This window comes from Coleofasciculus sp. D1-CHI-01 (assembly GCF_040218875.1).
Classification (GTDB): domain Bacteria; phylum Cyanobacteriota; class Cyanobacteriia; order Cyanobacteriales; family Coleofasciculaceae; genus Coleofasciculus.
Map to the genome: position 1 here is coordinate 57,672 of NZ_JAVJQP010000027.1, position 50,485 is coordinate 108,156.

The 50,485-nt window shown below is 45.6% G+C and carries 50 protein-coding genes and 1 CRISPR repeat array (1 of these 51 running past the window's edge); of the genes, 20 read left to right on the forward strand and 30 right to left on the reverse strand.

The genetic code is table 11. The features are described 5' to 3' along the window. On the forward strand, window positions 1–528 hold the 3' portion of the coding sequence (locus RIB93_RS04995) for a Uma2 family endonuclease (RefSeq protein WP_446370868.1). It extends 93 nt beyond the left edge of the window; the window shows 528 of its 621 coding nt (coding positions 94–621); its start codon lies beyond the left edge, outside the window; it ends in the stop codon at window positions 526–528. Window positions 529–970: 442 nt separating this feature from the next. Continuing rightward, window positions 971–1,558 (forward strand): Uma2 family endonuclease, encoded by a 588-nt coding sequence (locus RIB93_RS05000; protein ID WP_446370870.1) that lies wholly within the window; start codon window positions 971–973, stop codon window positions 1,556–1,558. A gap of 16 nt (window positions 1,559–1,574) precedes the next feature. Here the strand turns inward: RIB93_RS05000 and RIB93_RS05005 are convergent, their stop codons facing one another. The 4 genes from RIB93_RS05005 to RIB93_RS05020 all read right to left on the reverse strand — a co-directional run bounded on the left by RIB93_RS05005 (window position 1,575) and on the right by RIB93_RS05020 (window position 7,530). Continuing rightward, complete coding sequence (locus tag RIB93_RS05005) at window positions 1,575–2,867, reverse strand: hypothetical protein (RefSeq protein ID WP_446370872.1); 1,293 nt, start codon at window positions 2,865–2,867, stop codon at window positions 1,575–1,577. Between the two features lie 194 nt (window positions 2,868–3,061). Further along, entirely contained in the window at window positions 3,062–4,591 is a 1,530-nt protein-coding gene (cobA, locus tag RIB93_RS05010; RefSeq protein ID WP_446370964.1) for a uroporphyrinogen-III C-methyltransferase, read from the reverse strand. Window positions 4,592–5,091: 500 nt separating this feature from the next. Then, window positions 5,092–6,099, reverse strand: a complete 1,008-nt coding sequence (thiL, locus tag RIB93_RS05015; protein WP_446370874.1) for a thiamine-phosphate kinase — start codon at window positions 6,097–6,099, stop codon at window positions 5,092–5,094. A gap of 282 nt (window positions 6,100–6,381) precedes the next feature. Next, entirely contained in the window at window positions 6,382–7,530 is a 1,149-nt protein-coding gene (locus RIB93_RS05020) for a peptidylprolyl isomerase (RefSeq protein ID WP_446370876.1), read from the reverse strand. 316 nt (window positions 7,531–7,846) lie between these two features. On the opposite strand from RIB93_RS05020, the gene efp reads away from it, so the two are divergent. The 3 genes from efp (at window position 7,847) to RIB93_RS05035 (ending at window position 9,521) form a co-directional block, all read left to right on the forward strand. Next, complete coding sequence (gene efp, locus RIB93_RS05025) at window positions 7,847–8,404, forward strand: elongation factor P (RefSeq protein WP_006103982.1); 558 nt, start codon at window positions 7,847–7,849, stop codon at window positions 8,402–8,404. A 147-nt stretch (window positions 8,405–8,551) separates the two neighbouring features. Further along, on the forward strand, window positions 8,552–9,085 hold the full coding sequence (accB, locus tag RIB93_RS05030; RefSeq protein WP_446370878.1) for an acetyl-CoA carboxylase biotin carboxyl carrier protein: 534 nt from the start codon (window positions 8,552–8,554) through the stop codon (window positions 9,083–9,085). 94 nt (window positions 9,086–9,179) lie between these two features. Continuing rightward, window positions 9,180–9,521, forward strand: a complete 342-nt coding sequence (locus RIB93_RS05035; RefSeq protein WP_446370880.1) for an ArsR/SmtB family transcription factor — start codon at window positions 9,180–9,182, stop codon at window positions 9,519–9,521. Between the two features lie 68 nt (window positions 9,522–9,589). Here the strand turns inward: RIB93_RS05035 and RIB93_RS05040 are convergent, their stop codons facing one another. Both RIB93_RS05040 and RIB93_RS05045 read right to left on the reverse strand, forming a co-directional pair. Beyond that, window positions 9,590–10,198, reverse strand: a complete 609-nt coding sequence (locus tag RIB93_RS05040; protein ID WP_446370882.1) for a GerMN domain-containing protein — start codon at window positions 10,196–10,198, stop codon at window positions 9,590–9,592. 185 nt (window positions 10,199–10,383) lie between these two features. Further along, window positions 10,384–11,172, reverse strand: coding sequence for an LmeA family phospholipid-binding protein (locus tag RIB93_RS05045; RefSeq protein ID WP_446370884.1), 789 nt, complete (start codon window positions 11,170–11,172; stop codon window positions 10,384–10,386). A gap of 153 nt (window positions 11,173–11,325) precedes the next feature. On the opposite strand from RIB93_RS05045, the gene RIB93_RS05050 reads away from it, so the two are divergent. Beyond that, window positions 11,326–11,523, forward strand: coding sequence for a hypothetical protein (locus RIB93_RS05050; RefSeq protein WP_446370886.1), 198 nt, complete (start codon window positions 11,326–11,328; stop codon window positions 11,521–11,523). A 140-nt stretch (window positions 11,524–11,663) separates the two neighbouring features. On the opposite strand, the gene RIB93_RS05055 is transcribed toward RIB93_RS05050, so the two are convergent. Together RIB93_RS05055 and RIB93_RS05060 are read right to left on the reverse strand one after the other, a co-directional pair. Then, window positions 11,664–12,665, reverse strand: coding sequence for a GDSL-type esterase/lipase family protein (locus tag RIB93_RS05055; protein ID WP_446370888.1), 1,002 nt, complete (start codon window positions 12,663–12,665; stop codon window positions 11,664–11,666). A gap of 146 nt (window positions 12,666–12,811) precedes the next feature. Beyond that, window positions 12,812–13,129, reverse strand: coding sequence for a hypothetical protein (locus tag RIB93_RS05060; protein ID WP_446370890.1), 318 nt, complete (start codon window positions 13,127–13,129; stop codon window positions 12,812–12,814). A gap of 300 nt (window positions 13,130–13,429) precedes the next feature. Here RIB93_RS05060 and RIB93_RS05065 point away from each other — a divergent pair, with 300 nt between their 5' ends. Then, the gene (locus tag RIB93_RS05065; protein WP_446370966.1) at window positions 13,430–13,618 is read left to right on the forward strand and encodes a heavy-metal-associated domain-containing protein; all 189 of its coding nucleotides are present in this window, start codon (window positions 13,430–13,432) and stop codon (window positions 13,616–13,618) included. A gap of 76 nt (window positions 13,619–13,694) precedes the next feature. On the opposite strand, the gene mnmG is transcribed toward RIB93_RS05065, so the two are convergent. Beyond that, window positions 13,695–15,641: a tRNA uridine-5-carboxymethylaminomethyl(34) synthesis enzyme MnmG gene (mnmG, locus tag RIB93_RS05070; RefSeq protein ID WP_446370892.1), complete on the reverse strand. Its 1,947-nt coding sequence runs from the start codon at window positions 15,639–15,641 to the stop codon at window positions 13,695–13,697. A gap of 385 nt (window positions 15,642–16,026) precedes the next feature. On the opposite strand from mnmG, the gene RIB93_RS05075 reads away from it, so the two are divergent. The 3 genes from RIB93_RS05075 to RIB93_RS05085 all read left to right on the forward strand — a co-directional run bounded on the left by RIB93_RS05075 (window position 16,027) and on the right by RIB93_RS05085 (window position 18,107). After that, entirely contained in the window at window positions 16,027–17,040 is a 1,014-nt protein-coding gene (locus RIB93_RS05075; protein WP_446370894.1) for a transposase, read from the forward strand. Between the two features lie 298 nt (window positions 17,041–17,338). Next, a complete protein-coding gene (locus RIB93_RS05080) occupies window positions 17,339–17,848 on the forward strand; it encodes a hypothetical protein (RefSeq protein WP_446370896.1) in 510 nt (169 codons plus the stop codon). Next, window positions 17,826–18,107, forward strand: a complete 282-nt coding sequence (locus RIB93_RS05085; protein WP_446370898.1) for a hypothetical protein — start codon at window positions 17,826–17,828, stop codon at window positions 18,105–18,107. The genes RIB93_RS05080 and RIB93_RS05085 overlap by 23 nt, the downstream gene beginning before the upstream one ends. A gap of 426 nt (window positions 18,108–18,533) precedes the next feature. Here RIB93_RS05085 and psb34 read toward each other — a convergent pair whose 3' ends face one another. After that, window positions 18,534–18,704: a photosystem II assembly protein Psb34 gene (gene psb34, locus RIB93_RS05090; RefSeq protein ID WP_446370900.1), complete on the reverse strand. Its 171-nt coding sequence runs from the start codon at window positions 18,702–18,704 to the stop codon at window positions 18,534–18,536. Between the two features lie 324 nt (window positions 18,705–19,028). On the opposite strand from psb34, the gene RIB93_RS05095 reads away from it, so the two are divergent. Beyond that, on the forward strand, window positions 19,029–19,847 hold the full coding sequence (locus RIB93_RS05095; protein ID WP_446370902.1) for a hypothetical protein: 819 nt from the start codon (window positions 19,029–19,031) through the stop codon (window positions 19,845–19,847). Between the two features lie 649 nt (window positions 19,848–20,496). On the opposite strand, the gene RIB93_RS05100 is transcribed toward RIB93_RS05095, so the two are convergent. The 3 genes from RIB93_RS05100 to psbU form a co-directional block, all read right to left on the reverse strand. Further along, on the reverse strand, window positions 20,497–21,363 hold the full coding sequence (locus RIB93_RS05100; protein WP_446370904.1) for an NAD(P)-dependent oxidoreductase: 867 nt from the start codon (window positions 21,361–21,363) through the stop codon (window positions 20,497–20,499). 134 nt (window positions 21,364–21,497) lie between these two features. Beyond that, entirely contained in the window at window positions 21,498–23,189 is a 1,692-nt protein-coding gene (nadB, locus tag RIB93_RS05105; protein WP_446370906.1) for an L-aspartate oxidase, read from the reverse strand. A 111-nt stretch (window positions 23,190–23,300) separates the two neighbouring features. Then, window positions 23,301–23,756, reverse strand: coding sequence for a photosystem II complex extrinsic protein PsbU (gene psbU, locus RIB93_RS05110; protein WP_446370908.1), 456 nt, complete (start codon window positions 23,754–23,756; stop codon window positions 23,301–23,303). A 363-nt stretch (window positions 23,757–24,119) separates the two neighbouring features. On the opposite strand from psbU, the gene RIB93_RS05115 reads away from it, so the two are divergent. Together RIB93_RS05115 and RIB93_RS05120 are read left to right on the forward strand one after the other, a co-directional pair. Beyond that, the gene (locus RIB93_RS05115) at window positions 24,120–24,758 is read left to right on the forward strand and encodes a peroxiredoxin (RefSeq protein WP_446370910.1); all 639 of its coding nucleotides are present in this window, start codon (window positions 24,120–24,122) and stop codon (window positions 24,756–24,758) included. 207 nt (window positions 24,759–24,965) lie between these two features. Beyond that, entirely contained in the window at window positions 24,966–25,943 is a 978-nt protein-coding gene (locus RIB93_RS05120; protein WP_446370912.1) for a cysteine synthase A, read from the forward strand. 102 nt (window positions 25,944–26,045) lie between these two features. Here the strand turns inward: RIB93_RS05120 and RIB93_RS05125 are convergent, their stop codons facing one another. The 3 genes from RIB93_RS05125 to RIB93_RS05135 all read right to left on the reverse strand — a co-directional run bounded on the left by RIB93_RS05125 (window position 26,046) and on the right by RIB93_RS05135 (window position 26,971). Beyond that, entirely contained in the window at window positions 26,046–26,363 is a 318-nt protein-coding gene (locus RIB93_RS05125; protein WP_446370914.1) for a DUF3082 domain-containing protein, read from the reverse strand. Window positions 26,364–26,569: 206 nt separating this feature from the next. Then, window positions 26,570–26,806, reverse strand: coding sequence for a hypothetical protein (locus RIB93_RS05130; RefSeq protein WP_446370916.1), 237 nt, complete (start codon window positions 26,804–26,806; stop codon window positions 26,570–26,572). A 21-nt stretch (window positions 26,807–26,827) separates the two neighbouring features. Next, window positions 26,828–26,971 carry a hypothetical protein gene (locus RIB93_RS05135; protein WP_446370918.1) on the reverse strand — a complete coding sequence of 48 codons (144 nt, stop codon included), beginning with the start codon at window positions 26,969–26,971 and terminating at the stop codon, window positions 26,828–26,830. A gap of 192 nt (window positions 26,972–27,163) precedes the next feature. On the opposite strand from RIB93_RS05135, the gene RIB93_RS05140 reads away from it, so the two are divergent. Together RIB93_RS05140 and RIB93_RS05145 are read left to right on the forward strand one after the other, a co-directional pair. Continuing rightward, complete coding sequence (locus tag RIB93_RS05140; protein WP_446370920.1) at window positions 27,164–27,640, forward strand: hypothetical protein; 477 nt, start codon at window positions 27,164–27,166, stop codon at window positions 27,638–27,640. A 233-nt stretch (window positions 27,641–27,873) separates the two neighbouring features. Next, window positions 27,874–28,818 (forward strand): NAD(+) kinase, encoded by a 945-nt coding sequence (locus RIB93_RS05145; protein ID WP_446370922.1) that lies wholly within the window; start codon window positions 27,874–27,876, stop codon window positions 28,816–28,818. A 161-nt stretch (window positions 28,819–28,979) separates the two neighbouring features. Here the strand turns inward: RIB93_RS05145 and RIB93_RS05150 are convergent, their stop codons facing one another. Then, entirely contained in the window at window positions 28,980–30,326 is a 1,347-nt protein-coding gene (locus tag RIB93_RS05150; RefSeq protein WP_446370924.1) for an adenylate/guanylate cyclase domain-containing protein, read from the reverse strand. 167 nt (window positions 30,327–30,493) lie between these two features. Further along, window positions 30,494–31,036, reverse strand: coding sequence for a carboxymuconolactone decarboxylase family protein (locus tag RIB93_RS05155; RefSeq protein WP_446370926.1), 543 nt, complete (start codon window positions 31,034–31,036; stop codon window positions 30,494–30,496). Window positions 31,037–31,350: 314 nt separating this feature from the next. On the opposite strand from RIB93_RS05155, the gene RIB93_RS05160 reads away from it, so the two are divergent. Continuing rightward, window positions 31,351–32,667 (forward strand): aminopeptidase P N-terminal domain-containing protein, encoded by a 1,317-nt coding sequence (locus RIB93_RS05160; protein WP_446370968.1) that lies wholly within the window; start codon window positions 31,351–31,353, stop codon window positions 32,665–32,667. A 909-nt stretch (window positions 32,668–33,576) separates the two neighbouring features. Here RIB93_RS05160 and RIB93_RS05165 read toward each other — a convergent pair. From RIB93_RS05165 to crn3, 12 genes are all read right to left on the reverse strand, one after another. Continuing rightward, window positions 33,577–34,194, reverse strand: a complete 618-nt coding sequence (locus tag RIB93_RS05165; protein ID WP_446370928.1) for a hypothetical protein — start codon at window positions 34,192–34,194, stop codon at window positions 33,577–33,579. 95 nt (window positions 34,195–34,289) lie between these two features. Then, window positions 34,290–35,315: an RAMP superfamily CRISPR-associated protein gene (locus tag RIB93_RS05170; protein ID WP_446370930.1), complete on the reverse strand. Its 1,026-nt coding sequence runs from the start codon at window positions 35,313–35,315 to the stop codon at window positions 34,290–34,292. Continuing rightward, complete coding sequence (locus RIB93_RS05175; protein WP_446370932.1) at window positions 35,312–35,821, reverse strand: hypothetical protein; 510 nt, start codon at window positions 35,819–35,821, stop codon at window positions 35,312–35,314. The genes RIB93_RS05170 and RIB93_RS05175 overlap by 4 nt, the downstream gene beginning before the upstream one ends. Beyond that, window positions 35,818–36,768, reverse strand: a complete 951-nt coding sequence (locus RIB93_RS05180; RefSeq protein ID WP_446370934.1) for an RAMP superfamily CRISPR-associated protein — start codon at window positions 36,766–36,768, stop codon at window positions 35,818–35,820. Before RIB93_RS05180 ends, RIB93_RS05175 begins: the two co-directional genes overlap by 4 nt. Before the next feature lie 30 nt (window positions 36,769–36,798). After that, window positions 36,799–37,419: a hypothetical protein gene (locus RIB93_RS05185; protein WP_446370936.1), complete on the reverse strand. Its 621-nt coding sequence runs from the start codon at window positions 37,417–37,419 to the stop codon at window positions 36,799–36,801. Between the two features lie 862 nt (window positions 37,420–38,281). Continuing rightward, entirely contained in the window at window positions 38,282–39,157 is an 876-nt protein-coding gene (gene csx7, locus RIB93_RS05190; protein ID WP_446370970.1) for a type III CRISPR-associated RAMP protein Csx7, read from the reverse strand. 96 nt (window positions 39,158–39,253) lie between these two features. Further along, window positions 39,254–40,369, reverse strand: a complete 1,116-nt coding sequence (locus RIB93_RS05195; protein WP_446370938.1) for a putative CRISPR-associated protein — start codon at window positions 40,367–40,369, stop codon at window positions 39,254–39,256. A 121-nt stretch (window positions 40,370–40,490) separates the two neighbouring features. Next, window positions 40,491–40,892 carry a hypothetical protein gene (locus tag RIB93_RS05200; RefSeq protein WP_446370940.1) on the reverse strand — a complete coding sequence of 134 codons (402 nt, stop codon included), beginning with the start codon at window positions 40,890–40,892 and terminating at the stop codon, window positions 40,491–40,493. Then, window positions 40,889–42,106, reverse strand: a complete 1,218-nt coding sequence (gene csx10, locus RIB93_RS05205) for a type III-D CRISPR-associated RAMP protein Csx10 (protein WP_446370942.1) — start codon at window positions 42,104–42,106, stop codon at window positions 40,889–40,891. Before csx10 ends, RIB93_RS05200 begins: the two co-directional genes overlap by 4 nt. Next, entirely contained in the window at window positions 42,103–42,834 is a 732-nt protein-coding gene (locus tag RIB93_RS05210) for an RAMP superfamily CRISPR-associated protein (protein WP_446370944.1), read from the reverse strand. The genes csx10 and RIB93_RS05210 overlap by 4 nt, the downstream gene beginning before the upstream one ends. Then, complete coding sequence (gene cas10 / locus RIB93_RS05215) at window positions 42,831–45,230, reverse strand: type III-B CRISPR-associated protein Cas10/Cmr2 (RefSeq protein WP_446370946.1); 2,400 nt, start codon at window positions 45,228–45,230, stop codon at window positions 42,831–42,833. The genes RIB93_RS05210 and cas10 overlap by 4 nt, the downstream gene beginning before the upstream one ends. 386 nt (window positions 45,231–45,616) lie before the next feature. After that, complete coding sequence (crn3, locus tag RIB93_RS05220) at window positions 45,617–45,955, reverse strand: CRISPR-associated ring nuclease Crn3/Csx3 (protein ID WP_446342808.1); 339 nt, start codon at window positions 45,953–45,955, stop codon at window positions 45,617–45,619. Window positions 45,956–46,539: 584 nt separating this feature from the next. After that, a CRISPR array of direct repeats spans window positions 46,540–47,312; the repeat unit is 36 nt; unit sequence CTTGACAAGCCCACTTCCCCGAAAGGGGATGGAAAC. Between the two features lie 131 nt (window positions 47,313–47,443). Here crn3 and RIB93_RS05225 point away from each other — a divergent pair. The 4 genes from RIB93_RS05225 to RIB93_RS05240 all read left to right on the forward strand — a co-directional run bounded on the left by RIB93_RS05225 (window position 47,444) and on the right by RIB93_RS05240 (window position 50,061). Continuing rightward, the gene (locus RIB93_RS05225) at window positions 47,444–47,719 is read left to right on the forward strand and encodes an Imm30 family immunity protein (RefSeq protein WP_446370948.1); all 276 of its coding nucleotides are present in this window, start codon (window positions 47,444–47,446) and stop codon (window positions 47,717–47,719) included. Window positions 47,720–47,782: 63 nt separating this feature from the next. After that, on the forward strand, window positions 47,783–48,907 hold the full coding sequence (cas6, locus tag RIB93_RS05230) for a CRISPR-associated endoribonuclease Cas6 (RefSeq protein ID WP_446370950.1): 1,125 nt from the start codon (window positions 47,783–47,785) through the stop codon (window positions 48,905–48,907). Beyond that, window positions 48,897–49,589, forward strand: a complete 693-nt coding sequence (locus tag RIB93_RS05235; protein WP_446370952.1) for a hypothetical protein — start codon at window positions 48,897–48,899, stop codon at window positions 49,587–49,589. Before cas6 ends, RIB93_RS05235 begins: the two co-directional genes overlap by 11 nt. A gap of 10 nt (window positions 49,590–49,599) precedes the next feature. Continuing rightward, entirely contained in the window at window positions 49,600–50,061 is a 462-nt protein-coding gene (locus RIB93_RS05240) for a hypothetical protein (RefSeq protein ID WP_446370954.1), read from the forward strand. The last annotated feature ends 424 nt before the right edge of the window (window positions 50,062–50,485 follow it).

A 50,485-nucleotide genomic window follows, 5' to 3' on the forward strand; every position in this document is an offset into this window, starting at 1 on the left:
AGCACAGCGAAGGGAGAATTAATTATCATGCCACCCGTTGGCGGAGAAAGTGGGAATCGAGACTCTGAACTGATTGCCGATTTGGTCATCTGGAATCGGCAAAATGCCCTAGGTTTTACTTTCAGTTCCTCCACAATATTTAAGTTACCCAATGGTGCGAAACGTTCCCCAGATGCGGCTTGGATTCGCCGAGAACGCTGGGAAGCGCTCCCCCCTGAACAACGGCGCAAATTTCCCCCGATTGCACCTGATTTTGTCATCGAATTAAGGTCAGTTACAGACGATTTGCAACCGTTACGTGACAAAATGCAAGAATACATGGATGCGGGAGTGCAATTGGCATGGTTAATTAACCCCCAACCGCAGCAAGTGGAAATTTATCGCCGGGGACAGCCAGTAGAACTACGAAATCTGCCGACAGAATTATCGGGGGAACCCCTATTACCAGGATTTCTAGCAGTAGACACATCGATTAGGACGTTCGGCACCATTGTAGAGACGTTGCATGCAACGTCTCTACATAAATGATGTATCCTAACCGCTATGGCGGTTGCTATAGCTTAACTTTATCTGCCTATTTGTAATACTATATAATTTTAAATATGATTTACAGCGCTTTGCGCTGTAATAAAGTACAGTAGATCAAAGTCCCCCTTCAGATCCCCCTCCCGTCCCCCTTTTGATCCCCCTTCCGTCCCCCTTTTAGATCCCCCTTCCGTCCCCCTTTTAGATCCCCCTTCCGTCCCCCTTAAAAAGGGGGAGACCAAAGGATGCGGGAGCTTTTTGTTCCATGGGGGAGACCAAAGGATGCGGGAGCTTTTTGTTCCATGGGGGAGACCAAAGGATGCGGGAGCTTTTTGTTCCATGGGGGAAGCCAAAGGATGCGGGAGCTTTTGGTTCCATGGGGGATTTAGGGGGATCGACAATGTACCGCATAGCAGAGCAAACTGCTGTAAGCTAGGGCAAAGATATGAATACTGTAACCTTAAATTTAAACACCATTCCTTTAACCGACGAACAGTTCTATCAATTATGTCAAAATAATCGCGAGTTTAACTTTGAAACGACGGCGAAGGGAGAATTAATTATTATGCCACCCGTAGGCGGAGAAAGTGGAAATCGAGAAGCCGAATTAATTATCGATTTGGGAATCTGGAACCGACAAACTACCCTGGGTTATACCTTCAGCTCCTCCACAATATTTAAGTTACCCAATGGCGCTAAACGTTCCCCAGATGCGGCTTGGATTCGCCAAAAACGCTGGGAAGCGCTAACGCCTGAACAACGGCGCAAATTTCCCCCGATTGCACCAGATTTTGTCATCGAATTAAGGTCAGCTACAGACGATTTGCAACTGTTGCGTGACAAAATGCAAGAATACATGGATGCGGGAGTGGAATTGGCATGGTTAATTAACCCCCAACAGCAGCAAGTGGAAATTTATCGCCGGGGACAGCCAGTAGAACTACGAAATTTGCCGACAGAATTATCGGGTGAAACCCTATTACCAGGATTTAGCTTGAGTTTATCGGCGTATAGAGATAATACGCTTGCTTAAGCAGATACCATAAACCTTATTCGGTTTGGTCTTCTGGCTTCTGCTCCTTGGCTTTTACTCGCTTCCTAACTTTACTTGGCTTCGGCTTTTTGGCTTCTGGCTTCTGCTCCTCTGTAGTCGATTTCTGTTCTTGGGCTTCTGGCTTCTGCTCATCTGTACTAGGCTGTTGCTCTTTCGTTTCTACCTTCGGCTCTTTGGCTTCTGGCTTCTGCTCCTCTGTCGTAGGTTTCTGTTCTTGGGCTTCTGGCTTCTGCTCATCTGTACTAGGCTGTTGCTCTTTCGTTTCTACCTTCGGCTTTTTGTATGGCTTCTGCCGTTTTATACTCGGCTTCTGCTCTGTGCCTTCTGACTGCTGTTCTTTCCCTTCTGGCTTGTGCCTTCCCGTACTCGGCTTCTGCGGTGACTTATTCTGCCGTTTCTCCTGCTGTACGGCTGTCTTGTCAGCTTTGGACGCCTTCAAAAACTTAGGTGCTTTATCCAAGGGTGGTGCTAACAGAGCATCAAACTCAAAAAGATTCCGAGTGGGCAAAAATTTAGCCTTGACTTGAATAAATGCCGGATGTCCTTGCTCCTCTTTGGGGGTTTTGGGATTGAATCGGAATGGCTTAACCGGAGAATCTTTCCACATCAACGGGAGGTGAGACGCCTTCATAAACCTCACCTTTTGCGCTGGTTCAGCTTGCTTGATATAATCTAAGCGATCGCGATTGAAATTACGGAAAATCGAGACAACGGGTCCTCGACAAACAGGTATAAATTGCCACAAACCACGCAGCTGAAATTCAAAATCGTCCAATTGTGCCGCAACGCCATCGGGTTCTCCTTTCGAGAATCCTACCAACTGAAAGGAAATCTGATGCGACTTAGTGCGTTGAGGAAAGTGGATTACTCTGGGGTAAACGATTAATCGTTGAGTCGCTTCGCCAGTGTTTTTGATTTCCAGTTTCAGAGCGTTGAAAGCCTTGCGTAATCGAGATGTATAAAACAAGGGATAGTCTCGACCCGCCATAGTAAGCATAGCCCGCCCCTCCTCTGACCAGCTAACATCACCGACGACGATTCCAATCGCTTGGAAGATAATTCCATCATTTTCTGATTCCTTTGTTTCCTCCTCAGGAGTGTCAGATGTTTCAGGTGTATCAGATGTTTCAGATGTTTCAGATGTTTCAGATGTATCCGGTGTTTCAGGTGTTTCAGATGTTTCAGATGTATCCGATGTTTCAGGTGTTTCAGGCTTTTCTGGCTTTTTAGGTGTGTCAGGTGTTTCAGGTGTTGCTGTCGTCTGTTCGAGTTCTGGCTCTGTCATCATGGCTGCTGCTGACTTTTTCGTTCAGGGTAGCATTAGAAGCTATATTCCGTCGCCAATTGCGGTACGTTGATTCAATTACAACCGACTGAAATTCTTATCCAGTCGTGTTTGGACGCCTGTAAGCGGTTTGCTGGGGGCGTTGAATCTCTGGCGAATTATGGCAATTAGTGCGGCTGCGGTTTCCAGAATGCGATTTATGTTTGATTTACCCATTGTACTATGGCTTGGATTAACCCTTCTAAGGTATAATATTGAGCCTCTACATCCACTCGCCCTAAGAGTTGTTGACAGGTTTTAGAGGTTTGTGGACCAATGGAGGCAATACAGACATTTTCCAAAAGCGAGAGTGGATGATTACTGTTTTTGTCCAAAAGCTGCCTAAAATTTTTGACGGTTTTAGAACTGGCAAAGGTAATAATATTGACGGTATGATTTTGCAACGCTGCCGCAGCTGGGGGTGCTATTTCCCCTGGACAGGTTGACTGATAGGCTGCTACTTCCACAATAGTAGCACCCTGGGCAGTTAAGTCTTTGACTAAAACCTCTCGTCCCCCAGTTTCTACACGCGGAAACAGGATAGTTTGTTCCGCCAAGGGTTCCGGAAAATGTTCAACTAGAGAATCGGCGACAAAATCTGGGGGAATAAAATCTGGATGTAATCCCCGTTCCTTTAAACTAGCCGCCGTTTTCTTGCCCACAACAGCAATTTTGACGCCGGATAACGCACGACTATCTTTTCCTAGTGTCAGCAATCGTTCAAAAAAGTACTTGACGCCGTTACTTGAGGTGAGAATTAACCAATCAAAATCGGATAAATTAGTAATGGCTTGATCTAAGGCGTCCCAACTCGACGGCGGTGTAATCACCAAGGCGGGCATTTCAATCACCGTTGCGCCTTCTTTCTCCAACAAGTCCCGAAATGTACTCGACTGTTGCGCCGAACGAGTGACTAAGATTGTTTGACCCTGAAGCATCTGCGGGAAACTACGTTTATTAATGTCATAGCCTATTGTCTCTTGTTTTGGGGTAAACTCAACGGGTAACTGTTGGTGCGATCGCAGATAGTCTCGTAATCCTACCACTTCTCCCACGACAATCACCACCGGAGACAGGGAGACACCAGCTGTTTGCTTAACAATACTGGACAGGGTTCCCACCCAAACCTGTTGCTGAGTCTGTCCACAAGCCCGAATCACCGCCACAGGGGTTTGATAGGATTTGCCATAACGCTGTAACTGCTGAACGATGGTGGCTAAATGACGCCCACCCATTAAAATAGCCAGAGTATCGATTCGCGCCAATGCTTCCCAGTCTAAGGCTTCGGGTTGATGCGCTGTCAGCACAGTAAAACAGCGACTCAAAACCGCATCAGTCAGGGGAATATTTGCCAGTAACGGTGCAGCTAGGGCAGAGGAAATCCCCGGTACGACTTCAAAGGCACAATCGGCATCGGTTAACGCTTGAATTTCAGATGTAGCCCGACCAAAGATAAAGGGATCACCACTTTTTAAACGGGCGACTTGCTTTCCTTGTTGGCATTGTTCAACCAACAATTGATTAATCTTTGCTTGCGAAGTTGAGGGACGCCCCCCCCGCTTTCCCACATCAAACTGGCGGCAATTTGCTGGGACTAATTCTAAAAGTTGGGCGTCTACTAAAGCGTCATAGACTAATACCTCCGCTTGACGGAGAATCTGTTGCCCGCGTAGGGTGAGGTATGCCATACTTCCGGGTCCAGCACCGACGAGATACACTTTACCCAAAGGGCGTCGAGAACGCCCACCTCTAGAAGAATCAGGATAAAAGCTGCCCGCTGCCTGTTGATTGTTGATTCGGGATTCTTGATTGGGGTGAACCATTCTCCAATTTTAAACTGTTTTCGTAAACACATCCTCCTTTATCACCCCATGCAAGAGGAGGCGATTGAAATCGCTGCTATACAAACAAAGTCCGCCTGCGCGGACTAGGGGGCTGTCTTAGGTTTGAGTAGTTCAAGGTTAAGCAAGATCCCCGACTTCTCTAAGAAGTCGGGGATCTGTCTGTGTAGCTCACTTACTTGAAAAGCCCTGTAAGCTGTCATGCCTTTAAATTGGGAATGGGTAGTGAGGAGGAATGGGAAACAGAGAACGTTTACAGATTATTAGAAATAGCTTATATATATGGGCGCACATTTTCCCACTATAAAATAATACTATCAAAAACTAATCGAATTGTCTAGATTTTTTCAAAAATGCTGAAATCCTCGACTTAGGGTTAATAATTCATCCGCATACTGTCCCGTACTATCCCTGAGACAAACCGACCTACCGGATGTAACGTAACCAATAATTGCTAATCCGGCTGCAAATTTTTCGACAAATACCTGAGCCAATGGTTCAGACAAACATAACACCAGTTCAAAGTCTTCTCCCCCATACAAAACCCAATCCCAAACTTGTTCTGGGGAAACAAGCCGAGGTAATACGGAGGGGATAGGAATCGCATCCCGTTCCACCACAGCCCCCACCCCACTCGCTCGACAGATTTGGGCGATCGCATCGGCAAGTCCATCGCTGCTATCCATTGCGGTTAGGGAGATTGGAGATTGGGAGGCTAGAATTTCCCAGAGTTGAGGTAAGATATCCAGTCTGGGCTTAGGGCGTTGGTGGGCTTGAATCAGACGCGATCGCTCTTTTTCACTCAAGTCTTTGCCGAATTCCGGATTAAGTAACAATTCCAACCCAACTCGCGATGCACCATGAACTCCTGTCACCACGATCGCATCACCGACTTTAGCAGTAGAACGCCGCATGACGCGCTCTTGTAAAACTTGACCAAATGCAGTAATCGATACCGTAATCACCGGAGACTGACAAACATCACCCCCGACAATGGGCGTATTATACGGCTGTAAACACTCAGACATACCTTGGTAGAGTCGTTCAACCCAACTCACCGCCACATCACCCGGAAGACTCAAGCCAACCGTAATCCCCAGAGGCGATGAACCCATTGCGGCTAAATCCGATAAATTTGCCGCCACAGCACGCCAACCCACATCTTCGGCTGAGGTGGTGCGATCGCTAAAATGAATTCCATCTACTAAGACATCGGTTGTCACCACTAATAATTGCCCAGGTTCTAGATTTGGCATAATCGCCGCATCATCACCCACAATATCTGAGGGACAAAAGCGCTGTAATCGTTTTAAAACACCCTGTTCTCCAATATCTATAATCACATCATCGCTCATTTGTCAATTAATCTAAGTCGTCGGACTTGCATTAAAGTTAACAGTTGAGATTAGGGAACAGCAAGGAACAGTAAAGTCCTGTCATCATTAATTACGTCGATGCAGTTTAGGAAAGCGATAGTAGGTATCTCCATCCGGATCAACTTCTGGCATAGCATTAAACTGATGATCCTTACCTTAACCTGAATGGCACGCTCAGATGAGGCTGGTGGGCATTGCCCACCCTACGGGATATCAAGGGTTTTGGCAATTCCAAACGGCTTATTGAGCGTGCCATTGTACTTAACCTGCCACGTCGGGTTCAATCAAATTCTCAGCGCCCTGAACAACTGTAGCTGACTCAATGATATCGCCGAGTTCTAGCTTGTCCAATACGTCTTTCCCCTCAACAACATAACCAAAGACCGCATAACGCCCATCCATAACATTAAAACCGGGAGGGGTTAACTCACTATTAAACTTGAAGAAAAAGAACTGAGAAGAACCACCATTGGGTTCATCTCCTGGACGCGCCATGGCGACAGCACCGTAAGCGGAGAAAGGCAACACAGGTTCATCTAAATAAATCCCCGCCTGTTCTAAGGTCATACCATAGATGGGTTCCTCATCTCCCCTGACTAACACTTCAAAGGGAATCGCCCGATATTCACCGGTTTTGGGATCGATAAATCCTTCTTCTGGTCCAGGTGGATCACCGGTTTGCACGTAGAAGTCTTCAGTACGGGTAATTGCCAGCTCATCATAAAAACCCCGTTGCACCAAATCCACAAAGTTACCCGCCGTAACCGGGGCGCTATAGCCATCGACAACTAGGGTCATATCCCCTTTATTCGTGGCTATCTCTAGCTTGGCGCGACCTTTGAGTTGAGGTAAGTTACTATACTCTGGGGGGACTTCAAAGGGAAATCCCTTGACCATCATTTGTTCCAGTTCGCCCACTTTGTCAAGGATTTTGCCTCGCTCAATCCAGACGGCTTCTTTATCCTTGGCTTCAACTGCTTCTCGGAGTGAAACGATATCATCTCTCATGGTGGTAATGATCGCTTCAGCTTGCGGTTTTTGCTGCTCTGGGATGTCAGTCAGCACTTTTTCCGGGCGATTGCTCAAAATTACATCCGCTTTAGTGATATCCCGATTAATCGGACTCCAGCGCTTTCCCCGTAACTGAGTGGCAATATCTTCGAGACTTGCTTGCACGTTCCGCACCGCTTGATTCTCAATGGGCAAAGCATACCGCAGTAGGGCTTTGCCATCAGTAATCGCATTCCCTTGCGCCAAGCGACTTTCTCGGGCAGGTGGTTGTTGATCATTACCAAAATTCCACCAGGCACCGCTTAAACTTACGGAGAGTGTCACCAGTAGCAGCGCCACAAAACTGGTTTTGAGCAGACGTTGGCACCAATCGAGCTTGAGAATTTTTAAAGGTCGCATAAACATATCGCCTAAGGCTGAATACCATTAGGTTGAGGCTAACTTACAGGATTGAAACAGATATTCTTCATCTTGCCATACTGGGTGTTCGTGCCAAAACGTCCGAGCGCGAATACCTCCGTTCCGAATCAACTATGGGGATGTTCCTCAATAAGGGTACAATAAAGTGCCAATTGTTATGCCCAAAGTTATGCCGAAGCCGTCAGCCGTCGCGAATTAGGGGTTTGACAAGTCTGATGTGGGCGTTACGTTTAATGCTGACCTCAATGCCAGCTACAATATCTTGCGTACACTATTCCCCAACCCTTGAGGACTAATGATTTCAAGTAACGACTTTCGCACAGGTGTCACGATTGATTTAGAAGGATCGGTGTGGCGGGTGGTGGAGTTTCTCCACGTCAAGCCGGGAAAAGGTTCGGCTTTTGTCCGCACTAAGCTGAAAAATGTTCAGACGGGGAATGTCATGGACAGAACCTTTCGGGCTGGGGAAACAGTACCCCAAGCCATCCTAGAAAAACGCACCATGCAACATACCTATAAAGATGCTGACCAATTTGTCTTCATGGATATGGAAACCTTTGAGGAAAATCGCCTCAATGAAGAGCAAATTGGCGATCGCGTCAAGTATCTCTCTGAAGGGATGGAAGTCAATGTGGTGACGTGGAATGATCAAGTCCTGGAAGTGGAATTACCCAACTCCGTGGTACTCGAAATTGTGGAGACTGATCCGGGTGTCAAAGGTGATACCGCGACAGGTGGCACTAAACCCGCTACGGTGTCTACAGGAGCGCAAGTCATGGTACCGCTGTTTATTTCCGTCGGCGAGCGAATTAAAATCGATACTCGTAACGATTCCTATCTCGGTCGCGAGTAAATGGATCTGAACCAATCAATCAACAGAAGCGAGTTAATTCCAAACACCGCTTTTGCCCAGCTCAAATCGTGATCAATCCTGCCTGAGGTATCATGTAGAACTCGCTCCCTTGAATTTTTCCAGAATTCCTATCTCTCTAATTTAGTTGTGCCATTAGACTTCAACCAAATCCGTGAACTGCTAGCCGCGATCGCTCAAACCGATATTGCGGAAGTGATATTGAAAAGTGATGACTTTGAACTGACGGTACGTAAAGGATTATCCGCCAGTCCTCCTAGCGACTCGACAGTGAGTCGAACCGATGCCGCAGTTGCTTCCGGCATGGAAACGGCTGTGGCTGGAGTGGCTGCTCCGACGCCCCCCACTCCCACACCAGCAACAGCACCGTCTGCTCAAGCGGCAACACCTTCAATTGCACCGTCTCCAGGAGTGGAGTCAAAATGGGAAGAGGTGAAGTCGCCGATGGTTGGCACATTTTATCGCGCACCATCACCAGATGACACCCCTTATGTCGAAGTTGGCGATCAGGTTCGCGTCGGTCAAACTATCTGTATCATTGAAGCGATGAAGTTGATGAATGAACTTGAAGCCGAAATATCCGGACAAGTGATGGAAATTTTGGTCGAAAATGGCGAACCGATTGAATATGGTCAACCGTTGATGCGGATCAATACAGGGTAAATGAGCGATGTAAAGGATTGATGATTACTCTATTGTTATCAATTGACCAAAAATAGGCTAAAATTTGATGATCACCTAATTTCGGGTTAGACCGATGCCAAGAGTAAAAACAGTCCCTCAAGAGGTCGTCCAACAAGTTTCTGAGTATTTTAGTATCTTAAGCGAACCTATGCGCCTACGCCTGCTCAATTTACTCCGCGAAGGTGAAAAATGTGTCCAAGAATTGGTAGAAGCAACAGAGACAAGTCAGGCAAATGTCTCTAAGCACCTGAAAGTGATGCTACAGGCGGGAATACTCAGCCGCCGCACTGAAGGCACATCTGCCTACTATAAGGTAGAAGATGAGCTGATTTTTGACCTATGTAATTTAGTGTGCGATCGCCTCGCTACCCGCATCGAACAACAAGCCCGCCATTTTCGGAACTTTACAGGATAAGCGATGGTGCAGGCTCCCTCGCGATTTATCCGAGGGATGAAACACAACACAACAAAGGAATAGGGCGACTAAAGTTGAAAGTTTGTTTCAAAGTTTTGGCGAGTCATCGGTTGATCGACGATCAACCCTTCACCTCCTAAGACTTCGAGGGGTTTTCCTTCCACCTCAATCCAGACCTGAGCATCCGGATCTAAGCTGGTGGCTGTATAGATAATTTGTCCGAGGCGGCTTTGCATCGAAGTACTGCCACCCCCTGTGGTAAAGTCTTCAGATAGATCTAGATGCACTCCGTCAGATTTGATCGAAAGATTCTGTAACTCAGTTCCTTCGGGAATTGCCGAGGCTACCGCTTGCTGCTCAGGTCCAGACAATAATTGCTGGAATGCCATCTCTAACACTTCAGATGGATTATCAGCATTTTCGACGGTAATGGAACTGGGAACCAATTCAATTTGATTATTGACAGCATCAACCCAATACACTTGAACCTTTTGTTCAGTCGCTGGCGGCGTGTCTTGAGGCGACTGGGAGAGGGTAGGAACTTCGGATTGAGGAGGTGAGGCGGTAATCGTATTCCAAGCCCACCAAGCGCCTCCACCAGCGGCGGCTAACATCGCCACCGAAACACCAGCGACCAAACTTGTGGGAATGCGACGTGTATCTTGTGGATTTTGCATAGTTATTACCTTTCTAATTGTTTAACATTGTGTAGGATTAAGAAAACATCTGATATTGTTTCACTGACCATGTTCCCTCTGTTTCCTTAACAAGGGCGGGTTTAGTTCAGTTATGGCTTATCTCCAAAACGTTATCGCTAGAACCCGCCCCTACAGAACTTGTGGGAAACGTCTGAGGTGAAGGTCTAGTCCGCTTGCGGTACATCAGCTCGAACAAATGCGGCTATCTGTAGATCCTGATTATCTATCTCTAATTGTAAGAGTCTGACCGTAATCCCAGCATCTTCCAAGCTACGGAGATTGGCGCGATCGCTTATTCCCTTGGCGAAGCCTTCAACTAAGCGAGATGGTAGCGCTTGACCATCAACGGTTACTCTTGGTTCAATCAGTTGCAAGTGATGTCCAGCTTCAATCCCCAATCCAGATTCGACAACAATGGCTAGGGATTGACGATTCCCTTCCACCGCATCCACTTGGAAACGCAGGCGATTATTTCCCAGCAACTCTAATCGAGGATTGAGAAACTGGTAACGTTGTGCGGTATCTCTGGAGAGACGACTACCGAGTTGTTGTAATTTTGCAGCAACTCTAGGAGACTGAAGCATCTGGTTGAGATCCGATTCGGTTAAAACCAGACGCACCCCTGCTTGTAACGGTTGACGTAACGAGGCTAAGGGCGACGTTTGACCCTCCTGTCTCAGACGGTTGATATCCAGATTAATCGGATCAGTTTCGACTTCTAGAACATCAATCCGAATGTCTGGCGTCAACCATAACCCTCGACCCGCAATCCGGACTTGTTCGAGTTTTCCTTGCAAAGCTCGGTAGTTCGGCGTATTGTCAATCCGCACATCAAGCTGTTCAACTCTCTCCAATCGAGAACTTAGGACATTTTCCACCACGCGATCGATGATTAAGCCCGGAGGGGAACCCAGCGTGAGTAACGCCGATAGGAGGATGCTCAAAAATTCCATATTTCCGTTGACTTGTTTACATTACTTAATATTTAACCCCGAAATCTTTAAACTTTATTGCAGTTTTATTACAGAGTGAGAGCAGATTGCCATAGGCATGATACCTTCAATGAGGTGTTGACGAAAAGCACAGCCTTAGGAAAGGAGGACATTTTGGATTTGCATTCTGCTCAAACCCCCAACGACTTTCATGAAGATATTAGTGAGTACGTGGCTCAACTCCAGCTACACATGGCGTTACAAGCCCGGAATTTAGTTCCGACTCTCACCAAGGCTGTAGATAGCCGAGAGCAGTTGTTACAGCAAACCCAAGCTACCTTGGAAAAGCTAGCGTCTCGACAGGCGGTTTAGTTGAGTGGTGAGTGTTGACCCTTCGCTTCGCTCAGGTAACCGATTTGGTAGGGGCGGGTTTGACAACTATCGTTTCTGATCTCACCCTAGATGTAACTAAACCCGCCCCGACTGAGTGTTGTTTGACATAAGACAAATAATTAGCGACTCGCCAAAATTAAAGCATCGGCATAGTTTAAAGCCTCTTGCCACACAGCATAGCCGCGTCTGGCGAGATGAATCCCATCAGTGGTTAACTCCCGTTGCATTTGACCCTGATTATTCACAAACAAACGGTGCAGGTTAAGATAGCCTGCACCTTCTTGTTGTGCGATCGCGGCGATGTGTTGATTCAGGTTGCGGATGCGATCGCTGGGAATAGCACTTAATCGTGTGGGTAAAATAGACTGAACGATAATTTGGGCTTGTGGGTGGTTTTGGCGTAAGCGCTGGATGATTTGGCGGGTATTATCGAGAATCACGCGATCGCGAACGCCCTGACGCAAGTCATTCGTGCCAGCCATCACATAGATTGTATCGGGTCGGGTTTGGGAAAAAGCCGAGAGTCGCTCCAGAATTTGGCTAGAGTTTTCCCCAGAAATCCCCTGATTCAGCCAAAATTGACCACTAGGTAGGTTGGCTGTCGGAAACCAAAGACTCAAGGAATCGCCCACTAATATAGACAGACGATTATTCCCCTGTCCCCTCGCCATCGCTTTCGCTTCTTCTGCAAGTAGCTGTTTCCATTGAGTATGAGTGGGTTTAGCCAGTGTCGCTTTACTCCAAACCGACTGGAAACTATCAGCCGGGAGGCGGGTATAGGTTTGACCTCTATTTAATGCGGCTAATCGTTGGTAATAGAGTTGGGTTCCCGATTTAGGGGAAATGTTACGTTGAGAGTTAGTAGTAAGCGCTTTAGCGCTGGTGGCACTAAAGTGCCGACTACTAACCGATGAACTAAACTCAACACCAGGGATTTCCACCCCAGAGATCATCGGTTGAGTGACGACGGAGTGCGAGTGATCAGCAATAGCCGAAGCCAACAAAGCCGACAAATTCTCGAACAGGTTGGGAACCAGTGGCGGTGGTGGGGGTGCAGATACGGGACCTACGGTAAGCAGACTGGCTGCTAGTAAATAGGGATCGCTCATGTCATGGTACATTCCATTACTCTCTCTTTTTCCTTTGACAGGAATTTGCCAGAGTATCAGGAATATATAGGGCTTGCTGAATAAGTATTGTGGTGGGGTGAGGGAGCTGGGGGAGCTGGGGAAGCTGGGGTAGCAGAGGAGGCGGACTGATATCAGTTTTACACCTTTTGATCTCGCAAAAAAGCAATAATGACAGCTTTTCTCAGAGTTGGCTCGATGGAATTGATAAAGCCTATAGCAACGAATAGATTATTCATTGACAATTGTATAGTTTGTAAAGCATTGTTGACTTCTGTTTGATTGTCCTCGATCCATTTTTCCAGAAAAATATGCTCGGTTAACGCTTCGTCAATATCATTCTGGGAAAAAATTTTCTGCAATTTAGATGATTTTCTCAGGGAGTTAATTTTCTTTCCCAAATCCTCTCCAGATGAGTTTACTTGAGGACGGGTGAATAAGGCAGAAAATTTTGGCATGATTGATGTGGTAAGAACGGTTTCACTTAATATATTGACACAGCTTAAAGGTGTTTTGTTGAGAAATATATACGGCAATAAGCGTAAAAAATACTACGTCAATTCTCGTAAGTTTTATCAGGTATTATTTTTTTACAAAAGATATAAATCCCCGAAAAAGATGGCGTAAAAATAAATAAAGTTTGTCCCCCCTAAGCTTTTTTTCAAAATTCATACTTTAGAGTGAAAAACAAAAAGCAGCACTTCGCTATAATGATAGATTGAATAAAAACCTGGAGTGAAATCTACACGATGGCAGCAATGAAATTCAAGGTTCCGAGTATTGCTTGTGATGCTTGCGCTAAAACCATCAGCGAAGGGATTCGTACTCACGAACCTGAAGCGAAAGTCGATGTTGATGTGGCAAATAAGACGGTTAGTGTGGAAACTGAGGCGTCTCACGAGTCAATTAAACAAGTCATTACCTCTGTTGGACATCAGGTGGAATAATATCCAATCTGGCATTATAGAACTCTGTTTTTTATAAATGGTAGAGACGTTGCATGCAACGTCTCTACCCGTCGAATTACCCAGAGATTCCTGATGCTGTTGGTATTTGGGACTTTGAAGGATGTGCTGATTGGCGCGATCGCACTTCCAAATACACCAGCAAAGCATTAATATCCGCCGGATTCACCCCACCAATCCGAGAGGCTTGCCCAATTGTCAGGGGTTGAACCTGGGAGAGTTTCTCGCGAGATTCCTTGGATAAGGTTTCAATGGCATCATAATCCAGATCCGTGGGTAATCGTCGCTGGCTTTGACGGGACACTTGATCAATCTGATTTTGCTGGCGTTGCAGGTATCCAGCATATTTGATATCGATTTCCGCGCCGTCTCGTTCAGCTTGATTGAGACTGGGATTCCCTAATCCGTAGTGATCCAGATTGGTATAGTGGAATTTGGGACGACGTAATAATTCAGCCAGCGTAATCGAACCCTTAATCCGTTGCTGAGTATCCGACGCGATCGCAACGCCTAATTCCTCACGTTCCTTGATCCGTACCGTCTGGAGTCGTTCCTTCTCCGCCGCAATATTGGCTTGTTTTTCAGTATAAAGTTGCCAACGGCGGTCATCAATTAAACCAATCTCTCGTCCCAAAGGAGTCAGACGGCGATCCGCATTATCAGAACGCAGGAGTAAGCGATACTCAGAACGACTGGTTAGCATCCGGTAAGGTTCTCGCAAATCCTTCGTACATAAATCATCAATTAATGTCCCGATATAGCTTTCCTCACGGGGAAACACCAACATCTCTTGATGTCGCACATAGCGTACTGCATTAATTCCGGCGACAATCCCCTGGGCGGCGGCTTCTTCATACCCCGTTGTTCCATTAATTTGTCCAGCGCAGAATAGCCCTTCTATTTTTTTGGTCATCAACGTGGGGAAACACTGAGTTGCGGGGAGATAATCATACTCCACCGCATAAGCTGGGCGTAGCATGGTACAGTGTTCTAATCCCGGGAGCGATCGCAACATTTGCAACTGTAGCTTCTCTGGTAATCCTGTCGAGAATCCCTGGATATAAAGTTCGGGAATGTCTCGCCCTTCCGGTTCAATAAATATCTGATGGCTTTGCTTATCGGCAAACCGGACAATTTTATCTTCAATACTGGGACAATAACGGGGTCCCTTTGCATCCACCCAACCCCCATAAACTGGAGACAGATGCAGATTATCCCGAATCAACTGATGCGTTTCTGCCGTGGTACGAGTAATATAACAATTCATCTGTTCCCGTTCCACCCACACCTCTGGGTCAAAACTGAACCAAGACACCACCTCATCCCCAGGTTGAGGTTCCATCTTAGTGTAATCGACAGATCGCTTATCCACCCGCGCCGGAGTTCCCGTCTTCAGTCGTCCGGTTTCAAACCCCAGTCGGTTCAGGGTTTCCGTCAATCCCACCGCTGCAAATTCCCCCGCGCGTCCAGCGGACATTGATTTATTCCCCACCCAGATACATCCACCCAGGAACGTTCCCGTGGTTAATACGACTGCAGGGGCGGCAAATGCTACACCAAAATAAGTCTCAACACCGATAACCTCATCGTTCGCCCCCAGGACTAAATCCGTCACCATCCCTTCCCGGATAAGCAAATTCTCCTGGTTCTCAACAATCCGTTTCATCACCGCCGCGTATTCCCGCTTATCGGTTTGCGCCCGTAACGCCCAAACCGCAGGTCCCCGCGACTGATTCAGTACCCGCTTTTGGAGATAAGTCCGGTCTGCCATTTTACCAATTTCTCCCCCCAAGGCGTCTACCTCGTGGGCAAGTTGGGATTTAGCTGGCGCACCCACAGCCGGATTACAGGGTTGCCAAGCTATTTTATCTAAGTTCAGCGTAAGCAGGAGGGTGCGACATCCCAGACGGGCGGCGGCGAGTGCGGCTTCGCAGCCAGAATGTCCAGCACCGACAACAATGACATCAAAAGCGTCTTGGAAATCTACAGGGGAATGTGTGGTCATGATTAGCGTTTGAGTGACAAGGACTCATGGTTCATTCTACCGAATTCCCTGGTAGAGACGCGCCATGGCGCGTCTTGACATTGATATCGGGGCAGATTTTACCATTGTCGTTATTCAATGTAGGGGCGCAAAACTTGCGCCCTTAAAGAAAGATGATGGATGTAATTCTAATTCATCAAATAAGCCCGTAGGGTGGGCATTGCCCACCAGCCTTAATTCAGGTAAGCGAACCTTATCCAGCAGCTAATAGCACTCCCACAATCGAACCTAAAGCATTTGCCCCTGCATCTCTTTTCGTATCGTTCTGGTAATAAAAATCAGTCAAATTGGATTACAATAAATCAATTTAAATCAGGGCAAGGATCAGAATTGAGGAGTGACTAAGATGAGCGAATATGATTCGCCATGGAAGGAAAGCATTTCGCTATATTTTCGGGAGTTTTTGAGTTTCTTCTATCCACGCATAGAAGAGGACATTGATTGGGAACGAGGATTTGAATTTTTAGACACTGAGTTACAACAAATCAAGCGAGAGACAGAAACGGGGAGGAGAGATGCGGATAAGTTGGTGAAAGTCTGGCGTCGTAGCGGGGAGGAGGAATGGGTTCTTGTCCATGTAGAGGTACAATCACAGCGTCAAAGTGAGTTTAGTGAGCGGATGTACCTGTATCACAGCCGGATTTTCGATAGGTATCGTCGCAGTGTGGTGAGTTTGGGAATACTCGGCGATGAGCAACCGGGTTGGCGCCCCAGTCGGTATGAGCGTGAATTGTGGGGGTGTCGGGCAATACTGGAATTTCCGGTGGTGAAACTGCTAGATTACAGTATGGAAGAGCTTGCTCGAAGTCAAAACCCATTAGCGGCGATAGTACAGGCTCACCTTTCTGCTCAAGTTGCAGGGAAAGATGTTGGGGTGGGATATGAAAGCAAGCTGTCTTTGATTAAGAGTTTATATGAGCGGGGGTATGGGCGAGAGGATATCGTTCAATTATTTCGATTAATCGATTGGTTTATTGCTCTACCAAAGAGAGAAGAGGAGCGATTGTGGCAAGAGATACAAACGTTAGAGGAGGAGAGGAAAATGCCTTATATTACCAGCGTTGAACGAATCGGAATCAGGAAGGGCTTGGAGCAAGGGTTACAGCAAGGGTTACAACAAGGACAACAAAGATCTATTATTTGTATACTTGAAGTTCAGTTTCAAGATATTCCGTTAAAATTGAGGGAACTAATTGGGAGGATAAAGGATTCTGAGGTACTAGGTACTCTTCTGGTTCAGGCGGTAACAACTCAATCATTAGAGGTATTTGAATCTGTGGCGAATCAATTGATTACAGAGGCGGGATTGGAATTGGAGAACACAGAATCGAGTGCGGGTGAAGAGGCGAATGATACGTAAACAAATATTCAGCATTTTATCTTCTGAATTCCAAATTTTAATATTACTATCAGATTAAGCAATTTTAGGTTTTCGCTTTCTCAAATCAAGCGACTGATTGAGCTAATGCAAAGAGCCGGAATGTCTGCTAATGATCTCCCTGATGACGTGGATTTGGTGGGCAATGCCCACCCTACGGGATATCATCGGTTTCGGCGTTTTTTCTATACAAAATTTCAGTGCTATTCTGGCAATAAAAATCAGTCAAATTGGATTACAATAAATTAACTTAAATCAGGGCAAGGATGAGAATTGAGGAGTGGCTAAGATGAGCGAATATGATTCGCCATGGAAAGAAAGCATTTCGCTATATTTTCGGGAGTTTTTGAGTTTCTTCTATCCACGCATAGAAGAGGATATCGATTGGGAACGAGGATTTGAATTTTTAGACACTGAGTTACAACAAATCAAGCGAGAGACAGAAACGGGTAGGAGAGATGCGGATAAGTTGGTGAAAGTCTGGCGTCGTAGTGGGGAGGAGCAATGGGTTCTTGTCCATGTAGAGGTGCAATCACAGCGTCAAAGTGAGTTTAGTGAGCGGATGTACTTGTATCACAGCCGAATTTTCGATAGGTATCGTCGCAGTGTGGTGAGTTTAGGAATACTCGGCGATGAGCAACCGAGTTGGCGCCCCAGTCGGTATGAACGTGAATTGTGGGGGTGTCGGGCAATACTGGAATTTCCGGTGGTGAAACTGCTAGATTACAGTATGGAAAGAGATACAAACCTTAGAAGAGGAGAGAAAAATGCCTTATATTACCAGTGTTGAACGAATCGGAATCAGGAAGGGACAACAAGGAGCAATTATTCGTATTCTTGAGGTTCGGTTTGAAAATATTCCGCAGGGATTGAGGGAACTAATTGGAAAAATCGAGGCTCTTGAGGTGCTAGAAACTCTTCTGGTTCAGGCGGTGACAACTCAATCCTTAGACACATTTGAATCTGTGGTGAATCAATTGGTTACAGAGGCGGGATTGGAATTGGAGAACACAGAGCCGAGTTCGGGTGAAGAGGTGAATGAGACGTAAACAAAGAGTTAGTTGTTGAGCATAAGCCTTAATTCTTGCCTTCCGTGGATTTGGAGATTGGGCTTCTTCTTCCAAGGCGAGAAACCTGGGTCGGGGCGGGTTTAGTCACATCTGGGTGCAAAGGAAAAGATAGTAGTGAAACCCGCCCCTACACACTGGAAACTCAAAACAGTCTATCAAAGATGACACAGATTTATATCACTTTGCTTTCGGGAATTGCTCGAAAAAAACAGTAAAAATCCACGACTAAAACCGTCGCGGATTTTGTCACTGAGGCTCTCTTCTAGTCCTGCCGAAGCAAGGCTTTTCGTTATCCCAAATTCCAAGGGTTAGGAGGACTTAAAAAACGTTATTCGCTGGCGCTACCCGTAATAATTTTGGGATACAATCATCTTGGGTTAACGACAGGTGGATGAGGCGTAAACGTTAGCTTGCAGCCAGTGCTGTCAGAATTAGGATATTGACGAATAGAATAGCGCACGCCCCTTGAAAAGCATAGCGACGCTGTTGCTCACTATTGGGATATTCAGCATAATATACAGGGGTTTCGATCGCGTAGTTGTTCAGTTGTCCATCTTGGTTGATTGTGGTGTACATCTGAATCTCTCTCCTCTGTTTTGTTTGTTCTCTCTGTTGTTTATAACTTTAACGAAGGTCTTTACAGAAATGCAATAGATATGCTATCGGATCTTGTTCTGTTTTTTATAAGCTCAGCTTATCAAGATTTAGTTGTAATATATACTTAGGTAATAATACTGACTTAACTCCATCACAGACAGTTTTTCCCTAGAACTTCTCCATTGCCATTAATCAAAAGACTAAACTTTGCGTCTGCTAAGATCGATTAGCCAGAGTTAGATTCACCGTTCTACTGTAAAGATGGACAACCTACTGAATAGGCTTCGCCGCGTGAAACGAAATATGGGTTACCGTGTCGAAGATGCCATGAGACACTTATCCAACAACGTGAGTCCGTCAGAAATAGTTAATCAAAAGGAAATTAGAGTAGTTGGATTAAAACGGAGTGGAAATCATGCCATTATCAACTGGATCAGAAAACACCACCACGGTGAAGTATGGCATTTGAATAAGATTCCAGTAAAACGGAATCCATACCGTTTCTTGTATGAACATTATCCCAAAGAAAAATTAAAGCAGGAAGCCAAAGGTAATTTTACCCAAAAAGACTGCTTAATCTATAGCTATGAAGATCATGCGCTTGAGCAAATCACTGACAATGAGTTTGAAAGAAAAAGTGAACAGTACTTGGGTAAAAGTGCAATCCAATATGACGTACTTATCTTGAGAGATCCCTTCAATCTGCTAGCAAGCCGATTTAAAAAGGGATATATCAAGGTTAAATGTCCTGATAGAACATTAGTTGAACTGTGGATATCATACGCTCAAGAATACTTGGCAGAAACGCACTTATTGACAAACAATAAAATTGTAGTTAATTATAATCAGTGGTTTATCGATGTGGGCTATCGCCAGCAATTAGCAGATCAACTTAATGTAAAATTTTTTGATACAGGTTTTAATGATGTAAAAGGTCAAGGTGGTGGAAGTTCTTTCGACGGAATTATATTTCGGGGGAAAGCGGCTGAAATGGATGTTCTCAACCGATGGAAAGTTTTTGCAGATGATCCCCAATATCAAAAACTCATTAATCATGCAGAACTTCGAGACTATTCAGAACGAATTTTTGGTCATATTCCCGGAACTGAACGCTATTTTTGAGAGATTTCCTTATGAGCATTTTACTGGACAGGTGTTCTAAAGTTACCTACGCCGAAAATTTATGCAAACCCTTATCCATCAAGGGTTTAAGCGGCTTTTTATCTAGTCAGGGAGTAAAGATTAACTCAAACTTTACGAATACCTTGCCAAAGTTTAACCCTTTCACCCCGATAAAGGGAGTAAGAAACCATTGGTTGGGGTAAATTTAGTAACATCTGGGTTAAAAAGAAACGATATAGCGCTACGCGCTAGGCTTTCTTGCAATAGGCAATGGGCTTTCTTTGAAGAAAAACACTGACTCATCAAGGGATTGACCCTTCGACTTACCTCGACTTCGCTCGGTACAAGTCGCTCAGGGTCAAAACGATTTAAATTTTTCTTCTTTTGTCCTAACGTGTGTGCGTAGTACTACAAAGTGAAACTCGCCCCTAGATATCGGTCAGGGCGGGTTTTGAATAAACGTTATCACCAATAGCTTGCACAAAATTCCCTAAACCCGCCCCTACAAAGTGAAACTCGCCCCTAGATATCGGTCAGGGCGGGTTTTGAATAAACGTTATTACCAATAGCTTGCACAAAATTCCCTAAACCCGCCCCTACAAAGCCGGTTTCACTATTCAGCGCGTTAGCTCAAAATATCTGTAACTATTCAACCCAATGTCTGAGCAATTCCCGAATATAAGGAAGAGTAATCTTCATCTGCTAACCCAGCGTCTTTCGCCTTTTCGACAACTTGGCGTACACCTGCCAAACTACTCGCCTCTAACCCTTCTGCTTTTGCCTCACTAAGAAATAAATTAATATCTTTGAGTAAATGTTTCAGAGGAAAGTTGGGATCAGCAAAATTACTGTCTTGCATCCGATTTAACTTCTTATCAAACGTCGGTGCATACAGCGCACTGTCTCGCAGCAGTTCCATAAACTTGTCTACATCCACCCCCTGACGCTTTACAAATCCCAAACTAAGGGCAAACCCGGCGGTTAAGGCGGCAATTAATTGATTTAAGGCTAACTTGGTGGCGGCGGCGGTTCCCACGGGACCCATTAATAGGGGTTCTCCAAAATTTTTGAGTAACTCTTGCCATTTTTGAAACTGATCTTCAGATGCCCCTACCATGACTTGTAGCTTACCATCTTTGACTTGCGGAATACTCCCCAATACAGGTGCTTCTAGATACTCACCCCCGACGGCTACGATTTGATTTTGAATATCTTGGCTTTGTCTAGGGGAAATGGTTCCCATTTGAATCACGGTGCATCCTTTTAATACCTCTTGGCAACTATCGGATAGTGCCACCTGTCGAATTGCATCAGCATCTGCCAACATTAAAATAACGCAATCGGCAGCCGCGATCGCATCCGCCGCCGAATCAGTCGTTTCGGCACCTGAATCCTTTAGAGATTCTAGCTTAGACGAGGTGCGATTGTACGCCACGACTGGTATTTCCGCATCCAGTAACCGTTGCGCCATGGGTTGTCCCATTAATCCTGTACCGAGAAATCCTACCTTAACCATGTATTTGTCTTTAGGTTGACGACATCAAAATACTCCCCTGCAATCTTGCACCCATTTCTTAATTCTGACACCTATCTGTTGAGAGATTTCTCTATTTCGGAACAAATGACGAATGACGAATGACAAATGACCATTTACCCTTTCCACCAACGCTCCTCTTGCACGAGTGTATGCATTTGCCAATCCGGATCAGGTTGGGGATAATCTAAGCGGTGATGTCCGCCACGACTTTCTGTCCGAAACAGAGCGCTTTTTAAAATTAAGTAAGCTATATCTAATAAGTTAGAGGTTTCTCCCCACGTTCGCACCAGGTAATCGGCATTTGGAACATCAAGTTGAACGGTCTTCTGTGGCGTTAAATTCCGTAACTGTTGGCTTAAAGGCAACGCCGCCAATTCAGCTTGCCAGACTTCCACCTGTGCGATCGCACGTTCTAGTTTTTGTGCAGATCGACAAATCCCGGCACTTTGCCAGACTAAACGTTTTAACTGATCTTGCATCGCCAGCATTTTATCTGTTTTCGTAGCTTCATCAGATAAGGTTAACGGAGAAATAGAAACAGGGGATTGAGAACCCGATTCCTGATTCAAGACAGATTGATCGGGTGTTAATTCCCCCAACTGAGCGCCAAATACAATACATTCCAATAGGGAATTACTGGCTAGACGATTCGCACCATGAACACCCGTACTCGCCGTTTCACCCACGGCATATAAATTAGGAATAGAGGTACATGTGATTAAATCCGTAGCAATTCCCCCCATCCAGTAATGGGCGGCGGGGGCGACAGGAATCATATCCCGAAATACATCAACCCCCCATTGCTGACAAACTTGAATAATATTCGGAAATCGGTGGCGAATCTGATCATCAGGAATGGGGCGCAAATCTAAATAAACATGACTGGTGGCTGGATCAGGTTTAGTTTTCTGTAAATGACTAAAAATCGCTCGACTCACCACATCTCTGGGCGCAAGTTCGCCATCAGGATGATACTCAAAGGCAAAACGGTGTCCCTGATCATCCACCAGATGCGCCCCTTCTCCCCGCACCGCTTCGCTGATCAGAAAATGAGGCGCTCCCGGTTTGGTTAAAGCTGTGGGATGAAATTGGACAAATTCCAAGTCTCTGAGAATCGCCCCCGCCCGCCATGCGATCGCAACTCCATCTCCGGTACTGACATCGGGATTCGTCGTCTGGGCAAAGACTTGACCGCCGCCTCCTGTAGCCAGGACAACTGCACCCGCCCGTCTCCAACTGATTTGACCCTGATACATGAGTTGGACACCTTGACAATCACCCGTGTCAGGATTCAGCCAGACAGATAAAGCAAATGCTCGCTCAAGCACTGTAATATTAGCTTGGCGCAAAACTAAGGCAGTAAGCGTACTAACTACAGCCCGCCCCGTGGTATCTGCCGCATGGAGAACCCGGGGACGAGAATGAGCCGCCTCTAAGGTTAACGCTAACTGCTCCCCCCGTCGATCAAACGTCACCCCCATTTCAACTAACGAGCGAATGCGATCGGGTGCTTGTTGAGCCAAAAACTCCACAGCATCAGCGTCACAAAGCCCCGCCCCTGCCCGAAGTGTATCCTCAACATGCAACACTGGGGAATCTCCAGGAGCAATAGCCGCCGCAATACCGCCCTGCGCCCAGTCACTGGCACCGATGGATAGAGTATCTTTGGTTATCAGTGCAACATTTAAGCGATCGGGTAAACAGAGGGCGGCATAAAGTCCAGCCGCGCCAGCACCTACAACGACGACATCAAACTGGGTTGGCTGATGGAGTGGCGATTGAGAATTGTCAGGAACAGAAATCATTTAATTATTAGGGAACAGGGAATGGGGAATGGGGAATAGGGAACTTATGTAAAAAATAACCCACCCCCAACAGGAGTGGGTTGAACTAGGAATTTCCGGAATTATCCGAGTTTAGTAGACGCCGGGATTGTAGCGGTCGTCACCTCCGTTGTAAACGTCCGCTGTATCGGTCACAGTGAATGCATCCAGATTGTCTTTTAGCACCTGCTTTTGCCGATCAGTCAATCCGGGAATCTCCAGCACTTCCTCTACATCGTCGTAGGGAGCATTCTGGATGATCAATGACGCTAACGTCGGGAACATCCCCCGATACTTGCGAAACGCTCGGATATGAGTATTGTTCAAATCCAGCTTTTGACCAAACTCTGTTTCCAGCTTGGCATCGGCTGGATTGCGTAACTCCTCATCGGCAAGTAACATCGGTGCCCCATTCTGGAGCGCGTTACTCAAGGACACGCCTGGAGTCCAGGACATTGGTGCTGCGATCGCGCTTTGGGAGAAACCCAACCATCCTAAGCAGCCCACTAACAGTCCCCATACCACTAACACACGAACCAATCGTTTCATTAACTCTCCTCCTTACTCAGACACATTGAAGACCAAGAGAGAACTGCCGTTCTACAACACTTGGACAAAGCTAGACAATATTGGATCTTCTTAGACATCATCCGGATTGCTTCGGAGCTTCACTCTGGCGGTGTCGGCACTCAACCAGTCCACAGGCTTAACATCGGACGGAACTCGCCCTACTTAAAATCTGTATTTGTTTTCTATCCTCTCATCTTATCTATCCCTACCTCAAGAGTTTAGGCGCTTATCCGCCCAAAATTATGAAAAATGCTAAATAGTTCTAAAACTCTACCGGAAAACCGGGGTTTTGTGGGATGATTAAAAATTGTCTCTGTTGACGAACGAATCAGGAAATTAGCTATGGCTCTGCGATTAGGCGATACTGTCCCCAACTTCACACAATCCTCTAGTGAAGGTGAAATCAACTTCTATGACTGGGCAGGGGATAGCTGGGTCGTGTTATTCTCCCACCCGGCTGACTATACACCCGTTTGCACCACAGAGTTAGGCGAGGTTGCCAAGCTCAAACCCGAATTTGACAAGCGCAATGCTAAAGTCATCGCCTTAAGTGTGGACGATGCGGATTCTCATCAGGGTTGGATTCAAGACATCAACGAAACCCAGAATACGACCGTCAACTACCCAGTTTTGGCAGATGCGGATAAAAAGGTGTCTGATTTGTACGACATGATTCATCCCAACGCCAATGCTAGTGTGACGGTACGCACCGTCTTTGTCATTGACCCCCAGAAAAAACTGCGCCTGACCATCACCTATCCTCCCAGCACCGGTCGCAACTTTGATGAAATCTTGCGGGTGATTGACTCCCTACAGCTTACGGATCACCATCAGGTAGCCACTCCCGTGAATTGGAAAGAAGGGGATGAGTGTGTGATTGTCCCTTCTCTGAAAGACCCAGAAGTCTTGAAAGAAAAATTCCCCAAAGGTTACACCGAAGTCAAGCCTTACCTGCGGATGACCCCTCAACCCAACAAGTAGAGACGTGCCATGGCACGTCTGGGAGATGGGGGAGATGGGGGAGAAATGTTCCAGGCTTGATGCCAGAAGCATCTGGAAACAGGGCTGTAGGGGCGGGTTTGACCGATAACATTTTGGCACAAACTAATAACTTGACTAAACCCGCCCTTCTCTGGGAACAGGGGAGGTACAGAAAAAGGACAATAAAGCAGCAACCTTGTAAAGCAAATGGATATTAAAGACGGCTTTGTCGGCACAGTAGGCAATACACCTCTGATTCGATTAAATAGCTTCAGCGCAGAAACAGGCTGTGAAATCCTGGGAAAAGCTGAGTTTCTTAATCCTGGCGGTTCTGTCAAAGACCGCGCCGCCCTCTATATTATTCAAGATGCTGAAGACCAAGGGTTACTCAAGCCCGGTGGTACGGTTGTGGAGGGAACGGCTGGTAATACGGGTATTGGTTTAGCGCATATTTGCAACGCTAAGGGATACAAGTGCCTAATTATCATTCCCGAAACTCAATCCCAAGAGAAAATGGATGCTTTGAGAACCCTAGGTGCCGAAGTGCGTCCGGTTCCGGCTGTACCCTATAAAAACCCAAATAATTACGTTAAGCTATCGGGACGAACCGCCGACGAGATGGAGAATGCGATTTGGGCAAATCAGTTTGATAATTTAGCCAATCGACAGGCACATTACGCAACCACTGGACCCGAAATTTGGCAACAAACCGATGGTAAAGTGGATGCTTGGGTGGCGGCGACAGGGACAGGGGGGACATTTGCTGGGGTTTCCATGTTCCTGAAAGAAAAGAATCCCCAGATTAAATCGATTGTGGCTGACCCGATGGGGAGTGGGTTGTACAGTTACGTGAAGACGGGCGAAATTAACACAGAAGGGAATTCGATTACTGAAGGGATTGGTAACAGCCGAATTACTGCCAATATGGAAGGAGTACCGATTGATGATGCGATTCAAATTGATGACCAAGAAGCGGTGCGGGTAATTTACCAACTATTGGAAAAAGATGGTTTATTCATGGGCGGTTCTGTGGGAATTAATGTTGGTGCAGCCGTAGCTTTAGCCAAAGAAATGGGACCCGGACATACGATTGTGACGGTGCTTTGTGATAGCGGTTCGCGTTATCAATCGCGGCTTTATAATCGGGAGTGGTTGGCACAAAAGGGGCTGTTACCGGAAAGTTAGTGATATCATCATCACATTTGTAGAGACGTTGCATGCAACGTCTCTACAATACATATTTTTTTAAATTTGTCAACCTCTAGACAGGAGTTGATCCGTAAGCAATCATTTTGTCCCTTGGGTGAAGCGTTGCACTGTCAATTGGATGGCTAAAGCCACCAAGCCAACAGCCACGAGACTAAAGACAGCCGTGGCGAGAGTACTGATACCAACGACTAAGGTACGAACCGCGATCGCAATATTAATCGCCGTCACATTCCCAGAGGGTAGAGGCTTATTCGCTAAGGATTGGGCAATAGCGGTTGTCAGCCAGTATCCCGCGATCGCCAGAGAACTCGATATCAAGGCTGAAATCAAGCAGCGCAAGGGAGTCGGCGGCGTTTGTTCGGTAGTTGTGGGTTGATTATCGGGATTAGTGGTCATAAATCTGATGTCTAGGGTTTCATCCTTTATTTATTATGAGTGATTTGGCGGATATCACATTACCGTGTAGAGACGTAGCATGCTACGTCTCTACTTTGTCATAAATATCTGCCAGGGTTATTTGGAATGAGAAAGAGTTGAGAGAAACAATTTCATCAGCATCATCATACTCATAAATTGATTTTCTTTATTCAAAAACTGCATAACTACTCCGATAAGATGAATTTAATTTTTATTTCTTTTTTGCCGATGCCGTGTGCTTCATACCCGTGTAATTCAGCTTCACAAATAGTTCCGTTATTTAACCGAATAGTTCCAGTACCTTTAAGTTTTCTCCATCGTCCAGAACCATAGGTTTTACGCAAGCGTTCGACTTCTCGAATAGAACGACCCACCGCTATAGTTTCTATATTAATGATGTTGCCGATAATCTCAAAATTCAAGTAAGTTTTACCCCTAATGCTTCAAATCGCAAAAATCTTATCTTCCACATATTCCCGACAGCGAGGCGGCTTATCTTCTAATGAAAGCTGTAAGCCGAGTTGCTGGCGCACGGCGTGTATTTTCTGCCGGAGTTCCAGAAGTGTGCATTGATCGCGATCAACCAACTCCCAGTTACTGAAGATACACTTTGGTTAAGGGTTCTGGGAAAAAGGGGAACTCAGAGGCGGGCAATCGATGAGTTGGTCGCCTTACCACAACAGAACCCATTTCGGCAGACTATTCTGGAGATTCTGGCGAACTGGCGTATCACTGTCAACGAAAGCGAAAATTTAAGTGAACAGGACAGGGAGTTGCTTATGAACTTATCACCCGCTTATTTGAAATGGCAGGAAGAAACCTTACAAGAAGGCAGGCTTGAAGGTATACAAGAAGGTCGGCTTGAAGGTATACAAGAAGGTATACAAGAAGGCAGGCTTGAAGGACAACGACAGATGGCGGAAAACTTTCTCAGAGTGCGATTTGGTTCACTCGATGAAGAATTGTCGAGTGCGATCGCGCCAATGTTACAGTTACCCCCTCCAGAGTTGACTCGTCTGTTGTTTAACCTTTCTCGTGAGGAACTGTTGGTTTGGTTTGGGGATGTGCCTGGACGAGAAGATGCCTTAAGAACACCCAAGCGAGAAACTATAGAAAACTTTCTCAGAGTGCGATTTGGTGAACTGGATCAGGAACTATCGAGTGCGATCGCGCCGATGTTGCAGTTACCTCCTCAGGAGTTAACGTCCCTGCTGATTACCCTTTCTCGTGAGCAATTGTTAGAACGGTTTGGATAGGTGTTTAGAAGTCATAACTTATCGAGCATAAATTTTAGTATTCTGTGTTACATTTTTCTGGGAATTTACCATTGGATCGATTACTGAATTGGGTTCCTCGTGTTGCTGCGCTACGCTAATTAAAGTTATTTCGATTCCCCGGTTCTGATCAGCAGACGATAAGGATCGATAATTGAGACCGATAGCCGGAGTGCGATCGAGGAAATCTCTCAACAGTCAGTAACGAGGTCACCGTGCAGCTAAAACAAGTGATTATCGCCCACAAAGCCAGAGACTCCCAAGGTCAAGCTTGGGCGGAAAAATGCGCTCGGCAATTAGAACAACGGGGTTGTCATGTCCTGATTGGACCGAGTAGTGCCAAGGATAATCCCTATCCTGTGTTTTTGGCATCCGTGATGCACAACATCGATCTGGCGGTGGTGCTGGGAGGGGATGGCGCTGCATTAGCCGCCGCACGACACCTCGCCCCCGCAGGTATCCCGATTTTGGCGATTAATATTGGCGGACATCTGGGATTTCTGACCGAACCCTTTGAAGCGTTCAAAGATACCGAACGGATATGGGATCGGATTATCGAAGATCGCTATGCTGTGCAGCGACGCATGATGATTGAAGCCTTTTTGTTTGAAGGGGATTCCCGCCAGGATAGCTTTGCCACAGGTACCAATCTCGAACCGATCAGCGATCGCTATTTGGCGCTGAATGATATGTGCATCAAACCCGCCTCAGCCGATCGCATGATTACCTCGATTCTGGAAATGGAAATTGACGGAGAAGTCGTCGATCAGTATCAAGGGGATGGATTGATTGTCTCCACACCAACGGGTTCCACCTGCTATACCTTATCTGCCAACGGTCCGATTCTCCATGATGGCATGGAAGCGATCGGGGTAACGCCGATTTGCCCCTTAAGTCTATCTAGTCGCCCCTTAGTCTTACCGGCGGGTTCCATCGTCAGCATTTGGCCCCTCGGCGATTATGAACTCAACACCAAGCTGTGGATGGATGGGGTAATGGCAACCCCGATTTGGCCCGGACAACGGGTGGATGTGCGTAAGGCAGATTGCTATGCTAAGTTTATTGTTCTCCGCGAAAATAATTCCTACTACAAAACTTTACGAGAAAAACTACAGTGGGCTGGGGCGAGATTTCATTACAGTAATAATCACCGACATTAATTGATGTAGAGACGTAGCATGCTACGTCTGAATTTTGAATGTGTAGGTGCGGGTTTTACTACTATCGTTTCTACCCTAACCCCGATGTAACTAAACCCGCCCAGATCTAATTTTTAGTCACTAACGTTTGGGCAATAATGTGCGAGTCCCTACACTTAGGATTATTGAACCGCTAGACTAGAAATTGTCGAATAAATCGCATTAAATTTTTCATTGGTAACCAGACCGAGGGGATCAGTAGAAAAATCGGGTTTGAGTCGTTTAACCTGATACATATCAATTTCGCCTTTATTTTTAGCCGCAATTTTACCCCGATAGTCACACTGGAAAAAATCCTTAACCAAATCAAACGTCGCTTGGGAAATATTAATCGTTCCCGGAATCGCAGATGATTCCATCCGGGATGCTGTATTCACCGTATCCCCCCATACATCATAAGTAAACTTCTTCCGCCCAATCACACCTGCGAGTAATGAACCCGAATGAATACCAATCCGAATCTGCCAATAGGGTTCATTTTTCTGCCTCTTTTCAATTTGTCGCCAGTGAATAAATGTCTGGATTTGTAAAGCTGCTAGCACTGTATCAATAGCATGAGTTGATTTGGCGACGGGAATACCAGAGACTGCCATATAACTATCGCCGATTGTTTTTAATTTTTCCAGGTTATACACTTCACTGACTAAATCAAAAAACGAGAAACAATAATCTAATTCCTGAACTAGCGCTTCCGGTGAGAGTTGTTCAGCAATTTTAGTAAAGTCTTTGAAATCAGTAAATAAAACCGTGGCACAGTCATAATGAACAGGTTTTACTTTTCCCGTTTCCTTTAACTCATAAGCAATCGGTTCAGGGAGAATATTTAATAAAAGTTGGTCAGATTTACGTCGTTCTCGTTCCAGACTTGAGTAAAGCAGATTCATTTCTGCCAATAGCGCGTTCATTTCCTGGAAACATCTGGCATTGCGAATCGCACAGGCTAATTGCACCGCTAGTAAATAACCAATGCGTAAATCTTCCTGGGAATAGCCAGAGGGGTGGCTGGTGGCAAAATTTAGCGAACCGATAACTTGATTATCTCTAGCTAGGGGCAGAATAATTTTAGAGGGGTAGGCAGATAAAAAGGTATCGCTGGAATCCTGGGGATTAAGTTGAGATTGTCCAGTTTTTAGAGCGCGACTAATCGGGTTATTGCCGGAAATGGGGCAATTTGGGCAGGGAATTGGTGAACCAAACAAGGTGACTAAGCGAAACGTACCATCATCACTTTTGAGACAAACGCTGCAATGCTGAAAGTCTAATAACCATTTGGCTTGTTGACTGACAATTTGTAAAATTTCGTCTAAATTTAAGGAAGAGTTAATTGCATTGGAAATTTCATTAACGGCGGCAATCCGGGAGGAAAGCCCCTGAATTTGAGTCAGTAATTGTCGGGTAGTTTGCAGGAGTTGTTCCCGATCCTGAGCTTCGATTTGATGATTGCTACTGGCAAATAAAGAAAAACTCATCTGACTCATCCCTCATCTGATCATGGGGGAAGCCTCTACTTGTCTACATGTCTTACTTCTCCATTATTATTCATGATCGAGAATTGGGGGAGTTGAACGACCATCTGTCGATAATTCTTCATGAAGCGTCCCCTACCCTAAGCCGAGTCTGGGTGGAAGTCAGATGTTTATAGGGTATCGATTTCTAGAGCGATCGCGTCGGTATATTGATTAATAGCGGTGAATACGTTAGCTGTGGCAATCAGTTCAAAGATTTCTGCTTGATCCAATCCCAACTCATGCAGATGTTGATAGTCAGTATCACTGAGTTGCTGGGGTTTCGTCGCTGCTAGCAAGCTAAAATGAATCACGGCTTTTTCACGTTCCGGTAAGGGACAGTTATCGAAGTCGCTGACTAACATTTGCAGTACCTGTTCGCTAATTCCCAATGCGGATAAGCTGTGCAGATGAACCTTTAGCGCATAATCGCTACCATTCGCCTGGGAGATCGCTACACCAATCATTTCCTTGATCGTGCGAGGAATCGTTCCTTTTAAAATAGTGCAGCGAAATTGTTGCCAGGTTGCGGCTAAAAAATCGGGACGAATCGCCATAGATTTAAATAAATTGGGAACCATCCCAAATCCCAATTCGGTGCTAATTTCATCGTAAATATTTTGGACGAGGGGCTTGGTGATCGGATGGGTGTCTTGCAAGGGAAACTGTGCCATAATTACCTCGAAAATGATTGCGTTTTGGTAATACGATGTATTACGATAGATTGAGTTCTCCTGGCACCGACTTTTAAGTTGGCGAGAGAGGAGATACGCCGGGATAAAATCCAAGCAGCAGGGTTTATGGCGATAACCAATCAACCCTGAAGGATGAAGGATAACTTCTAGTAGAATGCCCCCAAAGTGGTCGTCAAATCCCAGCGGTTCTCTCGTGCATTGCCGGAATTGACTAAAGTAAGAATAATAAAACCCTAACCATACATATCAGTTCTGGGGTTAATTGTCTACCCAAAAGTGAGCATTGCGTAATGATGATTTCACAAACCGAGTATCGCCAACGCCGCGAACAGTTGATGAGTCAGATGGGTCAGGGGACGGCTATCTTCCGCAGCGCCCCGGTTGCGGTAATGCATAATGATGTGGAATATAATTTTCGTCAGGATAGTGATTTCTTTTATCTGACGGGGTTTAATGAAGCTGAAGCCGTGGCGGTGTTAGCGCCGCACCATGCTGAACACCGCTTTATTCTGTTTGTCCAACCTAAAGATCCAGAGAAGGAGGTTTGGACAGGATATCGGACGGGGGTTGATGGGGCGAAAGAACGCTACGGTGCGGATGAGGCGTATCCGATGACGGAACTGGAGGAGAAGTTACCCCAGTATTTAGAGAAGGCAGATCGGATTTATTATCAGTTAGGGCGCGATCGCGACTTTAATCAAACTGTTCTCACCCATTGGCAAAGGTTGATGCGGACGTATCCTAAGCGGGGAACGGGTCCGATGGCGATTGAGTCTACGAATCCGCTGCTTCAGAAGATGCGCTTGGTGAAGAGTCCAACGGAGTTGGAGATGATGCGTCAAGCGGCGGCGATTTCCGTAGACGCCCATAATCACGCCCGCAAATTTGCCCAACCGGGATGTTATGAGTACCAAATTCAGGCGGAAATCGAACATATTTTCCGTCAACGGGGGGCGTTGGGTCCAGCCTATCCGTCGATTGTGGCGTCGGGGGTGAATAGTTGTATCCTGCATTATGTGGAAAATACCCGCCAGATGCAAGCTGGGGATTTACTGTTAATTGATGCGGGCTGTGCCTATCAGTATTACAATGCCGATATTACCCGCACGTTTCCTCTTGGGGGAAAATTTAGCGGAGATCAACGGATTATTTATGAGTTGGTGTTGAAAGCGCAGCAAGACGCGATCGCACAAGTGCAACCGGGAAAGCCGTATAATCTATTTCACGATACCGCCGTGCGGGTGTTGGTGGAAGGATTAATGGATTTGGGATTGTTGGCGGGAGATATCGAGGAAATTATTAAGGAGGAGAAATATAAGCCCTTCTACATGCATCGGACTGGACATTGGTTAGGGTTAGATGTTCATGATTCTGGGGTATATAAGAATGGGGAAGAATCCTGGCAAACTTTTGAACCGGGTCAAGTGGTGACAGTGGAACCGGGATTGTATATTGGCTTAGATATTAAACCTGTGGAAGGTCAACCTGAGATTCCTGAACGCTGGCGCGGGATTGGTGTCAGAATTGAGGATGATGTTTTGGTTACCGAGTCGGGGAATGAGGTGTTAACGGCTGGGGTGCCAAAGTTGGTGGATGAGATGGAAGGGTAATTATTTCACCCAAATCCGGGGTGTAGGGGCGGGTTTAGGGACTTTGATCGCGGTGTTACCGTTAACTTTTGTGGCAAAACCCGCCCTTTTCTAAAATCAAAGCAATCAATTCCAAAGTAGCCCTGAACTAAAGTAGCCCTGAACTAAAGTACTCTAAGAGAAGCCGCTCCGCGTCTACGGGCTAAAAGCTTAAACCCGTTAAAACGGGTTCAAAGACTTAGCTCAAGTAAGCTTTAGCTTACTTGAGCTTTAGGTTCCGGAAATTTATTTCCTGGCTTTCAAGTTGGCAACATGCTAATTTAGGTAGGATTTGGTAGTTTTAGTCCCCTTTTCAGTACCATTAGTACCATTAGTTAGCTCCCTTGGCGGGATGCTGTGTCAGTGGTGCGCTAGTAGTCGGGCACGATGATATCGTGCCCCTACAAGTAGGGTTTGTTTTAGGTTTATGGAATACAGAAAGCATGAGTTGAGCGCGAGCTTCGTTTTTTGCCCTCCGCTCAGGTGTCATTCGCTTTCGCAACTCGCTAAAGGGCTTGGTTTTCATAAGCTGTTCGGCATTTAAACCTTAATATCAATAACGGCGAAAGCCTTGCCGTAGTGCGTTAAGCGAAGCCATGCCGCAGGCTTTGCATCTTGCTCGCTACATCAAGCATCTTGCTCGCTACTAATACCCAATTTAAATGCATGACAGCTTACAAAATACTCTCTAGTTGATGATTGAACAGTTGATTCAGACCTTCTAGGTGAAGTTTGAAGAGTTGATTCAGGTAAGTACGAATGTTTGAGCCTATGCATACATCTATTGTGCCTCAGTAAAGTATTCAAGTTTACAAAGTCCCCGCTAAATCTGTGGGCATTACCTTCTATCATAATCTCAGAGCAATCTCAATGACCACCAACAAAGTTATTTCAACCAACGCATTTAACCTTTTTGAGACTTCCATCCTCTTTGAGAGCCACAACCTCAACCTTGACCCTTTGCCCTTCAGAGAGCGATTTCGCTTTTTTTGGCTCTTTTTCCGTTAATTTAATCGTTTCCAAAATCGTGTATGTTACCTTATTTCCCTTAACGCCTGTAACCGTGGCGTCTAAGATTTGACCCACCTGAAAATCATGAGTGCTAACCACTTCAGCAATTTCCGCTTGACGCGCTGACTCGACGACGGGGGCGCTAATTTCGCCAACAGGTTCAGCGTTTTGGTAATAACGCATTAGCCGATAAGACCAGCCTAAAATATGTAACATGACTGGGGGATTATCTTGATAGGCTTTTAGGTATTGGTTACAAGCATTGTCAATCGCTTGGTAGTAGTCAGACGTTCGCTTACTATGTCCAATTTGTCTGCCATTTCTGACCAAGGTTTTGAGATAATCAAACAATTTGGTTCCGTCTTGGGTGGCGTAATTGCGAAGATAGGCGATCGCTTTTCCTAGTTCATTCGCGTCTGTATCCGCTTGAACTAGAGTTTGCGCGATCGCATGGGCAATTTGCCACTGGAGTTCGGTTAAGTCTTCTGTTATTACCATATAGAAAAGAATAATATAATTTGGAAAGAACCTCTCCCCCAGCCCCTCTCCTGCGAGGAGAGGGGAGTTAGTTGGATTGGGGGTTGTTGGGTTTTCTAATACATTCCTTCCGGCGGTTCTCTCTGTGTCGGATATCCCAACACCTTGACTAACTCCTGCAATGGCTGAGATTGCACCAATTCTCGATGCGCCGCCTGAATCGCCTGTTGGATAAACTGTTGCAAAGGTTTTCCGGTGAGGGGTTGGGATTGGCTTCGGTAAGATAAATAGCGATCGCGTATATTATCCACAGGTTCTATACTCGTTACCTCAACCGTCATTGTCCCCATCCCAATCGGTTTCCCCCCACCCACTTTCAGGGCGATGGCGTGTTGTGTATCTTGTCCCAGTACAATCAGTAAGGTTCCCAGTTCCCCTTGGGTTAAATTTCGATAGGGTAATGATGTGGTAAACCCAAAAGTTTTCACCGCTTGTTGTACCGATATTCCCTGCTGTTGTCCTTTATCGATAGCCCGAATTGTGTGATAATAAAATTTGCGCCCAGCGACCTTTTCCTGGTTAAAATAACCTGGGTATTCATGAGGACGAGGACGATAGAGAGAGGGCATAAATCCGGGACGAAATTCAGTGGATTCACACTCAGCATCACTAAACTGAATTAACCCTTGCCAATTCAGCGCCCCAAATACCCGACAAGCTGGACAAAGTTGGGTTTTGTCGCGACATTCCTGATAGCCTGGGGGGATTTGATTGGATTTTGCCCTCGTTTTACACAAACAGCTACGGGTAATTGCTTCATAGGTAGACCGTACCACACCCTTAAGAGAACTCCCCGGAATAATTAACTGTCCTGCGCTTCCCTGAATCATGGTTTTAATCAAGGGAATCGACGTTTGTCCCACATCCGTTCCCAAAGCGACAACACCCGTAGAAACGTGTAATCCGGTTTGCACCGTTAACTTTAACTGTAACCGTCCATGAACGCGAGCGCGATAATATTGATCTTGTCCTTTAGGCGGTTGTAATTGCGGCTTGTCTTTCGGTAAAGGAATCAGATGATAAGGTTTCTGGGCAATACTTTGGGATAGCTGCGGACGGGGACGGGGTTTATTATAACTCATCTTGGCATTTCCACAGTTAAGGCAACAAAATGCACCGTTGCGGTTGGTTGAGCGATAAAATAACGCTGGGCTAATTTCGGCTGATTGGGGGAAGTCTTACTCACATCCAGACTCTCTGGATAAATGAGCGATCGCGGAAATCGGGTTTCATTGATAGGATACCCATAAGCTGGGCGTTGTTCAGTTTTCCAATAGGATTTATCCTCAGATTCACTGGCATATTCTGTATCATCAATAATCGATTTAAAGCCTGGAACCTCACCCGTATTCGACAACACAAGGACGCTATAACGGTCATTTTGGCGTTTCCAACGGAACTCGCGATCGCAATTAAACATCTGTCCTTCAGGAGAGGAAAAATCATCAGGTAATTTGTCCACAATTCCACTAACTTGATGACTCCAGCGCAGAAAATAATAACTCGGCGCAGTAGCTTGCTTTTGCACTAATTCTCTTAACTGAGTTTCAGTGAGCAAATCTTGACAAACACCAACAAAAGGACTCATGCTGCACCTGCTTCCACTCTCTGACACCAAGCCTGAACCGCCCGCATAAATAAATCCTGAACTTGTTCCTTTCCTCGCCAGTTTAACTGTACCCCAAACCCCAGCGCCATTGATTCCGCCCGCACAGGAGTATCTTGCATATCATTAGCTGGAAAACCATAGCGTTCTCGTTCCGCTTCCGCCAAAAACATACCAGCCCCCAAAAGTTGATTATCTTGCCATTCACCGCCACCACCCAAACTCCGAATCCGTTGATTTTCAACAACACAACCCGGATATTGAACAACCGCCTGGTTTAATTTCACCTCCACAATTCCCAACCCGCGAGACTTAGCAAACCCCAAACCAAACCATCCCTCATCCAAATCCCGCAACACTAAGCCAATTAATCCCAATTGGGCTAACGAGAAGTTTTTCAGATGGAGTTTAGTCCGAAACTCTCCCGCCGTACAAACTTGATAATTAAACGGTCCCACCGCCACCGAACCAAACACGCGGTCAATCGCCACCCCATTCCGTTCTTCCAGTTTCACAGATTGAGACTCAACCGGATAAGCATCCTCAATTCTCACCCGACTAGAAATTGACGTATTCCCAAACATCTGATCCGTAAACGAGGATAACTTATAGAGTTCATAACCTGACTTATTTTTCAGATAGTCATAATTATCATTTAACGGATCATTTGCCCAGAGGCTATTCGGATTATCAGAATTCCGATTATCGCGTCCAACTGTTCTTACAATTCGTTCCCCATGGGCGCGAATTGCCCCTTTTAGAGAACTTCCAGGCAAATAAACCGAACGCCCTTCCCCATGATAAGTTTCCACGAATTCCATATCCGGCTTCGTCGGATCAGCACCTTCTCGCCCTGACTTGATCAGAATGGGACCACAGGGAATTAAACTAAAATCAATCGTACATTGATTAACCAATCGTTTATGCATAATCTAAGTTTATCTGAAACAACCTATCCTTTAAGCCGCGACTAAGGTATCTAGTTGGGCTTCACAGTGTTGAAAAATAGAGTGAACGGCTGCAAATAGTGAATCGAGTTCCTGAATACTATAAAACGTAATATTTTGGGTAAATACATTGCCTTCTAGTTTACCAAACTGCCAACGATCACCATTAGAAACAATCCCAAAGACAGTAATCTGAGGATATTGATTCAGGCGTTGAGCCGCCACCATTTCGGCTGCACACTGACCCCACCCCTCTTTAAACTTATCTTGTTTTGCCTCAACCAGTAAGAAATAGGGTTGGTCAAAAACAACTTTTCCCAGTGGAGAGCGTTTAGCTAAAATATACTCCGGAAATCCAGAAAGCGTCTCATCGTAATTAAGCGATTCATGACTCCATAAAATAAACTTACTAGAATAACATTTCCAGACCTGTTTCAGCACCGGATAAATGAGATTCTCACAAATCGCAAACTCTGAATTATTCACCACCCCTTCCCGCATCACCATCTGGAGATCTTCCCGGAAATAGTCCGGAATATCAAAAGGAGATTCAACAATAAAATTTTCCTCATTATAAGTAATTTGAAACTCTTGAATAACATCCGCAATACTGGTGTACTTACTAAATGACATAATCATCACCTCACCTCTCATAGTTTGTAATTCAAATGTAGGGTGCGTTAGCGGAGCGTAACGCACCGTTTAAAAAGGGCGGGTTTTGTTGTTCAGGTGTTGGTGACAAGCGAGATTAAGTCCCTAAACCCGCCCCTACGATAGGGTATCTGCTTTCCTGTGAATAAGGGCGGGTTTTGTTGTTCAGGTGTTGGTGACAAGCGAGATTAAGTCCCTAAACCCGCCCCTACGATAGGGTATCTGCTTTCCTGTGAATAAGGGCGGGTTTTGTTGTTCAGGTGTTGGTGACAAACAAGATTAAATCCCTAAACCCGCCCCTACGATGGGTATCTGCTTTCCTGTGAATAAGGGCGGGTTTTGTTGTTCAGGTGTTGGTGACAAGCCAAATTAAGTCCCTAAACCCGCCCCTACAGATATCGTCTTTCTTGTGAATAAGGGCGGGTTTTGTTGTTCAGGTGTTGGTGACAAACAAGATTAAATCCCTAAACCCGCCCCTACGATGGGTATCTGCTTTCCTGTGAATAAGGGCGGGTTTTGTTGTTCAGGTGTTGGTTACAAGCCAGATTAAATTCCTAAACCCGCCCCTACAGATATCGTCTTTCCTGTGAATAAGGGCGGGTTTTGTTGTTCAGGTGTTGGTGACAAACAAGATTAAATCCCTAAACCCGCCCCTACGATGGGTATCTGCTTTCCTGTGAATAAGGGCGGGTTTTGTTGTTCAGGTGTTGGTGACAAACAAGATTAAATCCCTAAACCCGCCCCTACGATGGGTATCTGCTTTCCTGTGAATAAGGGCGGGTTTTGTTGTTCAGATGTTGGTTACAAGCCAGATTAAGTCCCTAAACCCGCCCCTACAATTTTATTACATCACATTCACCTCAGAATTCTGATTTTCCCGATTCTCCAGATAACCAATCAAAGACTGTACCCACTGATCCTTATAGTTTTTACCATCCTCATAAACCGAACCCTCATTATTAACCATTTTCTTAAGATAATTTAGCAACTTAACCCCATCAATCCCATCTGGCTTATTTTTATCTCTAGCATCAAACCAATCCATCTCCTCAACTTCCAATTTAACCACACCCAAACCCCGTGAACGCCCTCCCCCCAAAGGAATTTGTTCAGTCTCAAACTGATGTAACCCAATCATTAACAACCCCAACTCCCAATCCTCAGCATTTTCCACCACCGCCTTAAACTTAAACGGAGTTCCGGCTGGAACCACTTGGAAATCATAAAGTTTCCCATCGGCGGCGGTTTCCGTATCTCTATCAATCGCCACCCCATCCCGTTCTTGATATTGACCAAACCAATACTCTGAGATAACCATCAAATCTCGAACTTGGAACTTACTCGCCAGCCAAGGCGAACCAAATAGACAAGAAATTAAATCAGTCTGACTTAAAATAGCCTCAGTCAGCGCCGTATCCGTGGTATATTGCTCTTTCAATTCCTTCATTTCCTGAGCCGTAATTGACCACTCCTCCTCCACCGCCGGATTAGCCACCAAAGTCCGCTCCCCGCCCAGGATACCACGGAGGAAGCTTTCCAAGCGCGATCGCAAAGCCCCCTTAAAACTAGCGCCCGGTATCAACGGTTTACCCAACGCATCTTTAATCACTGGTAAATCCGAACCAATTGGTTCCGTGGAACGCCCTGCACTAATTCTTAGTGCCGTTACCGTCGTCAACTTCCCGCTAATTTCCAAACGACTCTTAAAACAATCAAACATCATATTATCCCCCAATTCGTTCGTAGTTGCGCTTTAGCGCCATCAACCTTCGCTTTCCCCACCACCAACCCATGACTAACTCAACACATCTTGAACTTAATCCACAAAATCCATACGCATGAAAGGAGAATAGGAACGTCGTTCTGTCTCAGGATTAACTTTAATTTTACTAGCATAATTTGAACCCTCTTGATCCTCACGAATGACTCTCCACACCAACAGACGCCAACCTTCTACAGACACCAAATAGCGGTCAGTAGTTCTCCCAGGTTTGAGCCAGCGTAATCCATTGCCAACATTAATATGTTCCTTTTGCTCAAAAGTACCCTTAGAAGCCGCTACTCGTGACAGAAAGCGAAATGGATCACAGTCATCCAGTTGTTTAATATTCTCAAAACAATCTTTAATAGCTTTTTGAGAAAGAAAGGGAACCAAGACAGAAGGACTACGTAACTCATCAAGGAATAAGATACCAATAGCCGATAGAGTCACCTGTCCATCAATATGCTCAACGAGCGACTTCAACTTTTCTCTTTCATCATAAGAGACATTCCTTTCCCATTCAGCTTGAGGAATAGCTGTTTCGCGCTCAATTTTTTCAAATAAACCTTTATGAGCCTCAAATTGCGAACGGCTGAATTCTACCGGAAGTGGCGGTAATTCTAGAAATTTAGTAGACTGCTCAAAAATGTAATCACACTTAACTCCTTTTAACATCCCGACTAAAACAGTGTAAGGAACCAGTGCTTTATATCCTCCAGTTGGATTCAGGATAATATTACTTGCCCCATAGCTATTAATTTCAGCAATAATATGTCGAACAAACTCAACGACACCCGTTGTCCGGAATAGTTCAGCATCTAAAACTTGCAAGCCTTGAACTTGTTTTATTTGCACCTCTAGATTAGTCCAGTAATGATGCAAATATTTTTCAACCGCAATAGCACAGCAATACCCATCCTCTGTACTTGAAGCCAGCAGAATTACTCTATCCCTATCCGTGATCCCAATCCGCACCAGAGAATGAACTTCAGCAGATAATTCATTTTTTAAACTTTCTCCCTCTGGGCGAATATCACGGAAAGTCAAAAATATTGTTTCAGCGGCATCTTTCACACTAGGTTGCTGTTTAACCCAATTCGTTAGTGGTCTAACTCCTGGAATTTTTCTAGCAGCGCTAATACCGACAGAACATATCACTGTTTTAACCATTTCTCTCAAACTCTCCGATTCTATTGATGCACACAGAATAGTTATTCTTCCTATATAAGCATAGCCGTATCCCTGCTTATTATTTGTTCCGTAAAGCCTCCATTAACCTAAAAAATCAATTTTAACCATCTTTCAAATACTTGAGATGACGAGACCCATAGCCCAAATAACGGCGAATCAACTCTAACCAAACTTGCTTCAACTCACCTTGAGATGATTCAGCAATACTCTGAGCAATTTTTTTAATATTCCCATCGATATCTTGAATAATTCTCTCCGCTAGAGAACCTTTACCCCTCCCCCATTTTTCATCTCGACCGACTTGATAGCGAATAAAATTCTTAATCACTTCCGCACTATCCGTTGTATCAGCAACCCGGACTAAATTGCGAAATTGAGACTCTTCTAAATTGCCATACTTAGTCGTATCTAACGCCTCTTGAATCCAGAGGACTAAATCATCCTCAGCTTGTCGTATACCTTTTTGTATCTGAAGTTCCACTTTTTGCTCTTGTAAATTCATACAGCCTCCTCCCAAACGATAGTATAAAAATCATTACAAACTTGTACTTGACCAAACCCTTCAGTCGTGCGATCGCCTACTCCTTTCAACTCTAACATTTCTAACGCAGCAATCCAATTTTTCTCCTTTTCTTTGATTGTACTAAATAAATAAACAGAACCTTTATTGGTGATTAATTCCACATCCTTCATCAATCCCCAAGCCGAATTCCAGCCCGAAACATAGTCATAGCTGCTATAAGCAACGTGTAGTTCAACCGAGTAATCCGTTAACTGAGCAAACTTCTTTAGCATATCTTCAGAAATTACCATAGTTCGTTGCCAGTTTTCGGTTAAAATCGCATCAGATTGCAAGTCTAATGTAAAGTAAATCCGATTCTCTAAGGGACGATTGCCAAAGAGATTTCCCCACTCAAGCCAACGGTTTTGGATAGCATGATTAAACTGATCAATACGGGATTCCAGGGTTTGCTTAACTGAACTCATGGTTCCCTGAATCTCCACTTTACCCAAGCCTCGCGATGCCGCACCACCTAGACGGAAGTTTCTCGCGTTGACATTGATAAATTGAGTCAGTTGATCTGCCAGGTTATCATCTTCGACTAGAATCGAACTGCGATAAACAACGGGTTGCTGAGTCTCCGTTTCATTCAGAACCTCAATGCTATATAAAACTTGTTCTTCTGCTGTCGCCCGACGCCGATTAATGCCCACACGAGTTAGCAAACGTTTAGATACGGAATGAGTTTGATAGTTTTGCTGATTCTTTTGGCTGTAAAATCCACTATAGGGTTCAACTCGTCCACCATCTTGGGGACATATCGGATCATAAGGATAACCATAGCATTCAGCACAGAAGCGATTAATGAGAGTATCAAAAACGCCGTAACCTTTTGGCTTAAATCCAGGATTCGTCTTAGAACTTAAGGCAGTAGCAGGTAACACCTTAACCTCTGCATTACTATCTGTGGGGGCGGGATAGGCATTCCGGAAAATTGCCGCATTGTCTCGGAGAAATAAGTCCTTAAAATCGTTATTAGTTGCTGTTAAATCAGGATGTTCCAGATTAGACTGTTGAATCATCTGGGAAGCAATCGCCCCCCGAATTACTGAACCGGGAATATAGTCTCCCGCTTCACTCACTGAACCCCCTGGTTTTTTCCGCCCAATGGCTAGAGGTGACAAGGCGGTAATGGTTAGTTGAATCTGTTTCATTTTCTCTCTCCTGGTAACAGGGTTTGCCAATCCCTTTCATCTACTGACAACCCCTTAATTTCCCACGTCAGCCATCCTAAACCTGTGGATTTAGAACCGCCCAAAGCGTTGATATGGTGTAATCCGGCTAAAATTAAGGCTTTGGTAGAAGCAGGAGAATTGGGTTGAAGATGAATGTCTCCAGTAAACTTAAGCTGAACATTAGCGGGTGAGGTTTCTAGGAAGTAGAGTTTTTTCTCTTCGGCGGTATGACGACGACGATTAATCGTCACACCTGGGCGGAGAACTTCTGGTGGGAGATTCTCTGGTTTTTCCTGGCAAATTAAGTCATCAAAGATGACTCGTGATGGTAAGGCGGGATTGCCAAAAATCTGACAAATTAAACAATGATATCGGTTATCTCCTACTACTCGATAATCCTCGTCTCGTTGAAAACGCCTCGCCTCTTCTTCGGGAAAATCTGCACGTTGGGGACACATCATTTGAGGATTAGGGGCTTGACAAATTGCCCACCCTAACCCCCGTGCTAATTTCTCACATTCATGGCGCAAACGCCCTTTAAGTTGAGATGCAGGAATCAGGAGTTTGTTGTCCGCAGTACGCACAATTGGCTTATCGGCGAGAGAACCAGAAGAACCTCCTGCACCCACGCATAAAGCGGTATCAATAATAGCTGTTAGGGAGATGGTTTCAACTGGATTTGATAGTAATTCTTGCAGATAAATCATGGTAATCGCGCCTCCGTCTGGTTCGGTTGTTCAGCCGTTTCAATAATAAAAGGATAAAGTTCGACCAATTCTCGCCAGATGGTTTCATAAGTAGTCGTACCATCCTTTTCTGGTAACGACATCCAGGGTGCTAAATTCCCCTTATTAGTCTTAGCATCACACCAGGCTTTTTCAAAATACTCCTCCAATAATTTTTGGTTTTCCGGTTGTAATCGCACCCGGAAATATCGATAATTTAGCATCGTTGTAGATTTACCTCGCTCTAATAAGCTGCGGATTTGGTAAAGTTGCGATCGCGGAAATTCTGACTGCTTTAGTTTCTCCCCAGTTTCTATCAATCCGCCGAGTTCATGTAAGGTGTAGGGTGCGCCATAAAGTTTCAACTTTGGTTTGCCTTTTTCCTGCTTAGTTAAAGCCTCTTGGCGAAAGGCTTCAATATTGGAGGAAATCATCGTTACTGACTTCAGGGTAAGAAAGTCAACAGTTCCGCCATGATAGCCATAGTCTTTTTTTAACTGCTTCGCCTTCTTCTTGGCTGACTTAAGTAATTGATTGGTCAAGTTTTCAGCATAATAAATGGGCGTTTGATAAGCCGTAATTAAAACCCCCGTTGACATACTCAGTTTACATTGTGAAGGTTTGACAGATATCTGCCCTTGGTATCGGTGACAGTCTTGAGAACGGGAGATAATTGCTGAATCAGTAATTCGATAGTCTTCTTTCCCTTGTATCTTTTCGCCTTCCAGAAGGATTCGCTCAAACTCCTCGCCAATAGTTTTAGCAATTGCCAGTGCTTTATCGGCTGGAACAATTAACATGACATCATCCCCACCAATCGTGAGAATTTCAAAGGGATAAATAATCGCGCCATTCCGATGTTGATTATCTCCGGTTAAACCATTTAGTTTATGAGGTTTAAGATGTCGTCCGAGGGCGTGGTAAACAGATTCCTCTGTAGCGGTAAAGATATCTCGGCTAAATCGGCGATAATCTTGGGGGGTTTTTAATTTTTTCTGAATATAACCTCCCATGTTATTGCCATCAGCATAAATATAGCCGACAAAACCATTCCCAGCATTGCCAATTTCGGTAAGCGATCGCGCTTCGCCAATCTTCTGTTTGGGAATGTCTTGATAATAGCGATCTCGATAGTGACTTTTTTCGATAAACCGCCTAAATTTAACCACCCAGCTTTCCAGATACCCTGAATTCCATAACGTCTTAACTTGACCAAGTTGCCATTTCCAATCCGAGTTTTTTGTCCACCATGTCTGACTTCGACTCCCTTCCCCTTTCGTTCGTTGTCCAACAATACGCTTACGGGCTAAAGCATCAGAAAACCAAGGTTCATCCGGAAAAAGACTCCCAGAAGCAATAGCTAGGCGATGTTCGACTTCATCCCGCAATAAATAAGGATGGGTTTCAAACATAGGCGGATAGCGACGGCTGGGACGTTGGCGATCGGGTAAGTTATTCCCGTTGCGTCGTTTCTGAAATAAAGCCGCTAATTTCCCAGTTATTTCGTTAAAATTCTTGCGGTTTTCAAATAACTCTTTCCAGTCTTGACCATTTTTGACTTGACCAAAGTAGGCGATTGTAATCGGATTAGTTTGCCGTTTCTCATCCTCTAGATACCAGTCTAACCATTTGGTTTGTTCAATCGGATGGTCAAGTAATCCAAATCGCAGTTCCAGCAATCTGAAACTTTCTCCTACCGCACAAGAATTAGCGGTCAAAGTTTCTGCTGTATAGCGTTTTTCAATTAAATTGACCAAATCCGGGACAAAGGCTGTTGGACAAAAGGCTAAAATATTACCCCCGGTTGAGTAAATCACTAACTCCGGAATCAGTGCGTCCCATAACGAGTGTAGTTTTTTATCTTTGTGTTGTAAGTCTCGCCTAACCCTTTGGCAATATTGTCTGGCTCGGTAACATTCAGGAAAGTCTTCTGGCAATTCTTCACATTTGAAAAAGGCAGGTAAATCAATTAAATTAATTCGATCCAGTAATGCCGATGCGCCCCGAATTTCGGGAAGTTTAGCGGATTCAAACACATAGCCTTTAATCTTTGTTGCACCACCGTAGACTAAACCAATTTTAGATGTCCACAGTGTTGGATACTGTTCGGTTAATTGCTGTAAGTCCGCCAACGTCTGAGGAAAGTCTAGCCCTTCTGTTTGTAGTAAGCACTTTAGTGCGTCTATTTCCGAAACATTGTTCCCTTGATCTACCGTTTGTAGTAAGCACTTTAGTGCTTCTGTATCCGTAACATCTTTCCCTTGACGCAGCGCCTCTCGCATCTGCTGCAAGATACTTAGATTATCAGGTTCACGCCCCTCGCCCCAAGCGAGACACCAGGCGATTCCAATGATTAGGGGGTTGAGAGAATGAGTCATAATTCAGCGTGCGTTTAAGAACTATAGCCTTGAACTAAAGTTCAGGCTCAAAGCTAAAACCCGTTAAAACGGGTTCAAAGCCTTAAATCTATTAATCTTTAGTTTACTTGAGCTTAAAGATAAGAAATTGATTTCCTGGCGTCCAAGTCAGCAGCATTCCGCGTAAGCCCAATGGCACCTAAATAAGCCTTTTGGGATCGCCGAAATCCTTCATAGACTGTAGGGTGGGCATCGCCCACCAGCCCTAAGTCAGCAACATTCGGCTTAAGTGAGTGACATTCAGTTTGAAGTCCATTTTAAGGGACAATAGCTCTCAGCCAGTCCTTTGAACTTGGGGCGGATGTTTGAGCCTCAATATCTGATAATCCCCCTCGCTGGATGTTGGATTACCGAGACAGGGCGGCGGGTAATTCCACGGGAAATACTTCACCCACCGAGACATCATGAGTGTGAGTCGCCACCACAACAACGCCTAAACGGGGGTCATAACATCCCACCCAGGCGGCGGGATGACATTCGTGAACTAGGTAACTGTACAGCCAAATCGGACCTTTTCCTTCGATGACAATCCCTTGGTTGAAGGGTATTCCTTCTGGTAGTTTGATTCCTTTAATGTCTGGGGGGGAAATAATGCCGTCTTCTGTGGCAATCTGGAAATGCAGGTGTTGATAGGGTAAACCGGTTTGGGTTTGATGGGGAAGTAGTTGAAGTTGAATCGCGTTCATAGTTTTTACTGTTGGAGTGAGTACGAGGCTACTGTAGCACCCCCTGGGAAAGACCCTTTTCCTACGACAGGAAGATTTCTTTGTGTTCGCTAATTTATTCCCACAATGGGGTTGAGTAAAGGGCGACCCGATCCTCTGTAGGGGCGGGTTTTACTACTATCTTTTCGGTTGCACCTCGATGTGAATAAACCCGCCCTGTTTCTCTAGTTGTTGATTTGTGCAGGCGGGTCGCCCCTACAGCAGAATTAAAGGTAATCTGCCTTTGCTCTATAAGGTGTCCTACAGGTTATAACAAGCTGAGTAACGCTTGAGTAATTGTAAAAATAGTGGTATAATGCTACGATTAACGCCAGAACCTAGAAAACTGCATAGCAAAATACAGTAAATTAGCTCATCGACACAGGTCACGCGATCGCTGAAACCCTCATTTTTCCGTTGAGGTGTGTCGATGGAAGTCTAGGTAAGGGTTTTGGACGATGAAAACCGGAGATTTTTGTCAATAAGCGCTGAGTAATTGACAATAAAAAAAGGTGTGTAGATTTGGCGTCTGAAACTCGCTCTCTGTAAGGTTTCCTGAGCGAACTCTTGACAAGCCCACTTCCCCGAAAGGGGATGGAAACTATATCCTACAACTGAACTGAGTAAACTCTCTTCCTCTCTTGACAAGCCCACTTCCCCGAAAGGGGATGGAAACTCCATGAAATTCTCCTTTCTGGAAATCTAATGACTTGACAAGCCCACTTCCCCGAAAGGGGATGGAAACGGGTTGGATAATTTGCTTGTTCAGCTGTTCGGGTGCTTGACAAGCCCACTTCCCCGAAAGGGGATGGAAACGCTTGGGCTTCTTCACCACCAACTTCGAGAGTAATCTTGACAAGCCCACTTCCCCGAAAGGGGATGGAAACATTTCCTGTGAGGACACGATACATGTCTCGCTGGGTTATGTTCTTGACAAGCCCACTTCCCCGAAAGGGGATGGAAACTATGGAGTAGTCGCGCCTTGAATAGGGATCGATAAATACTTGACAAGCCCACTTCCCCGAAAGGGGATGGAAACTTCTGCTATAAAACAAAACCAGTCTAGAGACTAGTCCTTGACAAGCCCACTTCCCCGAAAGGGGATGGAAACGTCTTCCCCTCCAATTGGACGAATTAACTTACCTTTTCCTTGACAAGCCCACTTCCCCGAAAGGGGATGGAAACTGTTGAACTCGGCTACGCCAGCATCTAACGACGGACTGCCTGACTTGACAAGCCCACTTCCCCGAAAGGGGATGGAAACTTTCTGATAACACTTTCTGATTTTTCAGAAAAAATAGGACTTGACAAGCCCACTTCCCCGAAAGGGGATGGAAACCCTTGTATTTTCGTGAGTAACAGGGAAAATAGATCAATTTATTGGCGTCAGTGACTTTACACGCCAGAAATTAGACGCAGCTTAAATAAGTTAGCTTGGCAGGGTATTTTTGATCAGGGAGAGAATAGCTGATGTCACAAACCAATTGGATTCGTGTCTTAGAGGCTAATAAATTGATGCGATCGCGCCAAGAGGTGATCGCCTTTGAAACGGCGTTAGCTGAACTAGCTAAGCATCCTCAAACCGAGGATTTACCCACTTTACATCTCATTTTCGATGATCGCTGTGAACAGCCAGAGGTCATGTTTAGTCTGCTTCATTATTTCATCCGTCAATTGCTTGAAGACAGCGCTACTCGGCATTTAACCGATCTGAATTCGCCAGGAGAGTTAATGAAACAGGTTTGAGACAACTCAGTCTACCCTATATATATAGAATCAACCCCTTAAAAATCCGGCATTCACCCCATCATGGCACCCCGCAAACGCCGCCAAACCCAACCCCCTCCATCCCGCCATCCTTGGGCGGCGGATACGGAATTAGTCGGACTTGTCTTAGAATTAACCGCCAACGCCCCAGACTCCCTCTATACTCAATACACCGTCGGACTCCACGCCTGGTTCTTAGATCAAGTCCGCCAAACCAACCCCGAACTCTCCGCCTATCTCCATGATGGTCAATCCGAGAAACCCTTCACCCTCTCCCGCTTAGACGGAGACTTCCTCACCTCTGGAAAAACCCTCAAACTCAAACCCAATACCACCTACCGTTGGTACATCACCGCCCTTTACCAACCCCTAAGCCGATGGCTAGCCGAATGGGTTGATCACCTGCCAGATATGATTAAATTACGCCGTGCTGTCCTGAAAATTAGCCATTGGCACATCGCTTTAGCACCAACCACGTATCCTAACTTATTCACCCCAACCCCCACCCACCCCCAATCCCTAAGCCTCAGCTTCCTCACCCCCACCAGCTTTCGCCGCAAGGGACACCATTTCCCCTTACCGGTTCCCACGAATCTCTTCCACAGCTACTTGCGGCGCTGGAATAATTTTTCTGATCGCCCCTTTAACCAAACCGCCTTTTTAGACTGGGTAGAAGAAAATGTCGTGATTCAGCGTCACCGTTTAGAATCGATGAAAGTCGCAGCAGGAAAGAAAGGAGTCGTCACCGGATTCACAGGTGCGATCGCGTTAGGACTGGACTCAGGTGCCAGCCAACACCCAGAATTTAGCCAATTATTCCATACCTTAGCCCAATTTGCCCCCTACTGCGGCACGGGACACAAAACCCCCTTTGGTTTAGGACAAACTCGCCTAGGCTGGTTATCCCCTGAAACCCCCGCCCTCCCTTCAATAGAAACCCTATTAGCCGAACGCATCAGCGAATTAACCCAACAGTTTCTCGCCCAACGCCAGCGCCAGGGAGGAAATCGGGCGCAAGACATCGCCGAAACCTGGGCGACTATATTAGCCCGACGAGAAATGGGTGAATCCTTAAACGCGATCGCAGATGATCTAGATATGCGCTACCAAACCGTCAAAACTTACGCCAAATTAGCCCGTCGTGCCATCTTGAACAATGACAGATAACAAATATTTGTGTAGGGGCGGGTTTAGGGACAATTGTAGGGGCGGGTTTAGGCACAATCGTAGGGGCGGGTTTAGGCACAATCGTAGGGGCGGGTTTAGGGAATCAATTCAGATATTCACCAATAACGGAACAACAAAACCCGCCCTCTTCACCAATAACGGAACAACAAAACCCGCCCTCTTCACCAATAACGGAACAACAAAACCCGCCCTCTTCACCAATAACCGAACAACAAAACCCGCCCTCTTCACCAATAACGGAACAACAAAACCCGCCCTCTTCACCAATAACGGAACAACAAAACCCGCCCTCTTCACCAATAACCGAACAACAAAACCCGCCCTCTTCACCACCAACGGAACAACAAAACCCGCCCTCTTCACCCCTAACCGAACAACAAAACCCGCCCTCTTCACCCCTAACCGAACAACAAAACCCGCCCTCTTCACCCCTAACCGAACAACAAAACCCGCCCTCTTCACCCCTAACGGAACAACAAAACCCGCCCTCTTCACCACCAACGGAACAACAAAACCCGCCCTCTTCACCCCTAACGGAACAACAAAACCCGCCCTCTTCACCACTAACGGAATAACTTGCACCCCAAACCTTTCCGATGTTGTGAGTTTCGCCAAAAAAACGGGAATCCTGAATCTAAGAAGGACAAAAGACAAAGAATGAGATTCCCCCAATGATGCAAAAACTGTCTACACCAACAATCGAATCCGGACAATCACTACTGGGGCTACATCTAATCAGTCTCCTCATCGGATACACCCTAGCCGGTTGGTTATTATCCCTTTATCAAGCCCCGGCGCTAATTTGGCTAGGAACCCAAGCCGTCACCGTACACTTAGCTTGGCGAGGCAAAAGCGCGATCGCATTAGCCATCACTTGGGTAATTGGTGTTGTCTGGATCGGCACCCTAGCCAGGGCGTACCCTCCCAGCCTGCGTTTCAATTTTCAACTGTTAGTCATCGCCTTATTTTTGATCTGGATTTTAGGCATAATTCTAGCCTTTGGTGTAGCCTTTGCCAAACAACCGATACAAGCCACCGGATTAAAAAACACTCAAGCCTTTTGGTTTTTAGTCACCCTAGCTTTTAGTGGCTTAGCCGTCGGTCGAATTCTGGACATGATGGTTATACGTTAATCGTTGATCGAGCAACAGGCAGAAAGCCGAAGCATTATTACGGCTACCTTTTCGTACCAGTGATTCAATATATCCTAATCTGAATGATACTGACTGAAGAGAAATGTTACTGACTGGTATGGTGGTGGGCAGTGCCCACCCTACAGGATATCCGGCTTGTAGTAAAAGCTTCAGCCCTATACTCTGTTGGGTTCAGCGAAGTCGAAACCCAACCTACAATCTCAAACGCCAGGAAATAACATTCCGAAACCTCAAGCTAAAAAACCGGGTAATCGTTTTAACCCGTTTTAACGGGTTTAAGCTTTAAGCCAGAACTTTAGTTCTCGGCTTCAATCTTTATCAAGGAGACAAAAACATGAAAACTTCAACCTTACCGGGACAATCCCAGCCAAAAATACCCAACTATAGATCGGAAGAGCACACG

Excerpts from the sequence above, each read along its gene's own strand:
- thiL (WP_446370874.1), bottom strand. The coding sequence starts at position 6,099 with ATGAGCGATGATGTGATTATAGATATTGGAGAACAGGGTGTTTTAAAA.
- RIB93_RS05060 (WP_446370890.1), bottom strand. The coding sequence starts at position 13,129 with ATGCCAAAATTTTCTGCCTTATTCACCCGTCCTCAAGTAAACTCATCT.
- RIB93_RS05055 (WP_446370888.1), bottom strand. The coding sequence starts at position 12,665 with ATGTACCATGACATGAGCGATCCCTATTTACTAGCAGCCAGTCTGCTT.
- RIB93_RS05040 (WP_446370882.1), bottom strand. The coding sequence starts at position 10,198 with ATGCAAAATCCACAAGATACACGTCGCATTCCCACAAGTTTGGTCGCT.
- RIB93_RS05085 (WP_446370898.1), top strand. The coding sequence starts at position 17,826 with ATGCCTTATATTACCAGTGTTGAACGAATCGGAATCAGGAAGGGACAA.
- RIB93_RS05180 (WP_446370934.1), bottom strand. The coding sequence starts at position 36,768 with ATGCATAAACGATTGGTTAATCAATGTACGATTGATTTTAGTTTAATT.
- cobA (WP_446370964.1), bottom strand. The coding sequence starts at position 4,591 with ATGGCATACCTCACCCTACGCGGGCAACAGATTCTCCGTCAAGCGGAG.
- RIB93_RS05235 (WP_446370952.1), top strand. The coding sequence starts at position 48,897 with ATGACAGATAACAAATATTTGTGTAGGGGCGGGTTTAGGGACAATTGT.
- RIB93_RS05065 (WP_446370966.1), top strand. The coding sequence starts at position 13,430 with ATGAAATTCAAGGTTCCGAGTATTGCTTGTGATGCTTGCGCTAAAACC.
- mnmG (WP_446370892.1), bottom strand. The coding sequence starts at position 15,641 with ATGACCACACATTCCCCTGTAGATTTCCAAGACGCTTTTGATGTCATT.
- RIB93_RS05115 (WP_446370910.1), top strand. The coding sequence starts at position 24,120 with ATGGCTCTGCGATTAGGCGATACTGTCCCCAACTTCACACAATCCTCT.
- RIB93_RS05125 (WP_446370914.1), bottom strand. The coding sequence starts at position 26,363 with ATGACCACTAATCCCGATAATCAACCCACAACTACCGAACAAACGCCG.
- RIB93_RS05020 (WP_446370876.1), bottom strand. The coding sequence starts at position 7,530 with ATGCGACCTTTAAAAATTCTCAAGCTCGATTGGTGCCAACGTCTGCTC.
- RIB93_RS05225 (WP_446370948.1), top strand. The coding sequence starts at position 47,444 with ATGTCACAAACCAATTGGATTCGTGTCTTAGAGGCTAATAAATTGATG.
- psbU (WP_446370908.1), bottom strand. The coding sequence starts at position 23,756 with ATGAAACGATTGGTTCGTGTGTTAGTGGTATGGGGACTGTTAGTGGGC.
- RIB93_RS05185 (WP_446370936.1), bottom strand. The coding sequence starts at position 37,419 with ATGTCATTTAGTAAGTACACCAGTATTGCGGATGTTATTCAAGAGTTT.
- RIB93_RS05240 (WP_446370954.1), top strand. The coding sequence starts at position 49,600 with ATGATGCAAAAACTGTCTACACCAACAATCGAATCCGGACAATCACTA.
- nadB (WP_446370906.1), bottom strand. The coding sequence starts at position 23,189 with ATGATTTCTGTTCCTGACAATTCTCAATCGCCACTCCATCAGCCAACC.
- cas10 (WP_446370946.1), bottom strand. The coding sequence starts at position 45,230 with ATGACTCATTCTCTCAACCCCCTAATCATTGGAATCGCCTGGTGTCTC.
- RIB93_RS05120 (WP_446370912.1), top strand. The coding sequence starts at position 24,966 with ATGGATATTAAAGACGGCTTTGTCGGCACAGTAGGCAATACACCTCTG.
- csx7 (WP_446370970.1), bottom strand. The coding sequence starts at position 39,157 with ATGTTTGATTGTTTTAAGAGTCGTTTGGAAATTAGCGGGAAGTTGACG.
- RIB93_RS05195 (WP_446370938.1), bottom strand. The coding sequence starts at position 40,369 with ATGGTTAAAACAGTGATATGTTCTGTCGGTATTAGCGCTGCTAGAAAA.
- efp (WP_006103982.1), top strand. The coding sequence starts at position 7,847 with ATGATTTCAAGTAACGACTTTCGCACAGGTGTCACGATTGATTTAGAA.
- RIB93_RS05140 (WP_446370920.1), top strand. The coding sequence starts at position 27,164 with ATGAACTTATCACCCGCTTATTTGAAATGGCAGGAAGAAACCTTACAA.
- RIB93_RS05075 (WP_446370894.1), top strand. The coding sequence starts at position 16,027 with ATGAGCGAATATGATTCGCCATGGAAGGAAAGCATTTCGCTATATTTT.
- RIB93_RS05210 (WP_446370944.1), bottom strand. The coding sequence starts at position 42,834 with ATGATTTATCTGCAAGAATTACTATCAAATCCAGTTGAAACCATCTCC.
- RIB93_RS05150 (WP_446370924.1), bottom strand. The coding sequence starts at position 30,326 with ATGAGTTTTTCTTTATTTGCCAGTAGCAATCATCAAATCGAAGCTCAG.
- RIB93_RS05200 (WP_446370940.1), bottom strand. The coding sequence starts at position 40,892 with ATGAATTTACAAGAGCAAAAAGTGGAACTTCAGATACAAAAAGGTATA.
- RIB93_RS05155 (WP_446370926.1), bottom strand. The coding sequence starts at position 31,036 with ATGGCACAGTTTCCCTTGCAAGACACCCATCCGATCACCAAGCCCCTC.
- cas6 (WP_446370950.1), top strand. The coding sequence starts at position 47,783 with ATGGCACCCCGCAAACGCCGCCAAACCCAACCCCCTCCATCCCGCCAT.
- RIB93_RS05095 (WP_446370902.1), top strand. The coding sequence starts at position 19,029 with ATGGGTTACCGTGTCGAAGATGCCATGAGACACTTATCCAACAACGTG.
- RIB93_RS05175 (WP_446370932.1), bottom strand. The coding sequence starts at position 35,821 with ATGAGTCCTTTTGTTGGTGTTTGTCAAGATTTGCTCACTGAAACTCAG.
- RIB93_RS05165 (WP_446370928.1), bottom strand. The coding sequence starts at position 34,194 with ATGGTAATAACAGAAGACTTAACCGAACTCCAGTGGCAAATTGCCCAT.
- crn3 (WP_446342808.1), bottom strand. The coding sequence starts at position 45,955 with ATGAACGCGATTCAACTTCAACTACTTCCCCATCAAACCCAAACCGGT.
- csx10 (WP_446370942.1), bottom strand. The coding sequence starts at position 42,106 with ATGAAACAGATTCAACTAACCATTACCGCCTTGTCACCTCTAGCCATT.
- RIB93_RS05100 (WP_446370904.1), bottom strand. The coding sequence starts at position 21,363 with ATGGTTAAGGTAGGATTTCTCGGTACAGGATTAATGGGACAACCCATG.
- RIB93_RS05035 (WP_446370880.1), top strand. The coding sequence starts at position 9,180 with ATGCCAAGAGTAAAAACAGTCCCTCAAGAGGTCGTCCAACAAGTTTCT.
- RIB93_RS05045 (WP_446370884.1), bottom strand. The coding sequence starts at position 11,172 with ATGGAATTTTTGAGCATCCTCCTATCGGCGTTACTCACGCTGGGTTCC.
- psb34 (WP_446370900.1), bottom strand. The coding sequence starts at position 18,704 with ATGTACACCACAATCAACCAAGATGGACAACTGAACAACTACGCGATC.
- RIB93_RS05000 (WP_446370870.1), top strand. The coding sequence starts at position 971 with ATGAATACTGTAACCTTAAATTTAAACACCATTCCTTTAACCGACGAA.
- RIB93_RS05160 (WP_446370968.1), top strand. The coding sequence starts at position 31,351 with ATGATTTCACAAACCGAGTATCGCCAACGCCGCGAACAGTTGATGAGT.
- RIB93_RS05005 (WP_446370872.1), bottom strand. The coding sequence starts at position 2,867 with ATGATGACAGAGCCAGAACTCGAACAGACGACAGCAACACCTGAAACA.
- RIB93_RS05170 (WP_446370930.1), bottom strand. The coding sequence starts at position 35,315 with ATGAGTTATAATAAACCCCGTCCCCGTCCGCAGCTATCCCAAAGTATT.